At 41.9% G+C, this 57,671-nt stretch carries 53 protein-coding genes and 3 tRNA genes (1 of these 56 running past the window's edge); 38 read left to right on the forward strand and 18 right to left on the reverse strand.

Annotated elements, in window-relative coordinates; all coding sequences use genetic code 11:
* Positions 1-138 precede the first annotated feature (138 nt).
* The 4 genes from hemY to hemC are packed head-to-tail and all read right to left on the reverse strand — an operon-like array spanning position 139 to position 4,303.
* A complete protein-coding gene (gene hemY, locus PR800_RS13670; protein ID WP_102139877.1) occupies positions 139-1,332 on the reverse strand; it encodes a protoheme IX biogenesis protein HemY in 1,194 nt (397 codons plus the stop codon).
* A 2-nt stretch (positions 1,333-1,334) separates the two neighbouring features.
* Positions 1,335-2,603 (reverse strand): uroporphyrinogen-III C-methyltransferase, encoded by a 1,269-nt coding sequence (gene hemX / locus PR800_RS13675; protein ID WP_166263939.1) that lies wholly within the window; start codon positions 2,601-2,603, stop codon positions 1,335-1,337.
* A 3-nt stretch (positions 2,604-2,606) separates the two neighbouring features.
* Complete coding sequence (locus PR800_RS13680; protein WP_272531063.1) at positions 2,607-3,362, reverse strand: uroporphyrinogen-III synthase; 756 nt, start codon at positions 3,360-3,362, stop codon at positions 2,607-2,609.
* On the reverse strand, positions 3,359-4,303 hold the full coding sequence (hemC, locus tag PR800_RS13685; protein WP_166263943.1) for a hydroxymethylbilane synthase: 945 nt from the start codon (positions 4,301-4,303) through the stop codon (positions 3,359-3,361). The genes PR800_RS13680 and hemC overlap by 4 nt, the downstream gene beginning before the upstream one ends.
* Positions 4,304-4,896: 593 nt before the next feature.
* Between hemC and PR800_RS13690 the strand changes: the two genes are divergently transcribed.
* A complete protein-coding gene (locus tag PR800_RS13690; RefSeq protein WP_166263945.1) occupies positions 4,897-7,470 on the forward strand; it encodes a class I adenylate cyclase in 2,574 nt (857 codons plus the stop codon).
* A 43-nt stretch (positions 7,471-7,513) separates the two neighbouring features.
* On the opposite strand, the gene cyaY is transcribed toward PR800_RS13690, so the two are convergent.
* Complete coding sequence (gene cyaY / locus PR800_RS13695; RefSeq protein ID WP_166263947.1) at positions 7,514-7,831, reverse strand: iron donor protein CyaY; 318 nt, start codon at positions 7,829-7,831, stop codon at positions 7,514-7,516.
* 235 nt (positions 7,832-8,066) lie between these two features.
* Between cyaY and lptM the strand changes: the two genes are divergently transcribed.
* The 9 genes from lptM to PR800_RS13740 all read left to right on the forward strand — a co-directional run bounded on the left by lptM (position 8,067) and on the right by PR800_RS13740 (position 15,986).
* On the forward strand, positions 8,067-8,252 hold the full coding sequence (lptM, locus tag PR800_RS13700; RefSeq protein ID WP_004906065.1) for an LPS translocon maturation chaperone LptM: 186 nt from the start codon (positions 8,067-8,069) through the stop codon (positions 8,250-8,252).
* A gap of 21 nt (positions 8,253-8,273) precedes the next feature.
* Positions 8,274-9,098 carry a diaminopimelate epimerase gene (gene dapF / locus PR800_RS13705; RefSeq protein ID WP_102139884.1) on the forward strand — a complete coding sequence of 275 codons (825 nt, stop codon included), beginning with the start codon at positions 8,274-8,276 and terminating at the stop codon, positions 9,096-9,098.
* A 24-nt stretch (positions 9,099-9,122) separates the two neighbouring features.
* On the forward strand, positions 9,123-9,827 hold the full coding sequence (locus PR800_RS13710) for a DUF484 family protein (protein ID WP_102139910.1): 705 nt from the start codon (positions 9,123-9,125) through the stop codon (positions 9,825-9,827).
* Entirely contained in the window at positions 9,809-10,738 is a 930-nt protein-coding gene (gene xerC, locus PR800_RS13715; RefSeq protein ID WP_102139885.1) for a tyrosine recombinase XerC, read from the forward strand. The genes PR800_RS13710 and xerC overlap by 19 nt, the downstream gene beginning before the upstream one ends.
* Positions 10,738-11,454: a 5-amino-6-(5-phospho-D-ribitylamino)uracil phosphatase YigB gene (gene yigB, locus PR800_RS13720; protein ID WP_102139886.1), complete on the forward strand. Its 717-nt coding sequence runs from the start codon at positions 10,738-10,740 to the stop codon at positions 11,452-11,454. Before xerC ends, yigB begins: the two co-directional genes overlap by 1 nt.
* An 87-nt stretch (positions 11,455-11,541) precedes the next feature.
* Positions 11,542-13,704: a DNA helicase II gene (gene uvrD, locus PR800_RS13725; protein WP_166263951.1), complete on the forward strand. Its 2,163-nt coding sequence runs from the start codon at positions 11,542-11,544 to the stop codon at positions 13,702-13,704.
* A 195-nt stretch (positions 13,705-13,899) separates the two neighbouring features.
* Positions 13,900-14,664, forward strand: coding sequence for a hypothetical protein (locus PR800_RS13730; RefSeq protein WP_272531065.1), 765 nt, complete (start codon positions 13,900-13,902; stop codon positions 14,662-14,664).
* Positions 14,665-14,917: 253 nt separating this feature from the next.
* On the forward strand, positions 14,918-15,502 hold the full coding sequence (locus PR800_RS13735; RefSeq protein ID WP_102139889.1) for a 2OG-Fe(II) oxygenase: 585 nt from the start codon (positions 14,918-14,920) through the stop codon (positions 15,500-15,502).
* A gap of 214 nt (positions 15,503-15,716) precedes the next feature.
* The gene (locus PR800_RS13740; protein ID WP_166263957.1) at positions 15,717-15,986 is read left to right on the forward strand and encodes a hypothetical protein; all 270 of its coding nucleotides are present in this window, start codon (positions 15,717-15,719) and stop codon (positions 15,984-15,986) included.
* A gap of 83 nt (positions 15,987-16,069) precedes the next feature.
* On the opposite strand, the gene prfH is transcribed toward PR800_RS13740, so the two are convergent.
* Together prfH and PR800_RS13750 are read right to left on the reverse strand one after the other, a co-directional pair.
* Positions 16,070-16,681, reverse strand: coding sequence for a peptide chain release factor H (gene prfH / locus PR800_RS13745; protein ID WP_166263959.1), 612 nt, complete (start codon positions 16,679-16,681; stop codon positions 16,070-16,072).
* Positions 16,681-17,814 (reverse strand): RNA ligase RtcB family protein, encoded by a 1,134-nt coding sequence (locus tag PR800_RS13750; protein WP_166263961.1) that lies wholly within the window; start codon positions 17,812-17,814, stop codon positions 16,681-16,683. The genes prfH and PR800_RS13750 overlap by 1 nt, the downstream gene beginning before the upstream one ends.
* Positions 17,815-18,369: 555 nt before the next feature.
* On the opposite strand from PR800_RS13750, the gene PR800_RS13755 reads away from it, so the two are divergent.
* Entirely contained in the window at positions 18,370-18,513 is a 144-nt protein-coding gene (locus PR800_RS13755; protein ID WP_112308132.1) for a Hok/Gef family protein, read from the forward strand.
* A 155-nt stretch (positions 18,514-18,668) separates the two neighbouring features.
* On the opposite strand, the gene PR800_RS13760 is transcribed toward PR800_RS13755, so the two are convergent.
* The 4 genes from PR800_RS13760 to PR800_RS13775 form a co-directional block, all read right to left on the reverse strand.
* A complete protein-coding gene (locus tag PR800_RS13760) occupies positions 18,669-20,387 on the reverse strand; it encodes an amidohydrolase (RefSeq protein ID WP_102139893.1) in 1,719 nt (572 codons plus the stop codon).
* 101 nt (positions 20,388-20,488) lie between these two features.
* Positions 20,489-21,841 (reverse strand): APC family permease, encoded by a 1,353-nt coding sequence (locus PR800_RS13765; protein WP_102139894.1) that lies wholly within the window; start codon positions 21,839-21,841, stop codon positions 20,489-20,491.
* Positions 21,842-22,594: 753 nt separating this feature from the next.
* Positions 22,595-23,488 carry an EamA family transporter RarD gene (gene rarD, locus PR800_RS13770; protein ID WP_102139895.1) on the reverse strand — a complete coding sequence of 298 codons (894 nt, stop codon included), beginning with the start codon at positions 23,486-23,488 and terminating at the stop codon, positions 22,595-22,597.
* Between the two features lie 157 nt (positions 23,489-23,645).
* The gene (locus tag PR800_RS13775; protein ID WP_272531067.1) at positions 23,646-24,116 is read right to left on the reverse strand and encodes a thioesterase family protein; all 471 of its coding nucleotides are present in this window, start codon (positions 24,114-24,116) and stop codon (positions 23,646-23,648) included.
* A gap of 156 nt (positions 24,117-24,272) precedes the next feature.
* On the opposite strand from PR800_RS13775, the gene pldA reads away from it, so the two are divergent.
* The 5 genes from pldA (at position 24,273) to PR800_RS13800 (ending at position 30,005) form a co-directional block, all read left to right on the forward strand.
* Positions 24,273-25,166 carry a phospholipase A gene (gene pldA / locus PR800_RS13780; protein WP_166263963.1) on the forward strand — a complete coding sequence of 298 codons (894 nt, stop codon included), beginning with the start codon at positions 24,273-24,275 and terminating at the stop codon, positions 25,164-25,166.
* Between the two features lie 110 nt (positions 25,167-25,276).
* On the forward strand, positions 25,277-27,103 hold the full coding sequence (gene recQ, locus PR800_RS13785) for an ATP-dependent DNA helicase RecQ (RefSeq protein ID WP_102139898.1): 1,827 nt from the start codon (positions 25,277-25,279) through the stop codon (positions 27,101-27,103).
* Between the two features lie 20 nt (positions 27,104-27,123).
* Positions 27,124-28,119 carry a lysophospholipase L2 gene (gene pldB, locus PR800_RS13790; RefSeq protein ID WP_195697876.1) on the forward strand — a complete coding sequence of 332 codons (996 nt, stop codon included), beginning with the start codon at positions 27,124-27,126 and terminating at the stop codon, positions 28,117-28,119.
* A 13-nt stretch (positions 28,120-28,132) separates the two neighbouring features.
* A complete protein-coding gene (yigL, locus tag PR800_RS13795; RefSeq protein WP_206276175.1) occupies positions 28,133-28,945 on the forward strand; it encodes a sugar/pyridoxal phosphate phosphatase YigL in 813 nt (270 codons plus the stop codon).
* Positions 28,946-29,201: 256 nt separating this feature from the next.
* Entirely contained in the window at positions 29,202-30,005 is an 804-nt protein-coding gene (locus tag PR800_RS13800) for an SEL1-like repeat protein (RefSeq protein WP_102139902.1), read from the forward strand.
* Positions 30,006-30,008: 3 nt separating this feature from the next.
* On the opposite strand, the gene PR800_RS13805 is transcribed toward PR800_RS13800, so the two are convergent.
* The 4 genes from PR800_RS13805 to rsgA all read right to left on the reverse strand — a co-directional run bounded on the left by PR800_RS13805 (position 30,009) and on the right by rsgA (position 35,837).
* Positions 30,009-30,347, reverse strand: coding sequence for a hypothetical protein (locus tag PR800_RS13805; RefSeq protein ID WP_102139903.1), 339 nt, complete (start codon positions 30,345-30,347; stop codon positions 30,009-30,011).
* Between the two features lie 8 nt (positions 30,348-30,355).
* The gene (gene mscM / locus PR800_RS13810; RefSeq protein WP_102139904.1) at positions 30,356-33,697 is read right to left on the reverse strand and encodes a miniconductance mechanosensitive channel MscM; all 3,342 of its coding nucleotides are present in this window, start codon (positions 33,695-33,697) and stop codon (positions 30,356-30,358) included.
* Positions 33,698-33,730: 33 nt separating this feature from the next.
* Positions 33,731-34,627 carry an archaetidylserine decarboxylase gene (gene asd, locus PR800_RS13815; RefSeq protein WP_102139905.1) on the reverse strand — a complete coding sequence of 299 codons (897 nt, stop codon included), beginning with the start codon at positions 34,625-34,627 and terminating at the stop codon, positions 33,731-33,733.
* Positions 34,628-34,784: 157 nt separating this feature from the next.
* On the reverse strand, positions 34,785-35,837 hold the full coding sequence (rsgA, locus tag PR800_RS13820) for a small ribosomal subunit biogenesis GTPase RsgA (RefSeq protein WP_195697875.1): 1,053 nt from the start codon (positions 35,835-35,837) through the stop codon (positions 34,785-34,787).
* A 109-nt stretch (positions 35,838-35,946) separates the two neighbouring features.
* Between rsgA and orn the strand changes: the two genes are divergently transcribed.
* From orn to PR800_RS13850, 6 genes are all read left to right on the forward strand, one after another.
* On the forward strand, positions 35,947-36,492 hold the full coding sequence (gene orn, locus PR800_RS13825) for an oligoribonuclease (RefSeq protein ID WP_102139907.1): 546 nt from the start codon (positions 35,947-35,949) through the stop codon (positions 36,490-36,492).
* Between the two features lie 126 nt (positions 36,493-36,618).
* Positions 36,619-36,873 carry a type II toxin-antitoxin system RelB/DinJ family antitoxin gene (locus tag PR800_RS13830; protein ID WP_272531072.1) on the forward strand — a complete coding sequence of 85 codons (255 nt, stop codon included), beginning with the start codon at positions 36,619-36,621 and terminating at the stop codon, positions 36,871-36,873.
* Positions 36,863-37,153 carry a type II toxin-antitoxin system RelE family toxin gene (locus tag PR800_RS13835; protein ID WP_206276171.1) on the forward strand — a complete coding sequence of 97 codons (291 nt, stop codon included), beginning with the start codon at positions 36,863-36,865 and terminating at the stop codon, positions 37,151-37,153. Before PR800_RS13830 ends, PR800_RS13835 begins: the two co-directional genes overlap by 11 nt.
* 224 nt (positions 37,154-37,377) lie before the next feature.
* Positions 37,378-37,453 (forward strand) — tRNA-Gly (locus PR800_RS13840).
* 40 nt (positions 37,454-37,493) lie between these two features.
* Positions 37,494-37,569: transfer RNA gene (locus PR800_RS13845), tRNA-Gly, on the forward strand.
* 63 nt (positions 37,570-37,632) lie between these two features.
* A tRNA-Gly gene (locus PR800_RS13850) sits at positions 37,633-37,708 on the forward strand.
* A 691-nt stretch (positions 37,709-38,399) separates the two neighbouring features.
* On the opposite strand, the gene queG is transcribed toward PR800_RS13850, so the two are convergent.
* The gene (gene queG / locus PR800_RS13855) at positions 38,400-39,581 is read right to left on the reverse strand and encodes a tRNA epoxyqueuosine(34) reductase QueG (RefSeq protein ID WP_166263970.1); all 1,182 of its coding nucleotides are present in this window, start codon (positions 39,579-39,581) and stop codon (positions 38,400-38,402) included.
* A 288-nt stretch (positions 39,582-39,869) separates the two neighbouring features.
* On the opposite strand from queG, the gene tsaE reads away from it, so the two are divergent.
* The 9 genes from tsaE to PR800_RS13900 all read left to right on the forward strand — a co-directional run bounded on the left by tsaE (position 39,870) and on the right by PR800_RS13900 (position 50,215).
* Complete coding sequence (gene tsaE, locus PR800_RS13860; protein ID WP_004906013.1) at positions 39,870-40,334, forward strand: tRNA (adenosine(37)-N6)-threonylcarbamoyltransferase complex ATPase subunit type 1 TsaE; 465 nt, start codon at positions 39,870-39,872, stop codon at positions 40,332-40,334.
* A gap of 14 nt (positions 40,335-40,348) precedes the next feature.
* On the forward strand, positions 40,349-41,635 hold the full coding sequence (gene amiB / locus PR800_RS13865; RefSeq protein ID WP_102138250.1) for an N-acetylmuramoyl-L-alanine amidase AmiB: 1,287 nt from the start codon (positions 40,349-40,351) through the stop codon (positions 41,633-41,635).
* Between the two features lie 9 nt (positions 41,636-41,644).
* On the forward strand, positions 41,645-43,618 hold the full coding sequence (gene mutL / locus PR800_RS13870; protein WP_272531075.1) for a DNA mismatch repair endonuclease MutL: 1,974 nt from the start codon (positions 41,645-41,647) through the stop codon (positions 43,616-43,618).
* Positions 43,611-44,552 carry a tRNA (adenosine(37)-N6)-dimethylallyltransferase MiaA gene (gene miaA, locus PR800_RS13875; RefSeq protein ID WP_102138248.1) on the forward strand — a complete coding sequence of 314 codons (942 nt, stop codon included), beginning with the start codon at positions 43,611-43,613 and terminating at the stop codon, positions 44,550-44,552. The genes mutL and miaA overlap by 8 nt, the downstream gene beginning before the upstream one ends.
* A 107-nt stretch (positions 44,553-44,659) precedes the next feature.
* Positions 44,660-44,953, forward strand: coding sequence for an RNA chaperone Hfq (hfq, locus tag PR800_RS13880; RefSeq protein WP_102138247.1), 294 nt, complete (start codon positions 44,660-44,662; stop codon positions 44,951-44,953).
* Positions 44,954-45,045: 92 nt separating this feature from the next.
* On the forward strand, positions 45,046-46,326 hold the full coding sequence (gene hflX, locus PR800_RS13885; RefSeq protein WP_195697873.1) for a ribosome rescue GTPase HflX: 1,281 nt from the start codon (positions 45,046-45,048) through the stop codon (positions 46,324-46,326).
* Positions 46,327-46,426: 100 nt separating this feature from the next.
* On the forward strand, positions 46,427-47,632 hold the full coding sequence (gene hflK, locus PR800_RS13890) for an FtsH protease activity modulator HflK (RefSeq protein ID WP_102138246.1): 1,206 nt from the start codon (positions 46,427-46,429) through the stop codon (positions 47,630-47,632).
* A 2-nt stretch (positions 47,633-47,634) separates the two neighbouring features.
* Entirely contained in the window at positions 47,635-48,636 is a 1,002-nt protein-coding gene (gene hflC, locus PR800_RS13895) for a protease modulator HflC (protein ID WP_102138245.1), read from the forward strand.
* Positions 48,637-48,916: 280 nt separating this feature from the next.
* Positions 48,917-50,215, forward strand: coding sequence for an adenylosuccinate synthase (locus PR800_RS13900; RefSeq protein ID WP_102138244.1), 1,299 nt, complete (start codon positions 48,917-48,919; stop codon positions 50,213-50,215).
* Between the two features lie 103 nt (positions 50,216-50,318).
* Here the strand turns inward: PR800_RS13900 and PR800_RS13905 are convergent, their stop codons facing one another.
* The gene (locus tag PR800_RS13905) at positions 50,319-51,521 is read right to left on the reverse strand and encodes a mechanosensitive ion channel family protein (RefSeq protein WP_102138243.1); all 1,203 of its coding nucleotides are present in this window, start codon (positions 51,519-51,521) and stop codon (positions 50,319-50,321) included.
* A gap of 501 nt (positions 51,522-52,022) precedes the next feature.
* Between PR800_RS13905 and nsrR the strand changes: the two genes are divergently transcribed.
* From nsrR to rplI, 7 genes are all read left to right on the forward strand, one after another.
* Positions 52,023-52,445, forward strand: a complete 423-nt coding sequence (nsrR, locus tag PR800_RS13910) for a nitric oxide-sensing transcriptional repressor NsrR (protein WP_125890703.1) — start codon at positions 52,023-52,025, stop codon at positions 52,443-52,445.
* A gap of 42 nt (positions 52,446-52,487) precedes the next feature.
* Positions 52,488-54,950 carry a ribonuclease R gene (gene rnr, locus PR800_RS13915; protein WP_102138241.1) on the forward strand — a complete coding sequence of 821 codons (2,463 nt, stop codon included), beginning with the start codon at positions 52,488-52,490 and terminating at the stop codon, positions 54,948-54,950.
* Between the two features lie 101 nt (positions 54,951-55,051).
* The gene (rlmB, locus tag PR800_RS13920; RefSeq protein ID WP_102138240.1) at positions 55,052-55,801 is read left to right on the forward strand and encodes a 23S rRNA (guanosine(2251)-2'-O)-methyltransferase RlmB; all 750 of its coding nucleotides are present in this window, start codon (positions 55,052-55,054) and stop codon (positions 55,799-55,801) included.
* 154 nt (positions 55,802-55,955) lie between these two features.
* The gene (rpsF, locus tag PR800_RS13925) at positions 55,956-56,351 is read left to right on the forward strand and encodes a 30S ribosomal protein S6 (protein WP_004905988.1); all 396 of its coding nucleotides are present in this window, start codon (positions 55,956-55,958) and stop codon (positions 56,349-56,351) included.
* A gap of 8 nt (positions 56,352-56,359) precedes the next feature.
* Positions 56,360-56,677: a primosomal replication protein N gene (priB, locus tag PR800_RS13930; RefSeq protein ID WP_102138239.1), complete on the forward strand. Its 318-nt coding sequence runs from the start codon at positions 56,360-56,362 to the stop codon at positions 56,675-56,677.
* A gap of 4 nt (positions 56,678-56,681) precedes the next feature.
* Positions 56,682-56,909, forward strand: coding sequence for a 30S ribosomal protein S18 (gene rpsR, locus PR800_RS13935; protein ID WP_000135199.1), 228 nt, complete (start codon positions 56,682-56,684; stop codon positions 56,907-56,909).
* Positions 56,910-56,947: 38 nt separating this feature from the next.
* Positions 56,948-57,397, forward strand: a complete 450-nt coding sequence (gene rplI, locus PR800_RS13940) for a 50S ribosomal protein L9 (RefSeq protein ID WP_102138238.1) — start codon at positions 56,948-56,950, stop codon at positions 57,395-57,397.
* A gap of 90 nt (positions 57,398-57,487) precedes the next feature.
* On the opposite strand, the gene PR800_RS13945 is transcribed toward rplI, so the two are convergent.
* Positions 57,488-57,671: the end of a CDP-diacylglycerol diphosphatase gene (locus PR800_RS13945; protein ID WP_210848296.1), read on the reverse strand. It continues 566 nt past the right edge of the window; only the last 184 of its 750 coding nucleotides appear in the window; the start codon falls outside the window, past its right edge; the stop codon is at positions 57,488-57,490.

Consider the following 57,671-nt stretch of genomic DNA (forward strand, 5'->3'; position numbering starts at 1 on the left):
TTAATGCGATTAAAGCAATGCATTTAAATTGTTTTCTGTGTTTTTATTTGGGAAGGTAAATGTAGTTGCAGTTAAGCTTATGGATAAAAAAACTCCACTAAAATAAGTGGAGTTTTTAGAAGAGGCTAAACAAGAGTATTAGTTTCGTTCTTGTTTTAATGAGTGGTTTAATGCGTCTTGGCGAATTTTTGCCGCATCGCTAGGTTTATGTTGCTTGTCAAACGCATCGGCCAGCCATGATGCATCCTGCACATCAAAACGTTGAGCCAACGCAGCTTTAAAGTAGGTTTCTGCTTTGTCCCATTGGGCGTGTTGTAGCGACAAAACGCCCAATGTACTGTTGAGTAATGGGGTGGCACCGTTTTGTTTTTGCAGATGTAAAAGGGTTTTTTCGATAACTTCAGGGCGTTCACTGTTAAGTTTCGGTACTAACAGAAGCAAGCGTTCATCATATTGCTGTTTTAAGCCATCAATAATTATTTTTTCTGCACTTGCAGTATCACCACATTCAATTAAATGTTCAGCTAAGAAAGCTTGCAATGCGGTTTCATGACGAACTCGGCGAGGCTGTGCTTTCCACCAAGCTTTTAGCCCATCACTACCCCCTTCAGCCATATATTGGTTCATCAGCCCTTTGTAAGCCTTTAATTTCAGTGCATCGAGCTCATCTTCATTGTGTAACTGTACTTTGGCCATGACCGGAAGTAATTCAATCAGCGACTGGTAAGCGCCTGAACGTAAGTAAGCTTGTTCCGCGAGGCGCAGTACTTCGGGGTGCCTTGGAGCTTTGTCGAGAAGTTTATCAATGCCATTACGAGCAGCATGGACTTCCCCTTCCGCTAATTGGATACGGACACGGCTGATATCAACGGGAAGTTGGTCACTTCCCGCGGCTTCTGCGGCTCTATCTAAGTACTGGTGAGTGCGATATTCATCACCACGTTGTTGAGCGGCTTCAGCTGCCATTAGGTAGTTAATCACGGGTTGTTGAGAGAAATCAGCATGTTTGCTCATTAACTTTTCAACCTGTTCGAAATCACCTTCTGCTAATTTCAATAGCGCTTTTTGTGTTTGAGTATGTGCTTTGTGGTATTTACGACCACTTACCCAACCTCTGGTACGTGATGTTGTACTGATAAAGCGACGATAGCACCAACCGAGGAACAACAGCACAAATTGGAGCAGGATAAAGCCTAAAACGAGGCTGGTTACACTGGTTGTGATGTCATAATTGTCAGTACGAATAAAAACATAACCTTGGTGACCTGCTAATAATGGGCCTAAGATCACCCCGGCAATAAGTACTATAAATAGGATCAGGACTTTTATCATAATTACCCCCTATTGCCAGCAGGCTCTGCTGATTCAAAAGGGTGAGGATTATCAGCTGATTCTGCTTTTTGTGTATCCGTGGCAGGAACTGCGGCATCGGCCGCCGCCTCTGTTGACACTTCAGGTGCATCCGCTGCGGCATCAACAGCACCATCGTTAACTTTTGTGTTGTCTGACGACTGAGAGAGTAAGCTGCGAACCCGAGTTTGCATGACTTTGTCTAGCTTCTCTTGGCTTTCTAAGGTGTCAGGCATTTCAATGTCAATCGGCTGATTGATTAAGTCATCAATGGTTGATAAGAACGCTTTAGTTTCAGGCGCTTCAGTATCAAAATAGGCTCTTACCCATGTCGAAGCTTGTTCTAATGACTGTTTGTAAGTGGCTTCTTGATAACGGGGTACAGCTTGCGCTGCGATTAATAATTGAGAACGAATGTTTTCACGTAGGTAAATATCTTGGTTTGGGGCTAGAAGCGGGGCTTCTGAGCCATCACGAGCTCGTACTGTGACAAAGTCATTTGCAAAACTTTTCCAGCTACGCGCCAAATTTTGTTTCCAATCTGAGATGTCATCGCTAACGTCAGCGTTATCTTCACTTTTCGCGTCGCCACTGTTTAAATCCGCTAATCGTAAGTTATCGACTTCATTACTTAGCTGGTTTAAACGTAAAATAATACCGTCATAGTCAACTTGGTTGATCGCAGCTAATTTAGCCATATCACTGTTAATTGATTTACGAATGTCGAGTAGGCTCGGGTCATTCATTTCTGCCAGACTTGAGTCTGCACTTTTTAACAGAACGGCTGCGGTCACTGGGTCGCGGTCATTCCACAGCTTTCTTCCTGCCATTTTGACCATAAAGTCAGCTTGGGCCAGTAGCCAACTCTTCACATCAGCGCTGGACAATGCCGTGACGTGTGCTTGCAACTCTTGCATGCGACGGTTGAGGTTCTCTTCATATTCACGAGAATGGCTTTTTATTTCAGAATTAGCCGCAATTAGTGCGTCTAACCGTTGCCTGTCTGAGTTTTGTTGTTCGACTAAGTCACTTAGCTTTTGCTTTAATTCATTGTTTTCATTAGCTAAATTAATATTGCTTTGTTGGGTGAAATAGTACAACCCACCGCCAATAGCGATGATAATAGCGATAGCAATTACACCGCCTATCAGACCAGAACGTTTTTGTTCCGAAGAAGGTTTAGTTTTTGGGCGCTGTTGTTCTGCGCCAGCTTCTGGGGTAACCGTCTCGGTTGTTTTATCGTGTTCCGTCATAAATTAGCATCCCATATCGATTGAAATTAATGCTTCTAATAAAGCATTATTATCTGCGCTATTAGCTACACAGACCTTTTGCCATCCACTTTTGCGGGCTTGGTCTGCAATCCGTTCACTGACGACAAGTAGGCGGCGGGAAAACCACCAAGTTTGGTATTCTTCAGTGATTAATTCTTCTAACAAGGCTAACATTTGACCACTAGTGATCACAACATCGGTAATACCGGTTTGAAACCATTGGTCATTGAACTGGGTTTTATCATAATGAACAGGGTGCCTTGCATAACATTCACAATAATCGACTTGTGCGCCACGAGACCTTAATGTCGATGCAAGCAGTTCTCTTCCGCCATTTCCACGCAATAACAGGGCTTTTTTCCCTTCAAGAAACTGCAAATCCGAATGGGTTAGGAGTACTTCACTAGTTTCCCCTTGCTCTGCCCAATGTACATTTTTACCGGTTATCCGTTGAAAAAACTGCCCTGTAGAACGACCAATTGCATAGTAAGATAACTTATCTGACCAGCTACGGGCCATTTGTTCAAGCGTTAAATTTGCGTATTCGACTGCATTTTTAGATAAAAGAAAGACTAAATCATTCGCAGTAAGGCTATCAAGTTGAGAAATAAGGGTATTTAATTCAGCGCCGGGGCCAATGTGAATTAAAGGGGAGGAGAAGGCTTCTCCCCCTTTGGCAGTGATTGCCGTGATCAGCTCTGAACCTGCAGGCTCAGGGCGAGTGACAAGCACTTTCATGCAGGCGGGTTTCCTTGATAGACATCCGCCAAAATTTCCCTTGCACCACGCTCAAGTAATTCTTCAGCCAATGATACCCCTGCTTGGTTAGCTTCGCTTGGAGAAACGAGCCGTTCCCCACGAATAATCACGCTGCCGTCTGGGGCTCCCACCAAGGCACGCAGCCATATTTTGTCATCTTGCCAAATAGCATAACTGCCAATGGGGACTTGGCAACCGCCTTCAAGGCGCATATTCATCGCACGCTCAGCAAGGACACAGGTTGAGGTTGCGTTATTATTTAGCTTCGCGAGTAACTCACGGGTTTTACTGTCATTTAAACGGCATTCGATACCGACCGCTCCTTGGCCTACCGCAGGTAAGCACTGTTCTGGAGCAAGGGCGGTTTTAATTCGCGTTTCTAACCCCAAACGTTTTAACCCTGCAACGGCCAAAATAATAGCGTCATATTCACCGTTATCTAATTTTGATAGGCGTGTTCCTACATTGCCGCGTAAGTCGCGAATGACTAAATCAGGGCGGAGTTCCCTTAATTGGCATTGACGGCGTAAACTCGATGTCCCGACGATACTGCCCTCTGGCAATGCATCAAGACTATCGTAGTGGTTTGAAACAAAGGCATCTCGAGGATCTTCACGTTCACAAATCGTGACTAACCCTAAGCCTTCAGGAAATTCAACAGGGACATCTTTCATCGAGTGAACGGCAATGTCAGCGCGCCCTTCCAATAAAGCAAGTTCTAGCTCTTTGACGAACAGCCCTTTTCCGCCAACTTTCGCGAGAGGTGTATCAAGGATGATGTCGCCTTTTGTCACCATAGGGACTAATTCAACCTGTAAGCCCGGGTGAAGCTGCTCTAATTTGTCTTTGACAAAGTGTGCTTGCCATAGGGCTAGAGGACTTTTGCGCGTTGCAATACGCACGATATTTGTTGATGTCATTTTTACTGTTTTCTCTGGCGAAGAATGCCGCAGATTAACCATACAATTGGCATTAGTTTTAACATGTTAAGGATATTTTTTCCAGTTAGGTGAAAAAACCCTCTTTGAATCGTTTATCACCGATTCACTTTTTCTACCATGATGCAAGAAAGAGATTCAAAATGAGATGACCTAGAACTGCTATTAAGTGATTTCTTTAGCTTATCGTGCTATTTTTTGCGTGGAACATTCTGTGTTTTCTGGTAATTCGTGTTGAAGCGTGTAAGCACAGACGCTGTGCGTATTGTACTTAATATCATTCTATTTTGCTTTTTTACTAAACAACTGGGTAAAAAGAAATTATTCCATTGAAAAACAAGGGATATTTTACGGATTAAAAAATAAAAAGCCTTTTTATACAATATGTTGAAAAGCATTTTGTATCAAAAATAAGCGCGTAAAATTATGTGATCTACTTTACCCTTTTGATGCAAGGTGTTAAATTGATCACGTTTCCGACAATCCATTTGAAAATTATTTTAAATCTATCTCTATCTGTTGGGTGCTGGGAAATTCTCCGGTTTGTATTACTTTCATTCAATCAGGCGTAACCTTTGTATCTCTATATTGAAACCTTAAAACAAAGACTGGATGCGATAAACCAATTACGGTTGGAACGTGCAACAGCTTCTATGAGTGAAGCCTTCTCGAAGGTTTATAGCTTGCTGCCTGTTTTGTTTCATTATCATCATCCAATGATACCTGGTTTTATTGAGGGTAATGTGCCTCATGGTGTCTGTTTTTTCTCTCCTGATACAGAGCAAAAAAAATGGTTGGAGCCTTTTGCGCGTTTTCTGCCCACGATTGAAACCGAAACGAATGGTGAATTACCGATTACGGGTATTTACTCGATGGGGAGTACTTCATCTGTTGGGCAAAGTCAGTGTTCAGATATCGACGTTTGGGTTTGTCATCCTTCTTGGTTAGACCACGAAGAAAAACGTTTTTTGCAAAAGAAGTGCACCTTAATTGAACAGTGGGCAGCGTCTTTAGGCATTGATGTCACTGTTTTTTTAATCGATGAAAATCGTTTTCGTCATCATGCCAGTGGGCATATAGGTGGGGAGAACTGTGGTTCAACGCAACACATTCTATTATTAGATGAATTTTATCGAACTGCTGTGCGTATGGCGGGTAAACGTTTGCTGTGGACCATGGTACCGGTTGAAGAAGAGCAGCATTACGATGAATATGTTATGGGGTTATATGCACAAGGCGTGCTAACACCTAATGAATGGCTTGATTTAGGCGGGTTAAGCGAACTTTCTGCTGCGGAATATTTCGGTGCAAGCCTATGGCAGTTGTATAAAAGTGTCGATTCCCCCTATAAAGCTGTATTGAAGAGTATTTTGCTGGAGTCCTATTCATGGGACTATCCCAATGGCAAACTATTAGCGATGGAGTTTAAGCGTCATTTACATGCTGGCGAAATCGTGTGTTACGGCTTGGATTCATACTGTTTAATGTTAGAGCGAGTGACACGTTACCTGACTGAAATTAATGATTTAACTCGCCTTGATCTTATCCGTCGCTGTTTCTACTTGAAAGTGTGTGAAAAACTGTCTGAAGAAGACGCTAACACGTGCTCAGGCTGGCGCCGTGATGTGTTGTCTCAGTTGGTTGAATCATGGGGCTGGGGATCAGCGCGTTTGTCGATACTCGATACGCGTAATCAGTGGAAAATTGAGCGTGTCCGTGAGGCGCATAATGAGTTACTTGACACGATGATGCAAAGTTATCGTAATCTTATTCGTTTTGCGCGTAGAAATAATTTAAGTGTTAGTGCAAGCCCACAAGATATTGGGGTATTAACCCGTAAATTATATGCGGCTTTTGAGGCCCTTCCTGGTAAGGTGACATTAGTTAACCCCCAAATTTCACCTGATTTAAGCGAAGCGCATCTCACCTTTATTTATGTGCCAGAAGGGCGCGCGAACCGGAGTGGTTGGTATCTGTATAACCAAGCACCAAATATTGATGCTATTATTGGGCATCAACCTCTTGAATATAACCGCTATTTAAATAAATTAGTGGCGTGGGCGTATTTTAATGGTCTGCTGACTGAGACAACCCAAGTTTATATGCATAATGGGAAATCTCAGTGTGATGAACGAAAACTGCTTGAGCTAATGCACGATGTTTCAAGTCATTTTCCTATCAGGTTGCCCGCCCCAACGCCAAAAGCGCTTTATAGCCCGTGTGAAATTCGCCATCTTGCAATCATTGTTAATTTAGAAAAAGACCCAACACAGGTATATTCAGAGCAAGTCGTTCATGTTGATTTTAGAAAACTGGATATTTTCAGTTTTGGCGAATCACAACAATGCCTGATCGGTAGCATTGATTTGTTATATCGCAATTCGTGGAATGAGGTAAGAACGCTACATTTCAGCGGAGAACAGTGCATGTTAGAAGCACTTAAGACCATTTTAGGGAAAATGCATCAAGATGCATCGCCTCCTGAAGCGGTCGAGGTGTTTTGTTATAGTGAGCACTTACGTGGGTTGATTCGTACCCGTGTACAACAGCTAATATCTGAGTGTGTTGAATTACGTTTATCGAGCAACCGAAATGACCCTGGGCGTTTTAAAGCATTACGTATCGCGGGGCAAACGTGGGGTTTATTCTTTGAGCGCCTGAATGTATCCGTACAAAAACTTGAGAATGCGGTTGAGTTCTATGGGGCTATCTCCCATAACAAGCTGCATGGCTGGCCAGTTAAACTTCAGGCGAAGAGTGACAACCATTTGCCTGCCGTTGTTGATGGCTATGCGAGTGAAGGGATTGTACAGTTTTTCTTTGAAAATACCGCAGACAATACCGGTTTTAATATTTATGTTTTAGATGAAGCGAATCGGGTTGAAATTTATTCCCACTGTGAAGGGTCGAAAGAAGATCTTGTCCGTGATGTGAGTAAATTCTATTCTTCTTCCCACGACCGGTTTACCTATGGTGCAAATTTTATCAACTTCAATTTACCGCAATTTTACCAAATCATTAATCAAGATGGTAAAAACCAAGTTGTTGCATTTTCTGGCGGGACATGGCCATTTACGGCAGAAGATGATGACATGGGGTATGAAATGCATTCGAGCCAACCGCAGCACCCACAAGCGCACTATTATTGATGGTAGGCAGTATAACGCTGCCCACCGTCTAAACTTGTAACGCTTAGAATGAAAAGGGCTCTTGGCTTTGAAAAGCAATTGCCTCGGCTAGTTTAGTCTTAAATTCATGCCCTGAGCGGTCACAAACCCAATGACCTTGTTTATAATCATAATGGTACCCACCCTGTTTAGTTGCTAACCATATTTGGTGGAATGCCTCTTGTTTGTTGATAATAATTTTACTGCCATCTTCAAAACTAAGCGTCATCACACCACCATTGATTTCACAATCAATATCGGCATCACCCTCATAGTTATCTAAATGCTCTTCGATGCTGCTTAGTAGCGTTTCGGCTAGCTGATGAAATTCGCTGTCATTCACGATTAATTTCCTGTTTGCTCACAATGGTTTAATTGAAATTATTATTGTTAATTGAAATTATAGGAGGGAACCTACATTGGGGTCAATCTAAGCATACCCACTAAAAATTTCAGACTAAATTTAGCCTAAAGTATATAATATCAGCATGCTGGATAAACAGGCGTGATTTGCGAGGCCACTCCTGTTATTGTGTAAAATATCAGATGTCAAAAGTAAGTATTACGGGCGAAAAAGAATGAAAAAAAGTTTAATTGGGCTTAGTGCACTAGTTGTTTTATTTACCCTTTCTGGCTGTGGCTTAAAAGGCCCGTTGTATTTTCCGCCGGAAGAAACTGCAGCTCCGGCTAAGGCATCTGATGTGCAACCTACCGCACAAGACAGTACTGCCAAAGAGCCGGCTCAAACCACAAATAATCAGTAAGTCGCCTCAATGGAGCGTGAAATGCAATTTTCTAAAATGCATGGCTTAGGCAATGACTTCATGGTTGTCGATGGTGTTACACAAAATGTGTATTTTTCGCCTGAATTGATTTGTCGGTTAGCAGATAGGCACACAGGCGTTGGGTTCGATCAACTACTATTAGTTGAAGCTCCTTATGACCCTGACCTTGATTTTCATTATCGTATTTTTAATGCGGATGGCAGTGAAGTTGCACAATGTGGCAATGGAGCCCGTTGTTTTGCTCGTTTTGTTAGGCTCAAAGGCTTAACGAATAAGCAAAAAATTAAAGTCAGTACTCAGTCCGGCCGTATGACATTAACCATAAATGAGAATGATGATGTCAGCGTTAATATGGGCGAACCTGATTTTGAACCGCAGAGAGTACCATTTCGCGCCGTCAAAGAAGAAAAGACCTATATTATTCGAGCACAAGAACGTACAGTGTTGTGTGGGGTTGTCTCAATGGGTAACCCGCATTGTGTGATTCAAGTTGAAAGTATTCATACGGCAGAAGTCGAAGTTTTAGGTCCCGCTTTAGAAAATCATGAGCGTTTTCCAGAACGTGCCAATATTGGTTTTATGGAAATTATCAGCGCTGACCACATTCGCTTGCGTGTTTATGAACGCGGGGCTGGGGAAACTCAAGCTTGTGGTAGCGGAGCATGCGCGGCTGTCGCAGTTGGAATTACTCAAGGGCTACTGGCGAAGCGGGTCAAAGTCGATTTGCCGGGGGGCTCATTAGATATCGCGTGGGAAGGCCCAGGGTCGCCACTTTATATGACAGGCCCTGCAACGCATGTTTATGACGGAGTCATTCAACTCTAATTTTGAATAGCTGAAGAGGGAAAAATGGATAAAACCAAAAAAGCACAGGAGTTGGTTCATCAGATTGATGAGCTTGATGTCGTGCGCTACTTAACGGAAAACCCCTATTTTTTTCTTCGTAATGCACAACTGTTGGAGCAACTAAAAGTCCCACATGTCGTGCGGGAAGCGATTTCATTGCCTGAGTTAGTGATGAGCCGTCAACGGTTGAAAATCAAAGAGCTCGAACAAGATATTCGTTTTATGGTTGAACAAGCCCATGAAAATGTGGAGCTTTTTGAAGAGTTGTTAGTGTTGGTGATTGAAATGTCATCAGCAGAAAGTTTACAGCAAATGCTGTTAGCACTAAATCGTTGGGCAAAAAGGCTGGGTTTATCTGGTGCTCAGGTACGCTTGTTTAGTGATAGCTGGCATTTGTCCGCACCTATGGATGCACATCAATTAGTTATTTCGCGTCGTGTCTTTGAACCCGTAAGAATTCAACGGTTTGGCGATAACCGTAACTACCTCGGTCGGCTAAATGGCCCTGAAATCCAACTACTTTTACCAGATGCATTAAATGTCGGCTCAGTCGCTATTTCACTGTTTGGTCATCACGGTGAATCAGGTATGGTCATTTTTACTAGCCGGGATCGTGAACACTATCAACATGATATGGGAACAGTCATGTTGGAAAAAGTCGCTCAAATTCTACCGAGGTTATTATGCCAATGGATAGAACGCCTGTAAAAAATCAGCCAGAAGGGCTGATGAGCCAAATTGAAGCTTTTCTGCATTATTTGCGAGTTGAACGCCGGCTAAGCCCTGTCACTATCACTAATTATCGCCGCCAACTCAGCGTTATCGTGGAAATGTTAGCCTCCTTAAATATCCACGAATGGCAAAAAGTGGATGCGACTATTGTGCGCAATGTTGCCGCTAAAAGTCGTAAATCGGGCTTGCAAGCGGCAAGTATGGCGTTGCGGTTATCATCGCTACGTAGTTTTTTTGATTGGATGGTTCATCAAGGGGAACTACCAGCAAACCCGGCAAAAGCAATCCATGCCCCTAAATCTAAAAAGCGTCTCCCTAAAAATATGGATGTGGATGAAGTTTCCCAACTGTTGAATATGGATAGTGGCGACCCCCTTGTTGTACGTGACCGAACAATGCTTGAAGTGATGTACGGTGCGGGGTTACGTTTATCTGAGCTCGTTGGGCTGGACGTTCGTCATCTTGATTTAAATACGGGTGAAGTGTGGGTGATGGGAAAAGGGAGCAAAGAGCGCAGAGTGCCAATGGGTAAAACAGCGGTGAGCTGGCTGCAGCGTTGGCTTGAGATGCGAGAACTCTATGACCCAGAAGATGACGCTGTTTTTATCTCAACCCAAAGCGGTAAACGTATTTCGAATAGGAACGTACAGAAACGTTTTGAGCAATGGGGAATAAAACAAGGGGTTAATAGCCACATTAATCCCCATAAATTACGCCACTCTTTTGCGACACATATCCTTGAATCAAGTGGGAATTTACGTGGAGTGCAAGAACTTCTTGGGCATGCAAATTTATCGACGACACAAATCTATACGCACCTTGATTTTCAGCACTTAGCAAACGTTTATGATGTGGCTCATCCGAGAGCAAAGAGGGAGAAACCTTAATGCATTTTTACCGTCCGTTATCACCCATTTTGGCGATCACGTTTGATTTGGATGACACGCTTTACGATAACCATCCCGTTATTGATAAAACGGAAGAAGAAGTTTTACGTTTTGTTCGTGAATATGACCCGCGCTTTAATCATTTTAATAATGAAGATCTTTATGCTTTTCGGCGTCTTGTTGAAGAACAAGAGCCTGATATTTATCATGATATATCACGCTGGCGTTGGCTTTCTTCCAAAATGATGCTTTGCCATTATGGTTACTCGAAAGACGCCGCACAAAAAGGGGCGGATGATATCATGGCGCACTTCACATATTGGCGAAATAGAATCGATATCCCGCAATCCACCCATGAAACACTGCGTCAGCTTGCAGAGAAAGTTCCGCTGGTGGCGATTACTAATGGAAATGCAGAACCTGAAGCATGTGGGTTAGGCCAATATTTTCAATTTGTATTGAAAGCAGGGCCCGACGGCCGCTCAAAGCCATTTTGTGATATGTACCGTTTAGCTGCGAAGCGGCTTGAGATGGAGCCACAGTTTATTCTTCATGTTGGGGATAACTTGCTGACGGATGTTGAAGGTGCAATTAACAGCGGCATGCAAGCCTGCTGGATCAACACAAATCAAAAAACACTGATGGAAGAGAAAGAGGTGCGTTTATTACCGCATGTGGAAATTTCGCGGTTGGATTCTCTCTTATCATTGGTATAATCATTTACTGTATAAAAAAACAGTGGCAATCGCCATTGTCAATAACCTCACAGTGGTGTTAGCCACTGTTTTGCTTTGATGGTAACTATGGACGTCTCTTATCTGCTTGAAGGTCTTAATGACAAACAGCGCGAAGCGGTTGCCGCACCGCGTACCAATTTACTTGTCCTTGCGGGGGCGGGTAGTGGTAAAACTCGGGTGCTAGTGCATCGAATCGCATGGCTGATGTCTGTGGAAAATGCTTCTCCATTTTCAATTATGGCAGTGACGTTCACGAACAAAGCAGCGGCAGAGATGCGGCACAGAATCAATCAATTGATTGGAACCAGTGAAGGCGGAATGTGGATAGGAACATTCCACGGCTTAGCGCATCGTTTATTGCGCCAACACTATATGGATGCCAATTTACCCCAAGATTTCCAAATTCTCGATAGCGATGACCAATACCGTTTAATTCGTCGTTTACTTAAAGCGATGAATTTAGATGAAAAACAATGGCCACCACGTCAGGGGATGTGGTACATCAATGGTAAAAAAGATGAGGGTCTGCGTCCTCAGCACATTGAAGCTTACGGAAACCCAGTCGAAGCCACATGGCTAAAAGTATACCAAGCTTACCAAGAAGCCTGTGATAGAGCCGGGCTCGTGGATTTTGCTGAGCTATTGTTACGTGCCCATGAACTGTGGTTAAACAAGCCTCATGTATTGCAGCATTATCGTGAGCGTTTTACCAATATTCTTGTCGATGAATTCCAAGATACCAATAATATTCAATATGCATGGATCCGTGTACTCGCGGGGGATACAGGCAAAGTCATGATTGTTGGTGATGATGACCAGTCAATCTATGGTTGGCGTGGCGCTCAAGTCGAAAATATCCAGCGCTTTCTTAATGATTTTCCTGGTGCAGAAACTATCCGTCTTGAGCAAAACTATCGCTCAACGAATAATATATTAAAAGCAGCGAATACATTGATCGCGAATAATAGTGACCGCTTAGGAAAAAATTTATGGACGGAAGGTGGAGATGGCGAGCCAATTTCCCTCTATTGTGCTTTTAATGAGTTAGATGAAGCCCGCTATGTGGTTGGGCGTATTAAGCAATGGCATGAAAATGGGGGAGCTTTACAAGATTGCGCGATGCTGTACCGTAGTAATGCCCAGTCTCGTGTATTGGAAGAAGCGCTCATCCAAAGTGCTATGCCATATCGTATCTATGGTGGGCAACGTTTCTTTGAACGCCAAGAAATCAAAGATGCGCTTTCTTATTTAAGGCTGATCGCAAACCGCAATGATGATGCCTCCTTTGAACGGGTGGTCAATACACCAACACGCGGGATTGGGGACAGAACCTTAGATACTGTTCGCCAAACTGCACGGGATCAACAACTGACATTATGGGAAAGTTGTGAGTACTTACTTCGCGAGCAGGTTTTGGGAGGGCGGGCAGCCGCTGCAATTGAGCGTTTCTTAGAATTAGTCGATGCATTAGCTAAAGAAACCCAAGACATGCCATTACACGTTCAAGCTGATAGAGTGATTAATGACTCAGGCTTACGAGCGATGTATGAGCAAGAAAAAGGTGAAAAAGCACAGGCACGTATTGAAAACTTGGAAGAGCTAGTCAACGCGACTCGTGACTTTAGTTATCAAGATGAAGACCAAGACTTAATGCCACTGCAGGCTTTTCTTTCTCATGCGGCATTGGAAGCGGGGGACGGGCAAGCGGATGTCAGTCAAGATGCGGTTCAATTGATGACTTTGCATTCAGCTAAAGGTCTAGAGTTTCCAGTTGTATTCATTGTGGGAATGGAAGAGGGTATGTTCCCAAGCCAGATGTCGATGGATGAAAGCGGTCGCCTTGAAGAAGAGCGTCGCCTTGCCTATGTCGGTATTACCCGAGCAATGGAAAAACTCACGATCACCTACGCAGAAAGCCGTCGGTTATATGGTAAAGAAGTTTATCACCGTCCTTCACGTTTTATCGGTGAGCTACCAACCGAGTGTGTTGAGGAAGTTCGTTTGCGAGCGCAGGTTTCAAGACCAGTTAGCCATCAACGCCTTGGAACCCCGATTAGCCAAAATGATTCGGGTTATTCATTAGGGCAACGAGTGATGCACCCAAAATTTGGTGAAGGCACGATTATTAATTTAGAAGGTAGTGGCGAGCACTGTCGTCTACAAATCGCTTTTCAAGGGCAAGGGATTAAATGGCTGGTGGCTTCTTATGCACGGCTAGAAATGCTGTAGATCTCAATTCAATATAGTACCGCGAAGAATTGCGGTACTAATCTACAAATAAATATAATAGAAATTATATAACACTGAATAATGTATCCTTTATTTTATAAATTAATGATATATTTAAACTGTTTGTTTTTTATTTTAACTTGCGATAATCTTTATTCTCATTTTTGATTAAATTAATTAATGGAGATTATTCATATGGAAAATGAAATTTTTGAAAATATAAATAAAAATCTAGATTTACTTAGGTTGAAAATAGAAAGAGTTAATAAGTTATTAATTAGTGTAAATAATAGTGCTGATGAATCAATAGAGAGAATGGATTCTGTTCGTGAGGGTTTGTTAGTATCTAAAAGGCGTGATTCGGATAAAATTAAAAATACCATGAATACGGTTGAAGTTAAAATAATGGAAAATTTATCTGAGCAGTATAATAAAGTAAAACAAATTTCTGATATGTTATTAAAGCAAGAATCCATGCTTACCGATTTGAAAGAAGAAAATTGGCATTATAGTCAATTTGAAATTGATATATATATCAAGGAAGTCAATCAAGATTTGCAAAATAATGAGATTTGGAATCAGCCAGAAAATAATTTCAAGAAAATAGATTTTATTAATCATGGCGGATTACGGGGCATGATTTTCACACCTATTTCTAGTTTCAATAGGAAAAGTAATGAGTTAGCTAAAGAGATTTATGAAGTTGAAATGTTAATGAAAGAAATGAATCGAGAGCGTTTAAATATTGAATTACATTTCTTTAAAGATATGAAAATACCTACATCATCACCTACTCAACTCCAACAGCCAGATACACTCGCTGAGCAAATTGTAGGATTCAAACCGGCTTATGAGAGTAATGCTTCATCAAGTATTGATTCACTAATATTGGATCAAAAACCCATCATTCAAATTAAAGGTTGTGTCGGAAGAACGGCAATGTGTGGAATAACACACTAAAGATATCATCTTGCTAATTGGTTGGGGGGCTCACTGGTTACCGTGAGGCCCCTTAATTAATATCTTATCGAGGGGGGAAACTCATTTAGTATCAATATAGTAGATTTCACTCGAAAGCCTGCATTTAGAAACGCCTACTTTTAGGATTAATCATCGATATAGTTGTTGAATCATCAAGATTCACGTTTTTTATTTTAATTTTTTCCGACAATAAAGTATAAAATCTTACCTAATAACCATTCTTATATTCATCATGTCTATCAATAAACTCATTGATTCACTTTCCTCACAAGGTTGGTATGTGTGGAACGATTTTCTGACCTTGTCAGATATTAAAACGATAAAACAATGCATACCAAACACATTGCAAGATGCACGTATTGGGCATAGAGATTCATTACAAGGTAATAAAGCTGTTCGCGCTGATCAAACTATTTGGTTAGAGCCTGAAATGGGGGCGCCTATCACCCATTATCTCGATAAAATGGAACAGATAAGGCAAGAGTTAAACTGCCAGCTTTATCTAGGGCTACGTGATTTTGAAACGCATTTCTGCCGTTATCCTAATGGTGGATTTTATAAAAAGCATCTTGATAACCCAAGAGGACAAGGGCGTCGTAAGGTGACTACTGTTTTATATATGAATGAAACATGGCAAACAGGAGATGGCGGTGAACTTGTTGTCTACGACAAAGAAAACAATCAACTGTTTGAACTAGAACCTCGGGCTGGCCGAATGATTTTTTTCATGTCTGAAGAATTTCCACATGAAGTGTTACCGACTCAACAAAAACGAGAAAGCATTGCTGGTTGGTTTTTAACAGAAAAAATACTCTAATCCGTTCAGGCTATTACCACCTCTGACTGAGGTGGCTGATAGAAGTATTCTCATTATTTATACATACAACAAATTTTATAACAGCGGTTTCAATATATTAATTTGATTTTTTGTTTTTCTTGATATTAAAGTTATTCGAGTCTTAGTGTTTTAATATTCAATTATTCACTGTGTTTTCTATTCTATTAATCAATTATATAAAAGGAGTTTATAAATGAACGATACTGATAAATTTGGTTATGGTTCTAAACAATCCCAACAAGGTGTTAGCGTTATAGAGTATGAGCGCCAATTAGAAAAAGCATTGAAGGAATTAAGTGAGAAAAATATAGGCGATACTGTGATAGTTAATTCTAATAATGATATGTCATCATTAATTCAAAATGTAAATCATTTCCCAGCGCAAAAAGACTATTTATCAGTGATTGAAGTAGGAGGTTATTCATCTAAATTGAATAGTTCGATTTTTTATGATGTTAAATAGGTTTATTTTAGAATTCGAATAATTAAATATTCTCTAATATTGCATTAAATTATGTGCCACCCTAATAAGAGGTGGCACTAATTTTACATCAATCGCTTGAATTCATTTCCTAAAAAAGTAATTACTGCGTTTCCTCTTTCTATTTGATAATGAGAATGATGGCGTTGTTTATCCAGATCATTAATTTGTTGTGACTGGTGCTCATTCAGTTTCCATTGTATTAATTGTTTTGCGAGCTTTTTGTTAGCGTGTTGGCTACGCTCAGATTGCACTTTGACAGTGATCCCCGTGGCTACATGCTTCGCTCTAACCGCAGAGGACGTTTTATTAACATGCTGCCCCCCAGCCCCTTGCGCTTTGGTAAACTCAAATTCAATTTCACTTTCTTCGATAGGTTGAACAGGGGAAAATTGAGTTACGCTTAAGAACCAGTTTTTTCGTTTATGCCGTGGCCGAATAGGGCTTTGGCATTGCCACTGGATCGTACCACACCAATTGCTTGCTAAAGGTTCAGCACCTGCACCCTCTAAGCAAACTAGGGCAGACCTCAGCCCTTTTTTAGATGGAAAAGACTCTAAGACATCATAAGTGACATGATATTTTTTAGCCTCTTGCAGAAAGCAGGCAAGAGCCTTTTCGACAGCAATACAGCACTCTTCCGGCCCTTGAGCTGAGGAGAATTGTAATAAGATCATTAACATTCTCCACTGGTTTTGTATGTGATGATGGGTCTAAGGCGTGCAACCACTTGAATGACACCAATATTCACCATACTTTCAATGACAGTATCAATAGATTTATAAGATTGTGGGGCTTCTTCGTAAATCAATTGTTTGTTTGCACAGATAACACGACTACCTAGTGCCGTTCTTGATAATTGAATCGGTGTATATTTATGAGATAAACGTCCTTTACACTCAGTTCGCATCCATTTACGCCCAGCGCCGTGAGCAAGAGAATTCAGACAAACTTCATTCGGTTGTGGGGAAACCAGATAACTGTAATCACCTCGAGAGCCAGGGATAACGACAAGCCCGCGATCTGATGGTGTGGCGCCTTTTCGGTGTATCCATCCATCAATACCATTAATTTTGCAGGCTTCAACTAAGTTATGATTGAGGTCGAGTATGCGTTTACCCTTTGATTTAACTTGCTGCAGCATACGTAAACCGATCATCTGACGATTTAGCTGGGCAAAATTCAAGGCATTCTGATGTGCTTCCAGATAATCTTTTCCATCTTGAGTACTGTCTATAAGCCCATTATGGCTATGACTTTCTACATGCTGGCGAAGGATTGATTGGCCTAAACCACGAGAGCCACTGTGAACTAATAACAGTAATTGTTGTTTATCTAAGCCACTCATACTGAATAATTCTGTATTTAATATTTCGTCAACAGATTGAAATTCAGCAAAATGATTTCCACCGCCAATAGAACTTAATGATGACATAAAATCATGTGATTGCATGTTATTTGGAACATGCTCTTCAAGCCATGATAAAGGCGCATGATCTGGCATCTCAGAAAGTTGTTTTTCGAGCTTATCGAGGTTAACTTTCGATTTTTTAAGATCAGTTTGGAACAGCGCCATTCCGCAGCCGATGTCATTGCCAACTAACGCGGGATAAAAGCGCTTGGTAGAGAAAAATGCCGCGCCAATCGGGTATCCTCGACCTGGATGAAGATCAGGCATGCCGACAACAGATACCATATCAGGTAAGCTTGCAGTTGTTTGTAATTGTTGGATTGCTTTACTTTCAATCCATGTAGACCCTGTGGCGATATAGCTAACTTGCTGATCCACAGTATGTAAGGTATTGCCCATAAGCTATTAACTCATTTTTAATTGAAAAATAAGGTGAATTAGCAGGCAAAATTAAGAAAATAGATTAACTAACGAGAGTGGCTATTTCTGAGTGTGCCCGCAAAGAGTTTGATTAGTTGTTGTCATGGTAAACCTCCTTGCAGTTAGTAGATGAATAGAAAACGTTGCGGATACTAACGGTAACTTTTTTCTTTTGCAAGCGCAATTTTTAAAATTGCGGATTTTTAGTCTTTTTCTGAAGTTAATATATAAAAACAATATAGAAACAAATAATTTAAATCTATTAATGATATTTTATTTAATAATTTTCAAATAAATAATTAGATGATTAGATTTATATTTTTATTTATTTTAATGGAATTAAGCGTGAGTGAAATATAAAAGTTTGTTATTATTTTTGCGGGTGCTTGAGCCTTTCTGGTTCAAGCATATTAAGTTGGATAAAATGTTTGGATTAGAAATGGAAAAGCCCCGTTAGTTATTATTAACCAACGAGGCCCAAACCTAACCCGACAGTTAGGATTGTGCCTCTTAACCATTAAGAGGTCAAGGGAAATGAGCAAGTTCGCAGTGATTGCGTTTGTTTCAGCGTGTATTACCGTGTTTAGTATTTCAGTACTAATGCGAGACAGACTTTGTCTAATTGTCATTAGTCATGGAAATACAGTTGTTCAAACAACGTTTTCTTACGAAGAGTAATGTTGCTTTACGAGGGAATTTATTCCCTCGTAATTTCCCGATTTAATTGTGAGTATTCAGGTTTGGAATTAAGTGCCCAATTAAAAACACCCCAAGATATTATTTAATCTTTGGGGTGTTTATTTATTTATCTATCTAAATAAATAATTAAATTATTAAGCAATATGTACAGTTTTTCCGCCAATAATTGTGCGTAATACTTTTACATTCTCAATATCATCAGCTGGGATCTCAAATACATTACGATCTAGCACGATCATATCTGCAAATTTTCCAGCTTCTAATGAGCCAAGTACATCTTCACGGTGCTGTGCATAAGCGGAGTCTATCGTAGCAGAGCGCAAAACTTCAATTACCGTTAAGTCTCGGTCATTATCCAGCCTCGGTGCTTTTTGGCCATTAATATCACGGCCACGGCGTGTTGCAGCCACTTTTAAGTCATACCACTCGTCGAAATCATCGATTGGCCAGTCACTACCAAATGCAACAACCGCGCCCGCGTCAACAAATTTAGCGATGGGTTCAAGTTGCTCAAAACGTTCATCACCGAGCATTTTTTTCTCAAAAGCGGCGAGTTCTGGCGTTGGAGCGGCCCACTGGAAAGATAAGCAAGCGATGGTTTTCAAACGCGCAAAACGTGCATAGTCATCGGCATGGACTAATTCATTGTGAGCGAGTCCTGGGCGAATATCTTTTTCTGGGTGTGCAGCTCGCATTTTTTCTATCGCATCTAAAACGATGGAAACGGCGCCTTCACCTACAGTATGCAAGTGAGGGTCATAGCCCGCTGCGGCAATTTTTTCCATTAATTCATCAAGAATCTCAGCCGTGAAATACAAATCACCGTAGTTATCGGTTTCTACCCAATTTGGCGCGTCATCCGTGCCCTGATTGATGCGGTATGGCTGCAATAACGACGCTGTCATCGTTGGAAATTGCATGACACCATCAACAAACATTTTAATATTATTTAAGCCAATACCTGGGGTTGGTATCCAATCGGCTTGGTGCCATTTTTTGGCAAATGCAACGGCTTTATCCACAGCTGCTGCTACTGAGGCAACATCAGGTGTTTCATCTGGGGTAATTTCACGAGCTGCTTGGAAGCGGATCGTCAAGTCGCCACGTTGCTGTAATTGAGAAAAGGCTTCAAGCTGTTGTTCTGAAACGCGGGCATCCATCACCATAGTCACACCTTGCTGATTAAGTACTTTCTGTACTAATTCAGCAACTTCAATAGCTTGGTCGTCACGAATTGAAGGAATGCTATCGGCAGCACGCATAGCTGGCGCGTCTTCAAGGATACCGTTCAACTCGCCATTCTCGTATTTACCAATCTTACCATCGGGTGGCTCAGGCGTATCTTTGGTGATACCAAATAATTCGAGTGCACGGCTATTTGCGAGCAATGTATGGCAGTCATTTGAAAATAATACGACAGGGCGTTTTGTATTGAGCTTGTCCATATCTTCACGGTACATATCAACACCCGCAGGGATCATACCTTGACGTAGCCATGCTGTGACTTTGAGCCAATCATTTTCCCCTGTACGAGGGTCTTTATCGAGGTGATCTTGTACACGCGCTAAAATTTGGTCGATAGTTAACGATTCATAATTTAAATGACAACCGAAGAGTTGAATACCGCCCCAAAAAGGGTGCATATGACCATCAATGATGCCAGGCATCATCATTTTGCCTTCGAGATCGATACTCTCTGTTTCAGGGCCAACATATTGATGAAGTTCATCAGAGGTGCCTGTGGCAAGAATGTAACCATCACGAACAGCAACCGCATCGACAACGCGATTTTTATCATCTGCGGTATATATATAACCGTTAAAATAAATAACGTCAGCTAATTGATTATTCATTGTAAACCGTCTGTATCAGTGGTGCTTTGGTGGCACCAGCGCTAAAAAAACAACGGGGAAGGCAAGTGCTCCCCCGTAATCATTTATAAGACTTGAAATGCTTAGTTAATAATCATTTCAGTTTCATCGTCAGAGATTGCAGGTGGACGACGAGTAAAACCATGGGTCAGAAGTGCTAAGTAAATTGCACCTGCGGCTAGCCACCATAAACCCACTTTAAAGGCTTCGCTATCAAGGCTTGTCCATAACCATAATGTTAGGATAACACCAATAGAAGGCATAATCAGGCAAGTGATAATTTTTGTATTATCCAGCGGTGCTTTACGGTCAATATAAAAATGTTTAATGACCGATAAATTCACAAAAGTAAACGCAATTAAGGCACCGAAACTGATCATTGAGGCGACCATACTGAGTGAAAGCACCAATGAAAGTAATGACGCTAGCGCAACAAAAATAATCGAGTAAATCGGTGTGTTGAGTTTTGGATGCAAATAGGCAAACAGCGAACGTGGTAACACGCCTTCACGGCCCATCGCATAGAAAATACGCACAATACTGGCTTGTGAGGTCATTGCTGAGGCAAATACACCAATAACATAAGCGGTGATAAAGCTAGATGCCATCATCGCACCACCCACTTGTTTCATTACCGCAAGGCTAGCAATATCGGTATTAGGAATAAAATCCTGCCACATTGGGTAAACCAGATGCGCACCATAGGAGATGACGACAAACAGGGTACCTGCGATAAACACGGTGTATAAGATAGCTTTGGGTAACGCACTACGCGCATCTTTGGTTTCTTCTGCCATGGTGGAGATCGCATCAAATCCAAGGAAGGCTAAACAGAGTACCGCAGCACCTGCAAATAACCCAGATACTTGTTCTGACATGACCGTAATCGGTGCTAATAAAGCATCAGTATCCAATACAAATGAAGTTTTGAAACTCAAGTATAGGAACACGGCAATAAAGATAAATTGCATTAAAATGATTAGCATATTCATTGAGGAAACTAATTTAATTCCCAAAATATTCATAATGCTAACAATTGTAATTGTGCTGCAAATAATCACATACATTGGGATATCAGGGAACGCTTCGTGAACAAAGATCCCGATCGCAATGTAGTTAATAATAGGTAGAAAGAGGTAATCTAGCAGTTGTGCCCAACCCACTAAAAAACCGAGTGTGCCGCCAAAGGTTTTTTGCACATATGAATAAGCAGATCCTGAAAGCGGAAGTGCGCTTGTCATGCGGCAATAGCTCATGGCAGTGAAAAAGACAGCAGCTAATGTAATTAAATAAGCGATAGGCAGATGGCCTTCACTTAATACAGTCACTTGTCCATAGGTGGTGAAAATTCCGAGTGGCACCATATAAGCCAGCCCGAAAAAAACTAACGCAGGCACGGTCAGTACGCGTTTCATTTGAACGGTATTCTGTTGCATTTTTAAGCCCTTCCCAAAAGCCTTTAACAACGTCAACTCTGTCTGAATGTTCAGGCCGAGTGAACCTAAAATGCAGCCGTACTCGTCATACTTCGAATCACAACGTTGTTGGCTTTGCTCGCCGCCTAGTTATGTTTTCGAACTATTTAGAGTCTTAACGCTACATGATTGTATAAAATTAAATTTTAGAACCGTCTGCATTCAATTTCAGAAAACCTCGCACCAGGACATTTTTCAAATGAAATGTCATCGTGCGCACTTTAATGAAACGTCAGTGATGAATCGGACCATCACCATCCGCTGGGGTGAATACAAGCGGCGTACAATATAATTACCAAGTTCCTATTAAGCAATCATTAATTGAAAAAAATAAACAACTACTTTTATTTCAAAGGGTTGTTTGATGGATATGTTTATTAATTGAAGTGGATTTAAGATAAGTTAAATGATAGCCATTATGTATAGAAAATCAAGATGAAATTTTGTTGTTTAACTTGTTGATTATTTTGACTAAATTTATTTATCTTCAATGACATATATAGATAAGAACAAAGAGATTTAATTTAAGCTTAATTTAGTACAAGGTAGATGAGGAATTGAGTATTTAATTAAATAGCCTGTTTGCATTAATTAATTTAACTATTTAAGTTCCATATAATGAAACACCGACTTCGTTTAAAATATAAAACGAGAGTCGGTATTTAATATTAGCGCTATTTATCGGCTATCTGAATTTCTGAAAACCATTATCCGTTATTTTCTTCTCAGTTTTTGCTGAGTATATAAAGCATCTAATGTAAATAAAATTAATGCAACCCAGATAAACCCAAAAGTGACTAACAATTCAGATGTCATGACTTCACCGTACACAAAGACGGCAAGTAAGAACATAATACTTGGCCCCATATATTGGAAAAAGCCTAGAGTTGAAAGTCTTAAATGGTTAGCGGCTTCTGTAAAGAGTAACAGTGGCACCGTAGTAATTACCCCTGCGGCAATTAGCAGGGCATTCAAATGCCAATCATTCATTGCCATATCGCTAGTTGGACTATCTGCAAAAAATAATAAGAAGATTATACCGACAGGAAGAAGCCAAAGTGTTTCGAATGTCATTCCTGTTTGTGCATCGACACCTAATTTTTTGCGTAATAAGCCGTAGGTGGCAAATGTAACAGCCAAACTTAGCCCTATCACAGGTACTGAGCCAAATTGCCATAGCTGGATCAAGACACCCGTTAATGCAAGACCAACAGCAATCCACTGCATACGACGAAAACGTTCTTGTAAAAATAACATTCCAAACAGTACGTTAACTAATGGGTTGATAAAGTAGCCTAAGCTAGCTTGTAGCATATAACCATTATTAACTGACCAAATATAAATTAACCAGTTACAAGCAATCGTCGTTGCAGTCACACCAAGAACTAATATTTTCTTTGGTTGCTTCAGTACTTGGCGGACATAGCTCCAATGCCTTGAAACGGTTAATAATAAAATCATAAAGAAAAATGACCAAATAATACGATGAGTCAGAATTTCTTCTGCGGGCACTTCTTGGATGCTTTTAAAATAAATAGGTGCGACACCCCAAATAAAATAGGCGCCTAAGGCACATAACACGCCTTTGGTAGTATTTTGCTGGCTCATTGTTGGCTCTGAAATTGAATTAAAGACTAAAAGAAACTTATACAGAGAGACCGAGCCGACTTAAGCGGCTCGATTTTTGATACCACTAATGTGACATTGCTCAGGTTTTTTTACAAGTTATTAGTTTAGCAGGTGACTAATTATTTATATTCTATTTCTACCCAACTAGATAAGCTGCCGTTGCTGTCGCAATATGTTGATTATTTTCATTATGAAGCTCACAGCGGGTAACGGCTATTTTATTACCGTCTCTTAATAAGCTGGCACTGGCGGTAAAAAGTTGGCCTCGACCGGGGCGTAAATAATCAACTCGTAGGTCAATTGTCCCCATACGGGACATTTTGTCGACAATCTCAGTATGGGTTAATGGGTTAATTCGCTGCAAAATACGGTTAATGCACACCATGCCCCCTGCAACATCTAAAATCGAAGCGATCACACCGCCATGTAGGATGTTTTGAGTGAAATTACCAATTAATTGCTGACGATTCTCAATGCTAAGCTGAACAAAATCATCATTTAGACTCATTAATTTAATACCAAGTAGCTGGTTAAATGGCATTTTATAAATAAAAGCATGGCTCATTAACTCACTGGCTTCTTCTAAAGTATAAGTACGGTCATTCATCGTTTTCATCCTTTAAAAATATGTAAATAATAAGTTAACATTATGTGTAAATGATGTCTCTAACAAACGAATGAATAATCTTTCAACAGTTATTTAGTTTTGTGTGTAAAATAGGACAAACTTTTTTTTGGACGATGTTGAAAATAGGAATGACTAATGCGCGCTTTACCGATTTTGTTAAGTGCAGTGCTCAGCTTTTGGTCTGCTTCACTGTTTGCAGCCGAAAATACAGATATTCAGCCTGTTGACGATGTAAAAAATACCCTACCAATTCGTGGTAGCATCATTTCAGGGTTACTACAGCACCACGATAACCCATTTGTATTGTACCCGTATGAATCGAATTACATCATTTATACCTATACTTCATCGATGAATAAAAATGCGATTTCTAGCTACAATTGGGGTGATGATGCGTTAAAGGATGAAGTTAAATTTCAATTAAGTTTAGCTTTTCCTTTATGGGCGGGTATTGCTGGTGATGACTCTATTTTAGCCGTTTCTTATACTCAACGTTCTTGGTGGCAGTTAAGTAATAAAAAAGAGTCTTCACCATTTAGAGAAACCAACTATGAGCCTCAAGTGTTTGTTGGCTGGCTAACCGATTACCAATTTGCGGGTTGGACGTTACGTGAGTTTGAAACGGGCTTTAACCACGAGTCAAATGGGCGTTCAGAACCAACCTCTCGCAGCTGGAACCGAGTATATGCGAGAGCGATGGCGCAAAATGGTAACTGGCAAGTTGACCTTAAACCTTGGTACCGCATTCATGAAAGTGAAGGGCGAGATGATAATTCCGATATTACCAAATATATGGGCTACTATCGCTTAAAAGTAGGGTATGCATTGGGAGACAGCGTATTTACTACAACTGGGCGTTATAACTGGAATACGGGTTATGGTGGCGCCGAGTTGGGGTGGAGCTATCCAATTAGTAAACATGTGCGTTTTTATACCCAGTTGTTTAGCGGATATGGCGAGTCGATGATAGACTACAATTATCGCCAAACACGTTTTGGTATCGGTGTTATGCTAAACGATATGTTGTAATGGAAGAAAAACTCAGTTCTCTATTCAGTTCTGAGTTGTATACCAAGTCATAAATCAACAAATTCGCTGCTCAATTGGGCAGCGACTTGTTTTATCTATTGAGGAAGTTTGTGTCCACTGCTTGCGTCATTAACCAACTTTCATTGGCTGAAAATGTGCTCAATAGTACATTTGGTTATCAGTCATTTCGCCCTGGGCAAGATGCCGTCATTGGGGCTATCCTGGATAACCGTGATTGCTTAGTGTTAATGCCAACTGGGGGCGGGAAATCCCTTTGCTATCAAGTTCCTGCTTTAGTTAAAGAGGGCGTCACACTGGTCGTTTCGCCATTAATATCATTAATGAAAGACCAAGTTGACCAATTGCGGTTACATGGGGTTAATGCTGCGTGTTTAAATTCATCGCAAACGTCACAAGAGCAGCGCCAAATCATGGAAATGTGCAGCCAAGGGGAAATAAAACTACTGTATGTTGCCCCTGAAAGGTTGTTAACTGACTATTTTCTAAGCCAATTAGCAGGATGGAATATCACCTTGCTAGCGGTGGATGAAGCCCACTGTATTTCCCAATGGGGACATGATTTTCGCCCTGAATATCGCGCACTAGGCCAATTACGGCAATCATTGCCCAATGTACCCGTGATGGCGCTAACCGCGACTGCGGATGAAACCACTCGTGCAGATATTATTCGTTTATTAGAGCTACATGAGCCACTCGTCCATGTGAGTAGCTTTGATAGGCCAAATATTCGTTATACCTTAGTCGAAAAATATAAGCCGTTAGACCAACTTTGGTTTTTTATTAAAGGCCAAAAAGGTAAAGCGGGTATTGTTTATTGTAATAGTCGCAATAAGGTTGAAGAAACGACAGAGCGCTTACAAAAACGCGGCTTAAGTGTCGCAGCTTACCATGCAGGGTTAGACGCTGCACAACGTGAATGGGTACAAGACGCATTTCTAAAAGATAACTTACAAGTTGTTGTGGCGACAGTCGCTTTTGGAATGGGAATTAACAAATCAAACGTTCGCTTTGTCGCTCATTTCGATATTCCGCGTAATATCGAAGCGTATTATCAAGAAACAGGGCGAGCAGGGCGCGACGGTGTTGAAGCCGAAGCCATTTTATTTTATGACCCAGCAGATATGGCATGGTTACGTCGTTGTCTTGAAGAAAAACCAGCGGGTATGCAGCAAGATATTGAACGACATAAGCTGAATGCTATCGCGGCTTTTGCAGAAGCGCAAACCTGCCGTCGTTTGGTGCTACTTAATTATTTTGGTGAAAATCGTCAGCAACCTTGTGGTAACTGTGATATTTGCTTAGATCCACCAAAACAGTACGATGGGTTAGTGGATGCGCAAAAAGCGCTGTCTTGCATTTATCGTGTTGGTCAGCGCTTTGGTATCGGCTATATTGTAGAGGTATTGCGTGGTGCGAATAATCAGCGTATCCGCGAATTAGGTCATGATAAATTGCCTGTTTACGGTATTGGCAAAGAGCAAACGAATGAACACTGGGTCAGCGTGATCCGTCAACTGATCCATTTGGGAATGATCACCCAGAATATTACGCATTTTTCAGCGCTTCAATTAACTGAGGCTGCAAGGCCTATATTACGGGGTGAAGCGACACTGAAACTCGCCGTTCCGCGTGTTTTAGTGGTAAAAAGCCGTAATCAACAAAACAAAATCTATCATGGCAATTATGATAAAAAGCTCTTTGCGAAACTGCGTAAACTGCGTAAATCCATTGCAGATGAAGAAAATATTCCGCCATTTGTGGTGTTTAATGATGCAACATTGATTGAAATGGCTGAGCATACTCCGACTTCACCAGCTGAATTATTGTTAATTAATGGTGTTGGCGAACGCAAACTCGAACGTTTTGGGGTGGCATTTATGGCACTTATCCAAGACCATCTTGAAGGTTATGAATGAATAAATAAGGAAGCTGTTGGATGACGCCTGAATACCTAAAAGAGAGTTGGCTGAATCGAGAAACTCAATTTTCTGCTTTTACAAATGGCCCACTTTTAGATTTCTGGCAACACCGTGAAGAATCTCAATTTATAGGTGTTGATGATATTCCCATTCACTATGTCCGTTTTATTCATCCCAAGCATCACAAAGCAATTGTCATTTCACCAGGGCGCAGTGAAAGCTATGTAAAGTACCCGGAAGTGGCTTATGATTTTTATCATTTAGGCTATGATGTTTTTATTATTGATCATCGAGGCCAAGGTCGATCAGGGCGAATGTTAGCGGATCCTCAAAAAGGCCATGTTGAAAAGTTCACTGATTACATTGATGATTTTGAAAAGTTCATTGAGCTTGAAGTTAAATATCGGCATTATCCAAAATGTTACGCGTTAGCTCACTCAATGGGGAGCGCTATCTTAGCAGGGTATTTATTGCGAGATAACGTCACATTTGATGCAGCAACCTTATGTGCACCGATGATTGGAATTAATCTACCGATGCCTCGTTGGATGGCGAGCTTTATTGTTGATAGAGCCGAATCTCGCGAAAGTGTCCGTAATGACTATGCGGCTTCTACGGGGAAATGGCAGCCGTTACCTTATTTAATCAACGTATTAACACACAGCCCGGAGCGTTATCGGCGTTACTTACGCTATTATGCCGATTATCCCGAATTGCGCTTAGGTGGGCCAACTTACCATTGGTTACGTGAAAGTTTTGTGATTGGCGATGAGCTAATTGCGAAAGCGGGAGAAATTGATGTACCACTGATGGTGCTGGAAGCCAGTGAAGAAAAAGTGGTCAGCAATAAAGAGCTACAAGCTTTTTGTCAAAGCAGGCAAAAAGCGCAAATAGGACGAGAAGAAAAATTACCTCTCATTATTGAAGGGGCACACCATGAAATCCTATTTGAAGTGGATGCATTAAGAGCGATGGCGCTCAATGCTATCTGTGATTTTTTTGAGCAGTATTAGTTAGGGTTTGAATATGAAATATCCTGTAGTTGCTTCCGATTTAGATGGGACACTGTTATCTCCCAATCATGACTTAACGTCTTATACAAAAGACACCTTGAAACAGCTAGTGACTTCGCAAGATGTGCATTTTGTGTTTGCAACAGGCCGTCACCATGTGGATGTTGCTCAAATCCGTGATGGTTTAGGCATCGACGCGTATATGATCACATCTAACGGCGCACGGATCCATAATACTCGCGGTGACTTAATTTTTGAGCACAATGTTGATCCTCAAATTGCTCACGAGTTGTGTTTGATGGAATTTGATAACCCTGAACTTATCACTAACTACTACCATGGTGATGATTGGTTTATCAACCGTGAAAGCCCTGAACAAAAAGAATTTTTTAAAGAATCGGTATTTAACTATCAGTTATTTGATCGCCATGACTTTGTCACTTCTGAGGTCTGCAAGGTTTACTATACTAGTGAAGACCATGACTTGCTGGTGGATTTACAGCAGCGCATTCAAGCACGTTGGCAAGATAAAGTGAATGTCACGTTTTCACTGCGTAGCTGCTTAGAAGTTATGGCTGGTGCTGTTTCTAAAGGTGAGGCTCTGAAGCAAGTTGCGGCACTACATGGCTATACCCCGAGTGATAGTATTGCTTTTGGCGATGGCATGAATGACAAAGAAATGCTGACGATGGCTGGAAAAGGCTGCATCATGCAAAATGCTCATCAATTGCTAAAAGATGCGTTACCGCACATGGAAGTCATTGGTTCGAATAGTGATGATGCTGTTGCTCGTTATCTGAGAAATAAATACCTTAATAACGCATAATTTATTTTGTTATTTGAAATAGAGAAACCAGATAGGCAATATGTTTATCTGGTTTTTTATTATCTCAATTAGATGAAAAACGTAAGTTCCCATAGCGAAAATGCAGCGAAACGTGCTTTTTGTGAAATTTAGGCCATTTTTCCTATTTTTTCTGACAAAAAGTAAATTTAAACTAGGGGGATGAGTGTTTAGGTCGATATTAATGGATAGCACTGTTTTCACAGTTTGCATATTGCACTGTTGAGGGTTCCTTAGGATGAAAAGAATTGCGTTAGTATTGTTGTTGGGCTCGATTTGTTATAGTTCCGTTTTAACCGCTAAACCTACCCCTGTGCCAGCACCGGCAACAGCAGCACAAGAACCCTCGATTGAACAAATTACGCAGTTAGCACAAAAAGGTGATCCTAAAGCCCAATTCCAGCTAGGTGAACGTTATTTTAAAGGGTTAGGTGTTTCTCAAGACTCTAAAGCAGCGGCTGAGTGGTTTATCAAGGCAGGAAACCAAGGGAATTCAGATGCGCAATTCCGTCTTGGCACTATGTTTGTAAATGGTTTTGGTGTACGTCGTGATTATGACAAAGCGATGCTATGGTATGAGCAAGCTGCAGAACAAGGTGATACCCGAGCTGAAACCAATATGGCGATGATGTATGCGCAAGGCCTAGGTGTCACTCAAAATTTAGAAAAAGCGGCATTTTGGTTTAGAAAAGCAGCGCAAGGCGGAAATATACTTGCTCAATTCCAAATAGGCCAAATGTACTCAATTGGTAGTGGCGTTGATTTAGATGATGAAAAGGCGGTGTTTTGGTTTAGAAAAGCCGCAAAACAAAAAGATGCGAAGTCTCAAGACCGCTTAGGCGTCATGTACTCTGAAGGACGCGGCGTGAAGAAAAACTTGCAGCAAGCCTACGCATGGCTTGCAACTGCAGTGTTCAGTGGCAACGCAGAAAGTCATCGTCTACAAAATAAGATAGCGGCTCAGTTAAGCCCTGAAGAATTACAGCAAGCACAAAAGTTAGCAGAAGATTATATTAAATCGTACGGTTTTAAAGCCAGCTAATGATTAAGCGGATGTGTGGGATACGATTTTGTATCCCACTAGTATGACAACAGACAGTACAAGATAGCACCAAGAAAGCCGATAAAAACGGTTGTTTCCCCAGCCTCGACGAATAGCTAGCTGTTGCTGTTGCGATGATAGCTTGCCACAAAGTACACGAAACCCAACGATATAAACTGCACAATATACTTGCCAGAGGTACAGTGTATTAAATGCAAAAGCTTTCCCAACAATTAATAAGATAATTAATGGAATTAAAAAGAATAAAATCGACCCAACACGTTCAAGTTGGGTGATCTTTAACATCACTAACTCATCTTTATCATCTGATTTTAATGGCATAATACGGCTTACAGTTCCCCTGATTTACGACTTGGATTACGTCCTGAAAGATTGTTTGTCGCACTTTGTAGCGAATTATCACGGACATCCACCCTTGCTTGGAATGGTGGGAATGGCAAGGTAATCCCTTGTTCAGCAAAGGAAACTAAGATGTTTTGGTGAATTTCATGGCGCGCAGGTAACCGGTGGCCCATCTCAGCAGCATAGACCCGTAATTCGAAAATTTGAATACCTTGTTGTAAATCAACTAGATAAACCTCTGGTGCAGGGTTATCTAAGATCATGGTAGAGCGTTTAGCTGCCCGTAAAATGGTATCTGTTACCAGTTCACTATTGGCGTCAGAAGGGGCAGGAATGGTCATTACAATACGAGTGATCGTGTCAGAAAGTGACCAGTTAATAAACTGTTCAGTAATAAACGCCTTATTTGGCACAATAATTTCTTTTCTGTCCCAGTCTGTCAGCGTCGTGGCACGGGTGTTGATCTTGGTAATACTCCCCGTTAAGTTACGGATAGTTACGGTATCTCCAATTCGGATCGGTTTTTCAAATAAGATCATCAACCCTGAGATAATATTGGCGAAAATTTCTTGTAAACCGAAACCAAGCCCGACCCCCATTGCTGCAACAAGCCATTGTAGTTTTGACCACTCAATCCCTAACATAGAGAAGCCAACAATGGTTCCGATAATAGTAATCGTATATTTTGTTAATGTACTGATGGCGTAGCCGGTACCGGGTGTTAAATCCAAATGTTGGAGTACGGCCAGCTCAAGTAAAGCGGGTAAGTTACGAACTAATTGGGCGGTAACGATAATAGTCAAAATGGCAATGAAAATAGAGCCCATGGTGATAGCTTGTACGGTATCAACGCCATTAACCGTTGATGTTACATCCCATAAGCGAATATTTTCAAGGAAAGAGAATGCGGTATGTAGCTCGGACCACAGCCAAATCAATGAAACCAAGGCAATCATAGTTAAAATCGAACGAACTAACCCAACGGATTGGGTACTGATGGCATCTAAGTCGATAACCTGCTCTTCGATATCAATATTCCCTTCACTACTAGCGTTTGCTTGCTGGTTATCGTCCTCACCTTTAGCACGTTGCGCTAATATCTCAGCACGACGCTGTTTTGCCCGCTCAAAGGCTAATTTACGGCGCTGCATCGACATCCAACGGCGAATCGTATGATAAACGATAAGAATGACAAACCAAATGGCGACAGAGGTTTCTAAGCGCGCTAGTAAGGCTTGTGAGGTTGAAAAATAACCTAAAATGGAGAAAAAACCAGCAACAATAGGTGCGAGTAATATCATCCACCACAATGCTTTATTAACAATATTTTCACCGGACCCATGTCTATCTAAATAGAGAGGGATCTGTGAGCGACGTAAGTTATTGGTAATTAAGCTAAGTGCGACACATAAAAAGATAAAACAGAAACGGCCAATACTGGCTGCAAATTCTCTGTCGCTATAATGTTCAAAAGTAATAATTGCCATGACTAATGGGACGATGACAAAAATAGCCATTCGGTAATAGCGCATCGCACGTTTAACAGAGTCTCTATCCCAACCGAAGTGAGAAATAAACAACCCTGTAGGGCGAGAGAACGTTTCGCTGATCATAAATAGCCACAGCAACGGTGTCGTGGCGCTAACGCCATAGCCAATGGCAGCGGCCATCGGGAACTGCCAGGCACTTTGTAAGCCATAACCGATGGCGGACCACATCATAGGGAGAGGAAGTGCGACAATAATTGACCAGAAAATAGTACGAATGGTTAAGTAAAACCGGTCTTGTGTCACCTTACCAATACGTAAACTGGAACGGTCAAGAAATGCTTGGTAGTGCTTGCGAGTACTGATACTGAAAATGACTAAGGCTATTGAACCGAGAAGATACAAAAAGGTATCTTGGGTCGTTACCATAATACGCAGTGCGCCAGCCAGTTGAGATAAAGTATCCAGTGAGAGTAATTGAGTAATATCAGTTACTAACATGACCGGGTAGCTGATGCTGATTGGTGGAACATCTGCAACCCAGAAAAGATAACGGTTTGAAGCGTCTTTGACCTCTTTCAATGCATCGGTCAATTGCCCTGTAGCGACATTGAGTTTCGTCAGCTCTAACATTTCGGCATCGAGACCCGAAATTAAAGAGGTTAGCAGCTCACGACGAGTTTTAATCAATGACTGATAAACTTGCACTTGAGCCGTATTGAGCTCATTAGCCGTTTCTTGCTCGGTTGTATCTATTTTACTTAGTCTATCGAGGCTATCTTCATAATTTAAGCGTTGAACACGTAAATCCGCCATTTCACGATCAAGTTGCTGGCTTTTTGGAATATCCGGTAAACGAGAAAGCTGTGTTCGGAGTGCTTCCCCTAATGTACTTGAGCTGCTTATCCACTGAGCTTGCTCGCGAATAGTTGTGAGTGCTTGGCGAGCATCACGGATACTCGTTGATATTTCGGCTTGGCTATTGGTAATTGCGCTCATACGCTGTGCTTGAGCGGTTAATTCCTGAGACATTTTGCGATTAATATCAAGCTGCTCAGTTAAAAACGGGGTCAGCTCGCCTTGCGCAGCCAACATTTCTGTATGTTCTAACGCTAAAATTGCTTTTTGTTGGCGTTGGGTATTTTGGAAATCACGCAGGTTTTGCAACTCAAGTTCCATACGTTGATAACGTTTTTTGTATAATTCCAACGTAAGGCGTGAGATTTCTTGGCGGTTATTCGCCGAAAGCTGCGCCATCTCTAGTTCATTAACTGTTGATTTGCGAGCGCTTACTTCGGCTTGAGCCAAAGTATATTGGGCATCGGCTAATGGCGTTGATGGTGTACTCAGAGACTGAAAACGCGAGGAGGCATCAGTGAGTAAACGTCTGGCTTCAGAAAGTTGTTGTGGCAGAATACTGAGTGATTCACTGATTTCGCGGCCTTTATCTTGCTCTTGTTGAGTTAAGCGGCTTTGATCAAGTAATTGGCTGCTAAGCTGAATAATGCGTTGTTCAAGTTCACCTAAGCTGATACCAACCGGTATAGGGGCGGGCTCATCACTTTCATTGAGTATTTTTTGTCTTATTTCTTTGATAATTCTAGGGAAGTTATCAATTGCTTCTTGATAAGACTTGGCTTTTGCATCGGAATCGCGTGTCTCACTCATCCAATTTAGCGCACCTTGCAATGCTTGCGCTATCTCTGCATCTTTAGGATTGGTGCTTGACTCGAGTTGTTTGAGCTCCTGCTTAATCTGTGCTTCGTCCTGCGCTGCAGTCGGCGCTGCAACGGAAGAGAAAACGATTAACAGGCTAAGAAAAAAACTGATAATCACACGCACAGTGAGGAGCTCCTTCAAGGGATAATAATTTAATTAAGCGTCAACGGACTCTTCTGCCACTGTACTTGTAACAGTTTCAGCGAGTAATTCACCCATCCGAGTTGCATAACCAGGGATCAGTGATGAATTAAAGGTTACTTTATTCGGTTCAAATAAATTAATCACCGTTGAGCCCAGTTTAAACAGCCCCATTTCCTCACCTTTTTTCAAGAAAACAGCACCTTCAGAATCTAGCTCAGGGTAAACCCAACGCTTGATGACACCTTCACGCGTGGCGTTAACGCAACCGCTCCAAACCGTCTCGATACTACCAACGATGGTTGCACCTACAAGGATTTGTACCATTAGGCCAACAGGGGTGTCAAAGACACAAATCAAACGTTCATTTCGTGCAAACAGGTTGGGAACATTTTGTGCCGTTAATGGATTTACAGAGAATAAATCACCTGGCACATAAATCATCTCTTTGAGTAAGCCATCACATGGCATGTGTACACGGTGATAGTCACTAGGGGAGAGGTAAGTGGTAATAAAGTCACCACCACGAAAACGTTCTGCTAATTGGTATTGGCCAGCAAGTAATGCTTCAACGGTGTAATTATGGCCTTTAGCTTGGAAGATAAGGTCATCATTAATCGGGCCTAATTGGCTCACGGCACCGTCAGCAGGTTGAGCAAGTTGGTGCTCTTTTTCGACAATCGGGCGAGCGCCTTCTTTTAGCAGGCGGATAAAGAAATCATTAAAAGTGGCATAAGCCGTAAGCTCGCTTTTTTGTGCTTCGTTCATGTTCACTTTATAGACTTTTGCGAACAGTTTAATTGCCCATTGCGTCATGAAACCCGCATTGCGACTTGCGAACCAGCCTGCAAATTCAGTAAGACATTGTTTTGGAAGCATATATTGCAAGCGAATTTTAATTTTATCTAGCACGTTAACCTCTGATTTTTAAAGGTATGTTAGCAAAAGGGCGGCTATTGTACACAGTTTACTCGTCATATTTCAAACGGTCGCGTAACTGACTAACCGTGATTAAATTATTTAGAGCTGGTTTAACGTTCGTGAGTTATTTTGTAAGTACTCACTAACATTATTTCTCTTTTGCCGTAAAATTGCCGCGAGGTTTGATTTGTTCCATGCTTTCTAAAATGCGATGGTAGTTTTCAAAACGTGATTCAGCAATTTTATTTGCTTCTACGGCTTCACGTAACAGGCAACCTGGGTCATCCAAATGTTTACAGTCACGGAATTTACAGCCACCAAGGTAATCTTTAAATTCGACAAATCCTTTGGTCACTTGTTCCGTGGTTAAATGCCACAAACCAAACTCACGCACACCAGGGGAGTCAATCACATCGCCACCCAATGGGAAATGGTATAAGCGGGCTGTTGTTGTTGTGTGTTGCCCCAGCCCTGAGTTGTCTGAAACGTCATTGACTAAAATGGCTTCTTCATTGTGTGGAAGCAATGCGTTTAATAAACTGGATTTACCCACACCAGACTGCCCAACAAACACTGACACTTTACCTGCTAGCGCGTTAGTAAGTGCTTCCATGCCTTCATTGGTATGGCTTGAAACTTCGAGAACTTGATAACCAATATCACTATAAATCGTCATCAAATCGCTTACCCACTCGCGGTTTTCGTCGTCGAGTAAGTCGACTTTATTAAGAACGATAACAGGCTTAATCCCCGTGGTTTCACAGGCAACCAAATAACGGTCAATAATATTCAGCGAAAGCTCAGGTAAAATAGCGGAAACCACGACAATTTGGTCAATATTAGCGGCAATCGGTTTCAAGCCATCATAATAATCGGGACGAGTCAGAACAGAGTGGCGTTCATGAACCGCTTCAACAATGCCATTTACTTTGATATCGCTTTGTGTGTTCAGGGCAGGCCGCCACACCACGTTATCCCCTGTAACGAGGGAAGAAATGGTTCTGCGTAAGTTACAGCGCTGGATAGTCCCGTCACTTGCTTGAATATCAGCATGTTGCCCAAAACGGCTGATGACTAAGCCTTCTTGTGCTTCACCTAATTGGCTATCATCAATCTCAACTGTTTTTTGTTTTTTGAGCCTTTTTTGATGATTTTCTTGAACTCGGCGCTGTTGGCCTTTCGAAAGTTTCTGTTTAGCCACCTGTCCTCTCTTTACTATGGGCGGTATTTTAGGGTTACTCACGCCTGTCACTGATGGCATGAAGAGTGCTATCATACCTTAACTTCATAGAATGCGGTTAGGGTATATCATGCAAAAGAATGAGAATAATTTAATTTGGATCGATTTAGAAATGACGGGGCTCGATCCTGTTCGTGATCGTATTATTGAAATAGCGACCATTGTAACAGATAGTCATCTTAATATTTTAGCAGAAGGCCCTGTAATTGCAGTACATCAAACGGATGAACAACTCGCTTTAATGGATGAGTGGAATGTAAACACTCATACCAACAGCGGCTTAGTTGAGCGTGTACGCAAAAGTACCGTAAGTGAGCGTGAAGCTGAGTTAGCCACTATTGAATTTTTAGAGCAATGGGTTCCACAGGGGGCATCACCCATTTGTGGGAATAGTGTTGGGCAAGATAGGCGTTTTTTGTTCAACTATATGCCTGAATTAGAAAACTATTTTCATTATCGCTATCTTGATGTTAGCACACTAAAAGAGCTCGCTCGTCGCTGGAAACCTGAAATTTTAGCGGGTTTTTCGAAGAAAAATACCCACCAAGCTCTTGATGACATTCGTGAATCAGTGGCTGAATTAGCTTATTACCGAGAAACATTTATTAAAGAATAAATGTTGAATTAACGAAGATGCCGCCTTTGAGGCGGTTTTTTTGTGTTCAAATGTGATGTTGCATTACGTATTGCATTACAATTGTCATTACATTATTCTAGCAGTAGATCCTGAAAGGAGACCATTATGAGTACAATACAAATTAGGGTTGATGAACAACTAAAAAAAGATGCATATCAAGCATTTGATAAATTAAACCTTTCACCTTCTGATGCGTTAAGGTTATTTCTCCGTTATGTTGCCGAGAATGAAAAGCTCCCGTTTTCTGAAGTTTCTATTGTTGTAAGTGATGCCGATGAAGATGATGATATTTTAGCAGTTGTGCGTAATCGCTTAAAAAAACCTGCTAAGCGAATAAGAGTGAACATTGATGATATTTGATATTGCATTTGATGAGCGTGCTCTAAGGGAGTGGAAAAAGCTTGATTGCAGTATTCGAGAACAATTTAAAAAGAAGTTAAAGAAATTACAATTAAACCCATATATAGAGTCTCTGCGGCTACATGGTGAATTGTCTAATTGCTATAAAATTAAATTAAGGGCATCAGGATTTCGCCTTGTGTACCAAGTCGTTGATGATGAAATTGTTATTTTTGTCGTTGCTGTTGGTAAAAGAGAAGATAAAAAGGTTTATAACTCCGCGATCGAAAGGCTTCCATAGCCATCTTCTCCCAATAAGTTAACAATGTTAACGTATTGAAATCAGCTTATTACAATGGCTGTCGATAAAATCACCATTGTGATTGTTTTGTCGGCAAACGGATAAAAAAATAAAAATTTTGAGCGCAAGGGCTTGCTAGTATCTGAATTTTTCGTATAATGCGCTCCCCGTACCGATGAAGTTTTTGTGATTGAGTCGGCACGTGAAACATCCAGAAATGTGATGCGGGAATAGCTCAGTTGGTAGAGCACGACCTTGCCAAGGTCGGGGTCGCGAGTTCGAGTCTCGTTTCCCGCTCCAAATTTTCTTGATGTTTTAACTAAAGCACTATTTTCGTGATGCGGGAATAGCTCAGTTGGTAGAGCACGACCTTGCCAAGGTCGGGGTCGCGAGTTCGAGTCTCGTTTCCCGCTCCAAACATTCTTAGTGTTTTAGTTAAATGCCTTAGTATTCTGACTAGGCAGTAGTACCCACCAAATGCGGGAATAGCTCAGTTGGTAGAGCACGACCTTGCCAAGGTCGGGGTCGCGAGTTCGAGTCTCGTTTCCCGCTCCAATATTTTTAGTTTCTCTTAATCTTCCTTTTTTACTAAATCTCATATAGCAGCTTTTAATTTTATTTTATTAAGTGAATTCACTTAGTGAATATAAATTGTACTTGTTTACTATTTTCATCTTTTTTTACCTTGAATGCTAGGATCAGTGCGGGCTTCGCGATCTTTTTTGGATCATATCCAGATTTGTGCTTGCATTCATTTTCAGGGCACCATAGAATAGCCACCCCTTAGCAATAGGGTGTTTTACTTCCATCTCTAAGATGAAAATACGAAGTTTAAATAATAAACAAAAATATGATTTTTATTTACTTCGATTAGTTTTTCATTTTAACCTTGCATTTTGGTCACTTTTATATTGCGAGTTAATATAAAATCAGTACCTTTCTTGTTAATATGCTATTAGAAAGTTATCCACAGCTGGCTTAATCAGCCTCGGTTTTCATCGCGATTTGAAATAACTTATTACACAGAGTTATCCACAGGGTAATTAACAAATTTCTGTTGTGCTAATTAATTCTAGCGTTTAAGTTGCATTATTGTAACTTGTTGATTTTTTTAGTTTGTGGGTTATTTTGTCAAAATGAGGCTAGCACAGCTTGCAAATTCTTTACCTATTGTCAGCTAAGCATTTTTTATTTTATTCACATTGATTTGACAATTCTTGATTTCAGATATATGGCAGGCTTTTTTCTAGGCGTCTCTCGGTAAACCTTTGTTAATAACTCGTACAAGGCGTTTTTGTTGCGAAGTTTGAATTGTAACTTGGTTTGTATTGCGTTGGTTAAGCTGTTGTTGTATAGACCATTGGAAGTGTTCATCCAACATAGCGTTAATTCCAAGCCGGTTTTGTAATGCGACAACAATGCTATCTTGGTAAGGTGCGTTGCCTAGCGCCACACTGATATTTCGCAACCACTTGATATAGCCAATGCGGCGGATCGCAGAGCCTTCGGTAACTTTCAAAAAGGTTTTTTCGTCCCATGAGAACAAGTCAAGCAGTTCTGGTGTATGCAACTCCTTTCTTGGGCTGAAATCGTCTTCATCAGTGAGCTGGGAAAAACGGTTCCACGGGCAAATGAGCTGGCAGTCATCACAACCGTAAATCCGATTTCCCATTAGCGGGCGAAATTCTTCAGGGATAGCGCTATCCAGCTCGATGGTGAGATAAGAAATACAGCGCCTTGCATCGACAGTGTAAGGTTCGACAATTGCACCTGTTGGGCAAGTTGTCATACAGGCAACACAGCGGCCACAATCTTCTTCGATAGGTTTATCGACAGGAACGGGTAAATTAATCAATAATTCCCCAAGGAAAAACCAAGATCCTGCTTCACGATTTAAGACCAATGAATGTTTTCCTGTCCATCCTAAACCTGCTTTTACCGCAAGAGGACGCTCTAAGATTGGAGCGGAATCGACAAAAGGTCGAAAATTGAGATCATCGATGGTGGTACCATCGGGCAGTATCATCCCATTAAATTCACGACAATAGTCTAAAATACGATCTGAAAGTTGTTTTAGGCGTTTTTTTAACAGCTTGTGATAGTCTCGTCCTAGCGCATAACGGCTGATATAACCTAATTCAGGGTTATTTAGTGTGCTGGCAAATGCGGCTTTAGCTGGCAAGTAATTCATGCGCACGCTAATGACACGCAACGTGCCCGGGTGCAGTTCGTGTGGTCTGGCTCGCATCATCCCATGGCGACTCATCCATTCCATCTCGCCATGAAATTGTTTATCTAGCCACGCTTGTAATTTCGGCTCTTCCGCGGAAAGGTCAGTATCGCAGATCCCGACTTGCTGGAAGCCTGCGTCAACGCCCCATTGTTTAATATTTTGAGCGAGAAGATCGAGATCGAGGTATCTTGCCATCAGATCCTATATTGATAAAGGGTAAAACGGCAGGCACTTTATCATGGCCAGCGTTGTTCATCAAAACGGATGAAAAAATGCCTTCAGTATTGAGAGCAATTATAGGATATTTCTGAACTCATCATTCAAGTAATGTTAATTAAGAAAAAAGCCCCATCTTAGGTTAAGATAAACGGCAATATTGATGTTTGTTGATATCTCTTTATGCATTTTGAACAGCAATATAAACTATGCATTTAAAGGATAAACAGGCGACACCGCCTATTAATGACATAATAAAAGAACAATATGAAAGAACGTACAATACAACTTGCCAACGAAGCGCAAACTGTTGCGTTAGGTAATGCTATCGCTAAGGCTTGCCATCAAGGCACAATTATTCACTTATATGGTGATCTCGGAGCAGGGAAAACCACCTTTAGCCGAGGTTTCTTACAAGCGCTGGGCCATCAAGGTCACGTAAAAAGTCCAACTTACACCTTGGTTGAACCCTATGAATTAGCAGATCGTCAAGTTTTTCACTTTGATCTCTATCGGTTAGCCGATCCTGAAGAACTTGAATTTATGGGAATTCGTGACTATTTTTCTGGAAATTCGATCTGTTTGGTCGAATGGCCGCAACAAGGTAAAGGTTTTTTACCTGAAGCGGATCTTGAGCTCCATCTGACCTATCAAGGCGAAGGGCGTCAGGCTCACTTTGTTGCTTTTTCTGCCAATGGGGAGTCGTTGTTAGAAGCATTACCCCTACTCTAAGGAAGCTATTGCTCATGTTGAATGCATCAATGCACAGAATAACAAAAAAGGGTTTTTTTACTGTTTTCGTCTTGTTTATGGTATCAGTCATGTGGCTGTTTGCTGCAAAAGCACAAGCGGCAACATTATCGAATATTCAAGTTAATAATAGCCCATCACAAGCAGAAGTGGTGCTAAGCTTTATTGATGGAAAGCCCGATTACGCCTATTTTCCATTGCATTCACCTGAGCGCCTTGTTGTTGATATCAAACAACGAGGTGAGATTATGGGGTTACCCCTTAAAGTTCCTGCAGGGGACCTTGTGAAATTAGTACGAACAAGCCAACCTTCTGATAACCAACACAAGCGCTTAGTTTTAGAGCTATCTCGAGCGGCGAAAACGAAAGCGGTACTTAAACAGGTTTCAGGTGAATATCAGTTGGTGTTAACAATATCGACTGGAAATTCATCCGGTTCTACCTCTTTTAATCGAACTAATAATACGGTTAAACCAGCAGCAAATAGCACTCAAGATAAACCGTTGAAGATGAGTGAGCCTGCGCCTGTTGCTACACCAACACCGACTAAATATAAGAGTATGCCAAAAGGCAGTAAGCAGGTCGTGATTGCCATTGATGCGGGTCACGGTGGTAAAGACCCTGGTGCGATAGGTAAGAATGGCTATAAAGAAAAAGATGTGACTCTCAGTGTCGCACGTAAGTTATACCAACGCCTTGAAGCCGATCCGATGTTTAAGCCCGCGATGACACGTGACGGAGACTACTTTATTTCCGTTAGTGGTCGTTCTGATGTGGCACGTAAGAAAGGGGCTAATATGTTGGTGTCTATTCACGCTGACTCGGCCCCGAATAGCAGCGCACGGGGTGCATCAGTGTGGGTATTGTCTAATCGACGTGCAAATAGTGAGCTGGGTAGTTGGCTTGAACAACGTGAAAAACAATCAGAATTATTAGGCGGGGCGGGTGATGTTCTCAGTGGTGCGGACCCTTATTTGAGCCAAGCCGTTTTAGATTTGCAATTCGGTCACTCTCAACGTGTTGGGTATGATGTTGCGGTTAAAGTGATCGAACAGCTGCGAAAAGTCGGTAATATTCACAAAAAAACACCTGAGCATGCAAGCTTAGGTGTATTGCGTTCCCCTGATATCCCATCGATTTTAGTGGAAACTGGGTTTATTAGTAATACCGCAGAAGAGCAGTTGCTAAAATCGAATGAATTCCAAGATAAAGTCGCAGAAGCAATTCATTTAGGATTACGTCAATATTTCTTGGCAAATCCAATACAAGCAGCGCCACAATAAGGGGGAGACATGGCAATTCATATTCTCTCCCCACAACTAGCCAACCAAATCGCGGCAGGTGAAGTGGTCGAAAGGCCTGCGTCAGTGGTTAAAGAGCTCGTAGAGAACAGTCTTGATGCCGGGGCAACTCGTATTGATATCGACATTGAACGTGGTGGAGAAAAACTGATCCGTATTCGTGATAATGGCTGTGGCATCGGTAAAGATGAACTTGTTCTGGCTTTAGCTCGCCATGCGACCAGTAAAATTGCCACATTGGATGACCTTGAAGCTATTATGAGTATGGGGTTTCGCGGTGAAGCACTCGCGAGTATTAGCTCCGTTTCACGTTTAACGTTGACATCAAAACCAGCAGAGCAAAGCGAAGCGTGGCAGTCATACGCAGAAGGGCGCGAGATGGAGGTGATGGTTAAACCAGCCGCTCATCCTAATGGCACAACGGTTGAAGTATTAGATTTATTCTATAATACGCCAGCTCGCCGTAAATTTATGCGCACAGAAAAAACCGAATTCGGCCACATTGATGAAATTGTTCGTCGAATTGCGCTGTCTCGCCCTGATGTCGCTATCAATCTGACTCATAATGGCAAATTGGTGAAACAATACCGTGCTGCTCATGATGAGGCACAGCAAGAGAGACGACTCGGTACGATTTGTGGGACAGGCTTCATGCAAGGCGCTTTAGCGTTGTCTTGGGAACATAGCGATCTTGCAATCAAAGGGTGGGTCGTTTCTCCATCAATGACGTCGGGCAGCGAAACACAATATTGCTATGTTAATGGCCGCATGATGCGTGACCGCCTGATTAATCATGCGATCCGTCAAGCTTATGAAGGGCATTTAGACGAAAACCAGCAGCCTGCTTATGTCTTGTATCTAACCATTGACCCAAAACAAGTTGATGTTAACGTACACCCTGCAAAACATGAGGTTCGTTTTCACCAAGCACGTCTGGTACATGATTTTATTTATCAAGCGGTACGAACGGTATTATTAGAAGCGGCATCTATCGATGAGCTCCCGGGTATCGAGCCGGTGAATACAGAACTGGAAAATCGGCCTTCTGCGGGGGAAAACTATTTTTCTTCTCCTCCTAGCGTGGCCCCTAAGCAATTTAAGACAGAAAACCATACGCGAATCGAAAATACCGTTCAAGAGTCTAAAACACCTGATAGACAGGCTAGTTACTTAAAGGATAGTGCGGTAAATCACGCCTTTTCTTCACCGAAATCAACGTCAGGTTTTTCAGAAAATGCGCAAGCAAAAACATTTGGCTCAACTTATGACAAAAAAGCAGGTGAACTGTATCAGAGCCTAATGTCTATTCCTGTTGCGCCTGAAGATAAAAAACCGCTTTTTCCTGAACGTAAACCGATAAACTCACCGCAAATATCGTCACAACCTGTAGCAAAAAATGCGGATAACTACCTTTTTGGCAAAGTATTGACAATTTACGCAAAAAACTTTGCATTAATTGAGTCTTCGTTAGGGCTAATCCTGTTATCCTTAACGGAAGCTAACTATTTATTGAAATTGTCACAATTGTCACCGGATGGTGGAGCATTGAAGCCCCAACCATTATTAATACCTCTAAAAGTGTCACTTAAAAATGAGGAAATAGAGGTTTTACAGCGGTACAAGGAACAATTGACAATATTTGGTATCGAAGCCACGATATTACATGGAAAAGTAACAATTCATACGGTATCGTTACCATTAAGAACACAAAATTTATCACAACTTTTTTCTGAGCTACTCGATTTTTTATCGGGAAAAGAAAGCGTCACTGACGAAGAGATTGCACAATGGCTTGCTAAAGCAGTTTCACAGGTTAAAACAGAAGAAAGTTGGAGTTTAGCACAGGCTATTCAGTTGCTGGCAGATGTTGAGCGGGTATGCCCGCAGTGGGTGAAAAACCCTCCACCAACATTATTACAATTAATTAATTTACAATCCGTGGTAGCTACACTAACAAATGAGTGATTTAGCAACTCAGAAAAAACCTGACGCAATATTCCTAATGGGTCCAACTGCCTCAGGTAAAACCGCTTTGGCGATAGAACTTCGCAAGCATTTGCCTGTGGAAATTATTAGTGTCGATTCGGCATTAATTTACCGAGAGATGAATATCGGCACAGCGAAACCAACAGCAGAAGAACTCAGCCAAGCTCCCCATCGTCTGATTGATATTCTCGATCCGTCTCTACCATACAGTGCTGCCGATTTTCGCCGTGACGCATTAAAAGCCATGGCCGAAATTACCTCACAAGGTAAAATTCCATTATTAGTTGGCGGCACAATGTTGTATTTTAAAGCCTTGTTAGAAGGACTTTCACCACTTCCTTCAGCTGACCCAACAGTGCGTGCTGAAATTGAACACATTGCTAAAGAACAAGGGTGGGGGGAAATTCATCGCCGTCTTACTGAGGTTGACCCAGTTGCTGCGGCAAGGATCCACCCTAATGATCCACAAAGATTATCCCGTGCTTTAGAGGTATATCTCATTTCGGGACAAACTTTGACTGAAATGACACAAACAGCCGGGGAAGAATTGCCTTATAATGTGTTTCAGTTTGCTATTGCGCCACAAGATCGTAAAATTTTACATGAGCGCATAGAACAACGTTTTCATCTGATGATAGAGGCGGGCTTTGAAGAAGAAGTTCGCAAATTGCATCAACGAAATGATTTACATGTCGATCTCCCTTCAATTCGTTGTGTGGGGTATCGGCAAATGTGGTCATATTTAGATGGTGAAATTAGCCATGATGATATGATTTATCGGGGAATTTGTGCAACTCGCCAATTGGCAAAACGTCAAATTACCTGGTTAAGAAGCTGGGAAAATGTTCATTGGTTAGATAGTGAACAACCTCAGCAAGCGCTTAGCACCGTTATGCAGGTTATGCGTGCATAGGACTGATGTTTGTGTACAATTAGAACGTTAAGCGCAATTTTTGAGTAGTTACTTTTTGGAATCTAAAAGATTCTCTTTTAAAAACAACAAAATAAGGAAAACATAGAATGGCTAAGGGGCAATCTTTGCAAGATCCGTTCCTGAACGCATTACGTCGTGAAAGGGTTCCGGTCTCTATTTATCTCGTTAATGGCATCAAATTGCAGGGGCAAATTGAGTCTTTTGACCAATTTGTTATTTTATTAAAAAACACAGTTAGCCAGATGGTTTATAAGCATGCTATCTCGACTGTTGTCCCTGCTCGCCCTGTTTCTCATCATAGCGGTACTACTGGTAGCACAGGTAATGGTAATTACCAGTCAGGTAACCCAGCAGCGCAAGATGGCGAAGTAACTGAGTAAGTTTGTACGCTAAAAGACAAGGAAAGCATAGGTAGGGAGACTGTACCTGTGTTTTTCCTTTGCAATTATTGTTTAGCCTAAGAGGTTACACCTTGTTTGATAGGTATGAAGGCGGTGAACTAGCTGTATTGGTCCATGTCTTTTTTTCTCAAGAGAAAGACGTTGATAATCTAGCGGAATTTGAGTCACTTGTGACATCTGCTGGCGTGAAACCAGTACAAATAGTCACGGGCAGTCGTAAAGCTCCTCATCCAAAGTTTTTTGTTGGGGAAGGTAAAGCAGAAGAAATTGCCCAAGCTGTTGAGGAAAGTGGTGCAGATGTGGTGTTGTTTAATCATACTCTAAGCCCTGCTCAAGAACGTAATCTCGAAAGGATTTGCCAATGTAAGGTGGTTGACCGTACAGGGGTGATTTTAGATATTTTTGCTCAACGCGCACGTACACACGAAGGTAAGCTCCAAGTTGAATTAGCTCAGTTAAGGCATTTATCGACTCGCTTAGTGAGGGGATGGACGCACCTAGAGCGACAAAAAGGCGGGATTGGCTTACGAGGTCCCGGTGAAACTCAACTTGAAACCGACCGCCGGCTATTAAGAGATAAAATTAAACAAATCTTATCTCGTCTTAGTCGGGTGGAAAAACAGCGTGAACAAGGGCGTCAAGCGAGAAGTAAGGCCGATATCCCGACTATTTCGCTTGTCGGTTATACCAATGCTGGTAAGTCAAGCTTGTTTAACCGCATGACGGCCGCTGATGTTTATGCTGCTGACCAGTTATTTGCAACGCTTGACCCAACACTTCGTCGTATTGATGTCGAAGATGTGGGTGTTGTAGTGCTTGCAGATACTGTGGGTTTTATCCGCCATTTACCTCATGATTTGGTTGCCGCTTTTAAAGCAACCCTGCAAGAAACACGCGAAGCAACGTTATTGCTACACGTTATCGATGCAGCTGATAATCGCTTGGATGAGAATATTCATGCAGTTGAAAGCGTGTTAGAAGAGATCGAAGCGGATGAAATACCAACACTTTTAGTGATGAACAAAGTCGATATGCTGGAGGATTTTGTCCCGCGTATTGACAGAGATGAGGATAACAAGCCGGTTCGTGTCTGGGTTTCAGCGCAAACGGGTGATGGTATCCCATTGTTGCTACAGGCATTGACGGAACGTCTTTCAGGTGAAATCGCACATGTTGAATTGCGTTTACCACCGAATGAAGGCCGTTTACGTAGCCGTTTCTATCAACTTCAGTCAATCGAACGTGAATGGCAGGAAGAAGACGGCTCAATTGGCCTTGAGGTGCGTATGCCAATGGTGGATTGGCGGCGTCTGTGCAAACAAGAGCAGCAATTACCTGACTACATTATTTAGTTGCTTTGGTCGTTAATAATATAGTTAGGCAATGGAATTGATATTAAGAGCCCTATCGCTCTTAGCCCTGAAAATCAATCATAAAGAATGGAGCTAAAACATGGCGTGGAATCAGCCCGGTAATGACGGACAAGACCGCGATCCGTGGGGAAGCGGCAATAAAGGCGGCAACTCTGGCGGGAACAAAGGTGGTCGAAAACGTGGGGCTTATGATCTCGACGATCTCTTTCGTAAACTAGGCAGCAAGCTTGGTGGAAATAAAGGCGGCGGCGGTGATGGCGATAATAAGCAGCCATCACAAATCAGCGGTCGTTTAGGTATGTTAGCTCTTGCTGCTATCGTTGTTGTATGGGCAGGTTCAGGCTTCTACACCATCAAAGAAAGTGACCGTGGCGTAGTATTACGTTTTGGTGAATACAGTGGTGTTGTTGGGCCTGGTTTGAACTGGAAACCAACCTTCATTGATAGGGTTGTTCCTGTCAACGTGGAAACTGTTCGTGAGCAAGCAACAAATGGCATGATGTTAACGTCCGATGAAAACGTGATCCGCGTTGAAATGAACGTTCAGTATCGTGTTACTGACCCTGCACAATATTTATTTAGTGTCACAAACCCAGACAATAGTCTGCGTCAGGCGCTAGATAGCGCTGTGCGTGGTGTAATTGGTCAATCTGCTATGGAGCAAGTATTGACTACGAATCGTGCTTTTATCCGTGATGTTACACAGAAAGAGCTCGAAGCAACAATTGCACCATACAAAATGGGGATCACACTGCTTGACGTCAACTTCCAAGCAGCGCGTCCACCTGAAGATGTTAAAGCAGCGTTTGATGACGTAATCTCAGCAAGGGAAGAAGAACAAAAAACTATTCGTGAAGCGCACGCTTATCGAAATGAAGTTCTTCCACTGGCAAAAGGTAACGCACAACGCTTGATTGAAGAAGCCGAAGCCTATAAAGCGAGTGTGGTCTTCAAAGCAGAGGGTGAGGTCGCAAGCTTTGCGAAAATGTTACCTGAATATCGTGCTGCACCAGAGATCACCCGTGAGCGTCTGTATATCGACACGATGGAACGTGTGTTAAGTAATACACGTAAAGTGATTGCGAATGATAAGAGCAACAGCATGTTAGTGCTGCCGCTTGACCAAATCATGCGCGGTACAAATTCAGATGCAGCTTCAACGTCAAAAGCTAATCCGTCAGCAAGAATGGCGACGCCAAGCAACAATTCGTCATCATCTGCTGCAACACCAGCACAGCCAAACAACGCTGTTCGTGGTGATGCTGTTAGAGTAGGGAGACAATAATCATGCGTAAATCGCTAATTGTTATCGTTATTGCCATCTTGGCAGTTGCATACGCATCTATCTTTATTGTTCCTCAAACTGACCGCGGTATCGTATTGCGTTTCGGTAAGGTTCTACGTGATTCTGAAAATAAACCGATCATTTATGAGCCAGGCCTGCATTTCAAAGTTCCATTTATTGAAACTGTGAAAATGTTAGATGCACGTATTCAGACTCTTGAAATTCAAGCTGACCGTTATCTGACAAGCGAAAACAAAGACTTAATGGTGGACTCCTACCTGAAATGGCGCGTTACTGATTTCAGTCGCTACTATGTAGCAACTGGCGGTGGTAACCCATTCCAAGCGGAAACCCTGTTAAAACGTAAATTTAGTGACCGTTTACGTTCTGAGTTTGGTCGTTTAAGCGTTAAGGACATCATCACCGACTCACGTGGCCGTTTAACTGTTGATGTGCGTGATGCCTTGAACAAAGGTACTGCAATTGACGACGCAACTAAAGAAGCGGATGCAGCGATTGCGGATGCGGCAAAACGTGTTGAAGAAGAAACGAACCTGAAGCCACTGGTTGTGAATGCAAACAGTATGGCAGCGTTAGGTATCGAGGTTGTCGACGTACGTATTAAACGTATCGAACTGCCAAACGAAGTTTCTGAAGCTATCTATGCGCGTATGCGTGCAGAGCGTGAAGCAGTCGCGCGTCAGCATCGTTCGCAAGGCCAAGAAGAAGCAACTAAGATCCGTGCTGTGGCTGATAAAACAGTAACAGAAACGTTGGCTGAAGCAGAGCGTACCGCACTGACTTACCGAGGTGAAGGTGATGCGATGGCAACGAAACTGTTTGCTGATGCATTCAACCAAGATCCCGAGTTCTATGCGTTCATTCGTAGCTTGCGTGCCTATGAGCAAAGCTTCAAGAGTGGTGAAGACGTGATGGTATTAAGCCCAGACACTGATTTCTTCCGCTTTATGAAGGCACCAACTAAGCTTCGCGCGACAGATTAATAACAAGCTAAGTTGCGTGCAACCTAGCAAAATAACTGTTAATCTATTAAAGAAAAGCCCGCTTCGGTGGGCTTTTTTTCGCCTGTCGTTTTAAGTATAGGATTTTTCAGGGAAAATTTGAACTGCTCAACTGATGGCATTCATTTTGAGTTTACGGCAGAAATAAAAAATACCATTTTACTTGCTTTCCAGAAAAAAATTTTTGTATTGCCAAAATATCACTGGAACAGTTCATTTTTGATGGTAGAATTCATTTTTAAGCAACCGAGTGTATTTCAAAATGGGTAAGAACGTTGTCGTACTGGGCACCCAATGGGGTGACGAAGGGAAGGGCAAGATCGTTGACTTGCTGACAGAGCGTGCTAAATACGTAGTTCGCTATCAGGGCGGCCATAATGCTGGCCATACTCTTGTTGTAAACGGTGAAAAAACCGTTCTCCACTTAATTCCATCCGGTATTCTTCGTGAAAATGTCATCAGTATTATTGCTAATGGCGTCGTTTTATCGCCTGACGCATTAATGAAAGAGATGAAAGAATTGGAAGACCGCGGTGTTCCTGTTCGGGAACGTTTACGTCTTTCTGAAGCATGCCCACTGATCCTGCCTTATCATATCGCATTAGATAATGCGCGTGAAAAAGCACGTGGTTCCAAAGCGATTGGAACAACAGGTCGTGGTATTGGTCCTGCTTATGAAGATAAAGTTGCTCGTCGTGGTTTGCGTGTTGGTGATTTATTCGATAAAGCAACGTTCGCAGAAAAATTAAAAGAAATCGTTGAATACCATAACTTCCAACTTGTTCATTACTATAAAGAACCTGCTGTAGATTACCAAAAAACGTTAGATGATATCATGGCTGTGGCTGATATTCTGACTGGCATGGTAATTGATGTTTCTGATCTGCTCTATAAAGCAAATCAGAAGAATGAATTCGTGATGTTTGAAGGCGCACAAGGGACATTATTAGATATCGACCACGGTACGTATCCTTATGTAACCTCTTCAAATACGACAGCTGGCGGCGTGGCAACTGGTTCTGGCTTAGGTCCTCGCTATGTTAACTACGTATTGGGTATCATTAAAGCTTACTCAACTCGTGTTGGTGCGGGCCCATTCCCTACTGAGCTGTTTGACGAAGTGGGTGAATTCCTGCGTGAAAAAGGCCAAGAATTTGGTGCAACTACGGGTCGTAAACGCCGTACTGGTTGGTTAGACATCGTTGCGATTAATCGCGCAGTGCAAATCAACTCATTGTCAGGCTTCTGTATGACTAAACTGGATGTTTTAGACGGTTTAGAAGAAGTTAAAATTTGCGTAGGCTACCGTCGTCCAGATGGCAAAGTGCTTGAAACAACACCTTTAGCTGCAGATGAGTGGGATGGTTTAGAGCCAGTTTATGAATCAATGCCAGGTTGGAAAGAAACGACTTTTGGTGTGAAACAAAGAGAATTACTGCCACAGGCAGCTCTGGATTACATCAAACGCGTTGAAGAACTAACGGGTATTCCAGTTGATATTATTTCAACGGGCCCAGATCGTTCAGAAACTATGGTTCTACGTGACCCGTTTGACGCATAGTCTAATGGCTGATTAGGTACTGGCTTGCTCATAGCATGTATTAGCAAGTACTTTTAATTAGATGAAAAAAAACACCGACTTGTTCGGTGTTTTTTGTTATCTACTACTGATATTTTAAATTAGCGAGATCACTCCCAGCTGGGTGTTGATAAATACGTAGCTTAAAGTAGTTAGCAGATGCATTAACATACTCAAAAATTTCGGATTGAACCTCTTCATAATCAACCCAAGTGGTTGAGCGTGTAAAACAATAGATTTCAACAGGCAAACCATTTGGTGTTGGCGGCATTGTTCGTATGACCAAATACATATCTGTTCTGACATCGCCGCGCAGCTTTATCCAATTTAGAATGTATTTTCTAAATAGCTGTAGGTTAGTGACGCCATTATTTATCATCCATTCATTTACATCCCCAATTTCACCTCGTGCTTCTAACATACTTTCTATGCTTTGGCGCAAGGGAGGGGTATTTTTTAATTCGTTGAAGAGATCTTCTGTTGCAAAGGAAATTGACGATTGATCAATATAAAAGCTACGTTTGATGCGACGGCCTCCAGAGGAAAACATGGGCTGCCAGTTGGTATATTTTTCAGTTAAAAAATCTTTGGTAGGAATGCGTGAAATGGTGTTATCCCAGTTTCGAACGGTAATAGTATGTAGCGCGATATCGATAACTTCGCCACTGATATTACTGCTTGGTAGCTCAATCCAATCATACAGTTTTAACACCTTTCCGTTTGATACTAATATATTGGCCACAAACGATAATAGTGTGTGCTGAAATACAAACATTAATACCGCAGCGATAGCACCGAAGCTGGAAATAATAATAATCGGGGACTGTTCGGTCATCAACGCAATGATCAAGATAAAGGAAATTATCCAAACAATAATTTTCGCTATTTCGATATAGCCTTTTATCGAATTATTACGATGTAATATTTTTTTTGACTGACGGATAATAAACACATCTAAGCCATCGTTAACTAATGCGGCAACATTAATAATAATCAGCGCCCAGCAGATAGTTTTAAATGTAATGTTTACTTCATCAGAAAGGGAAGGCAGCATCTGGTTAATATAAAGTACAAGCGTTACCGCGACGATCGATGCAATTTTCCGAGCGATACCATCAATTAACTCATCGTCACTTAAATTAGTGAATAATGGTAATAACCTTCTCGCAACCCGTAAAAAAATGACTTTTCCGACAAACCATGTTAATAGCAATATGACGACTAAAAAAGAGGCCATTAAGAAAGTATTTTCTGATATATCATTATATATTTCAATGATTTGTTCCATGTTCTCCTAAGTCACCTCTTTATGATACTGGCTCTTTATTGTATAGCGAATCAAATAAAAAAATTTGATGTTAAAAGTGATAAGTCAGTGGTGATTTCTCTGTAAACCCTTTTAAACAGTATAGATAAAGTGGAGTAAGCTCAAGAAACACGAGTCGCCAAAAAATATGTGCTATTATGTGTTCGATTGTTCTTTGATGTTATTTGTTGTAAATGTATAGCAGAAAGATTGAGCAATAAATACCCTATAAAGGTAACAGGTCATCCAGTTATTCCATGATAAAACTGTTTTTTCTTTGTAGAGTAGATAAGCTAAATGCTAATAAAATGCTATCTTGCGATGTCAAACTGAGGCGAAATTAGTCTCAGTAAATTTCATTATCTTGTACCTAAATATTGGCCTAAGACAAAAAGATAGAAAGTAATTTGTCTATAATTTGAGATTAATAAGACATACATGACGAGATAGCTATTGGCTTAGCCAAAAAATTTTGAGGTGATTGTGCAGCTAACAAGTTTTACAGACTATGGATTACGTGCGTTGATCTATTTGGCATCTCTCCCTGAAGGGAAAATGACCAGTATCACAGAAGTCACTGAAGTTTATGGTGTCTCTCGTAACCATATGGTTAAAATTATTAATCAGCTCAGTCACTTAGGTTATATTAAAGCCACTCGAGGCAAAAATGGCGGGATCACACTTGGCCAACCAGCAGAATCTATTCGTATAGGGGATGTCGTTAGATCACTAGAACCCCTGACCCTTGTTAATTGTAGTGGTGAATTTTGCCACATTACACCTGCGTGTCGTTTAAAAGGTGTGCTACACCAAGCAATACAGCAGTTTTTACAAGAACTTGATCAATACACGCTGGCGGACATGGTGAAAGACAACAGCCCGCTCTATCAACTACTGCTTGATTAGCATTCGCGGTAGTTATGAATTCTGATGACAACGGAGGTAACGATGTCACAAGATCCTTTTCAGGAAAGAGAAGCAGAAAAATACGAGTCCCCAATTCCAAGTCGAGAATATATTCTTGACCTTATCTCGAAGCGTACTGCACCAGCCAATCGCGAAGAAATCGCACAATTATTGAATTTATCGACAGAAGATGAATTAGAGGCGTTGCGTCGTCGGTTAAGAGCCATGGAACGTGATGGTCAATTGGTTTTCACTCGTCGTAAGTGCTATGCATTACCGGAGCGTTTAGACTTATTAAAAGGAAAAGTCATTGGTCACCGTGATGGCTACGGCTTCCTGCGCGTTGATGGTAAAAAAGAAGATTACTATTTATCTCAAGACGAAATGAAACGCGCCCTGCATGGCGACGTTATTCTTGCGCAACCTTACGGACAAGATCGTAAGGGACGCACAGAGGTTCGGGTTGTTCGTGTGTTAGAACCACGTAATAACCAAATTGTTGGCCGTTATTTTATCGAATCGGGTATGGGCTTTGTCGTACCGGATGATAGCCGTTTAAGTTTTGATATTTTGATACCGAAAGATCGTGTTCTTGGCGCTCGCATGGGTAATGTGGTGGTGGTTGAATTAGTCACTCGTCCACAACGTCGCTCGCAAGCGGTGGGGAATATCATTGAAGTATTAGGCGAAACCATGGGAACAGGTATGGCGGTAGAAATTGCTTTACGTACTCATGAAATTCCACACTCATGGCCACCACAAGTTGAAAAACAAGTCGCTGACCTGAGTGAACACGTCCCTGAGTCTGCGAAAAAAGGGCGCGTGGATTTACGCGACTTACCGTTAGTCACCATTGACGGTGAAGATGCTCGCGACTTTGATGATGCAGTATACTGTGCACCGAAAAAAGGCGGGGGTTGGCGCTTATGGGTGGCAATTGCGGATGTAAGCTATTATGTTCGCCAGCAAACGGCTCTGGATACAGAAGCCCGTAGCCGTGGTAACTCGGTATATTTCCCATCTCAAGTCGTTCCTATGCTACCGGAAGTCCTATCGAACGGCCTGTGCTCACTTAACCCAGGTGTTGACCGCCTGTGTATGGTGTGTGAAATGACGGTGTCAGCATCCGGTAAGCTTTCTTCGTACAAGTTCTATGAAGCGGTTATGAGCTCTCATGCAAGGTTAACCTATACAAAAGTATGGAAAATCTTGGAAGGGGATGAAGAACTGCGTGAGCACTATAAAGCGTTAGTGCCGCATATTGAGCACTTGCATCAACTATATAAAGCACTTGATGCAGCACGTATTGAGCGCGGTGCAATTTCCTTCGAATCTGAAGAAGCGAAATTCATTTTTAACGCAGAACGCCGTATTGAAAGTATCGAACCTGTAGAGCGAAATGATGCACATAAATTGATTGAAGAATGCATGATTTTAGCTAACATTGCAGCCGCTCGGTTTGTTGAGAAAAATGAAGAACCTGCGTTGTACCGTGTGCATGACCGCCCTAAAGAAGAAAGCGTGATGAATTTACGCTCTGTTTTCAGCGAATTAGGGTTGACTCTGCCGGGCGGAATGAAGCCAGAACCAAAAGATTATGCGCAAGTCATGAATGAAGTGGCTGAACGCCCTGATCATGAATTACTGCAAACCATGATTTTACGTTCAATGAAGCAAGCGATTTATGATCCTGAAAACCGCGGTCACTTTGGTTTAGGTTTGAAATCATATGCCCACTTTACATCGCCAATTCGTCGTTACCCTGACCTGACGTTACACCGTGGAATAAAATATTTGTTGGCTAAAGAGCATGGCCATTCAGATAAGCGCTGGACAGAAACCGGTGGTTGGCATTCAGACATGGATAGCATGTTACAGCTGGGTGAGCACTGTTCAATGACTGAACGCCGTGCTGATGAAGCGACGCGTGATGTGGCGGACTGGCTGAAATGTGATTTTATGCAAGACCAAGTTGGCCAAACCTTCACAGGTTTAATTACCAGTGTGACTGGTTTTGGCTTCTTTGTGCGCCTTAATGATTTATTTATTGATGGTTTAGTGCATATTTCAACGTTAGATAATGACTATTACCGTTACGATGCAGTTGGTCAGCGTTTAATTGGTGAATCATCAGGTACGACTTATCGCCTTGGTGATGAAGTTGAAATTCGCGTTGAAGCGGTGCATATGGATGAGCGCACCATCGATTTCGCATTAATTTCAACCACTCGTAAAGCGAAAAACCCGGGCAAAACGGCGCGGGACAAAATGAAGCAAGAAGTGAAAAATGCGGCACGTCCAGCTCGTCGAAAAGCGGATGCGAGCAAAGATAAAAACTTTGAGCCTGATTCTGCATTTCGTCGTTCCGAGAAAAAAGGAAAAAAAGCCGAGGCTAAACCAGAGGCGAAAGGAAAAGGCAAAAAGCCTTCCGATAAAACGCGAAAAATTACAGCAAAATTAAAAGCTAAACGTGTTGCAAAAAAATCCCAAAAACAAGAGGGATAATGTTTTTGCTGTAGTTATTAACCATAGTTATTAACCATAGTTATTAACCAAAGTGGCGTTAATACGCCACTTTACTATTTATATTAATAAATAAGAAATTTATGAGCGAAATGATTTATGGCATTCACGCAGTGAAAGCCTTACTTGAGCGTTCACCGCAACGCATTAAAGAAGTCTATATTTTGAAAGGTCGTGAAGATCGCCGCTTAATGCCGCTGGTGCACGAAATTGAAGCACTAGGGGTTGTCGTTCAAGTGGCGAACCGCCAATGGATGGATAGCCAGACCGAAGGCGCAGTTCACCAAGGTATTATTGCGAAAGTACTACCTGGTAAACAGTATCAAGAAGGCGACTTGCCTGATTTATTGGAAAGTACACCATCGCCATTTTTATTGGTATTGGACGGTGTGACAGACCCACATAACTTAGGTGCGTGCTTACGTAGTGCTGATGCGGCAGGTGTTCATGCTGTGATTGTTCCTAAAGATAAATCTGCTCAGCTCAATGCAACCGCGAAAAAAGTGGCTTGTGGCGCGGCAGAAAATGTTCCTCTTATTCGTGTGACGAATCTGGCAAGGACATTGCGTTTGCTACAAGAATATAATGTATGGATTGTGGGAACGGCAGGTGAAGCTGACCATAACCTATATCAAAGCAAACTAACGGGCCCGATAGCGCTAGTGATGGGGGCTGAAGGCGAAGGTATGCGCCGTTTAACGCGTGAACACTGTGATGAGTTAATCAGTATTCCTATGGCAGGCTCGGTGTCATCATTGAATGTGTCAGTGGCGACAGGGGTTTGTTTATTTGAAGCGGTGCGTCAACGCTTACCCGTTTCTGCAGAAAAATAATATTTAGTATAAACGACATCCATCTCTTGAGTTTTATCTCAGGGATGGGTATAGTTACGCGTCAATTTTTTAGCCGCACTCAATAAGTTCCTTGCCTCCGCGGGCCGCGGTTAACCCAGACAGGAGGCTAATAATCCGTAAGGAGCAACTACTAATGCGTCATTACGAAATCGTTTTTATGGTCCATCCTGACCAAAGCGAACAGGTTCCGGGCATGATCGAGCGTTACAGTGCTGTTATCACTAACGCACAAGGTCAGATTCACCGTCTGGAAGACTGGGGCCGCCGTCAACTGGCTTACCCAATCAATAAACTGCACAAAGCACACTATGTTCTTCTGAACGTAGAAGCACCGCAGGAAGCGATTGATGAGCTGGAAACTAACTTCCGCTTCAACGATGCCGTTATCCGCAGCATGGTTATGCGCTTAAAACACGCAGTAACAGAAGCTTCTCCAATGGTCAAAGCTAAAGACGAACGTCGTGGCCGTGACATGTCTGATGAATATCAGGATGAAGAAGTAGAAGAAACTGGGGATTCTGAAGAGTAATTGCGCAGGTGACCACTAATCGTTTGGTGCTGACAGGCACAGTCTGTAAAGCATTGATTCGAAAAGTGAGTCCGTCAGGCATTCCTCACTGCCAGTTTGTTTTAGAACATCGTTCACAACAACAGGAGGCGGGGTTGTCAAGGCAAGCATGGTGCAGAATGCCCATTATCGCCAGCGGACAAACCTTACAAGCTCATACTCACAGTATAACGGTCGGCAGTTGGATTACAGTAAGCGGTTTCATTAGTACCCATCAAGGGCGCAATGGGATCAGCAAGATAGTCCTCCATGCCGAGCAGATTGATTTGATAGATTCTGGAGACTAGCCATATGGCACGTTATTTCCGTCGTCGCAAGTTCTGCCGTTTCACAGCGGAAGGCGTTCAAGAGATCGACTATAAAGATATCGCAACGCTGAAAAACTACATCACTGAAAGTGGTAAAATTGTACCAAGCCGTATCACTGGTACTCGTGCAAAATATCAGCGTCAGCTCGCTCGTGCTATCAAGCGCGCTCGCTACCTGTCTCTGTTACCATATACTGATCGTCATCAGTAATTGGTACAGTCCATTAACGACTAATAGAGGATAAGGTAATGCAAGTTATTCTGCTTGATAAAGTAGCTAACCTAGGTAGCCTGGGTGATCAGGTTAACGTTAAATCGGGCTATGCTCGTAACTTCTTAGTTCCACAGGGCAAAGCTGTTCCTGCGACTAAGAAAAACATCGAATTCTTCGAAGCACGCCGCGCTGAACTGGAAGCTAAATTAGCTGACGTTCTGGCAGCAGCACAGGCTCGTGCAGCAGCTGTTACTGCTCTGGGTTCTGTAACTTTAGCTTCTAAAGCTGGTGACGAAGGTAAACTGTTCGGTTCAATCGGTACTCGTGACATCGCTGACGCAATCACTGCGGCTGGCGTTCAAGTTGCGAAAAGCGAAGTTCGCCTGCCAAACGGCGTTCTGCGTACTACTGGTGACCACGAAGTTCACTTCCAGTTACACAGCGATGTTTTCGCAGAGCTGAACGTTATCATCGTTGCTGAGTAATCAATAATGATGGTATGCACCACTGAGCGATCCGTGGTGCAATAAAAAACACCGGCTAAGTCCGGTGTTTTTTGCTTTCTGGTATTTAGTTTATTGATTTACCAAGCATTGGTAGTCGAGTAATTCCCCCGCTGAACCTAAATTCAAATCCCATATACTAAAACGGTTTGCGAGCAACACCTTTGAACCGTCTTTCAGCTGCACCATCGCTAGGCCATAATTGCCCATTTCATCATGATGTTTTACAACGTATTCATTGAGTTGATTAAATGCA

Origin of the sequence: Providencia sp. PROV205 (genome assembly GCF_028479505.1) — a bacterium.
Taxonomy (GTDB): Bacteria; Pseudomonadota; Gammaproteobacteria; order Enterobacterales; family Enterobacteriaceae; genus Providencia; species Providencia huaxiensis.

Bases quoted from the DNA above. Each gene is read 5' to 3' on its own strand.
- PR800_RS13730 (WP_272531065.1), top strand. From the start codon at position 13,900: ATGGAAAATGAAATTTTTGAAAATATAAATAAAAATCTAGATTTACTT.
- PR800_RS13740 (WP_166263957.1), top strand. From the start codon at position 15,717: ATGAACGATACTGATAAATTTGGTTATGGTTCTAAACAATCCCAACAA.
- hfq (WP_102138247.1), top strand. From the start codon at position 44,660: ATGGCTAAGGGGCAATCTTTGCAAGATCCGTTCCTGAACGCATTACGT.
- miaA (WP_102138248.1), top strand. From the start codon at position 43,611: ATGAGTGATTTAGCAACTCAGAAAAAACCTGACGCAATATTCCTAATG.
- tsaE (WP_004906013.1), top strand. From the start codon at position 39,870: ATGAAAGAACGTACAATACAACTTGCCAACGAAGCGCAAACTGTTGCG.
- PR800_RS13735 (WP_102139889.1), top strand. From the start codon at position 14,918: ATGTCTATCAATAAACTCATTGATTCACTTTCCTCACAAGGTTGGTAT.
- rlmB (WP_102138240.1), top strand. From the start codon at position 55,052: ATGAGCGAAATGATTTATGGCATTCACGCAGTGAAAGCCTTACTTGAG.
- lptM (WP_004906065.1), top strand. From the start codon at position 8,067: ATGAAAAAAAGTTTAATTGGGCTTAGTGCACTAGTTGTTTTATTTACC.
- hflK (WP_102138246.1), top strand. From the start codon at position 46,427: ATGGCGTGGAATCAGCCCGGTAATGACGGACAAGACCGCGATCCGTGG.
- uvrD (WP_166263951.1), top strand. From the start codon at position 11,542: ATGGACGTCTCTTATCTGCTTGAAGGTCTTAATGACAAACAGCGCGAA.
- PR800_RS13775 (WP_272531067.1), bottom strand. From the start codon at position 24,116: ATGAATGACCGTACTTATACTTTAGAAGAAGCCAGTGAGTTAATGAGC.
- yigB (WP_102139886.1), top strand. From the start codon at position 10,738: ATGCATTTTTACCGTCCGTTATCACCCATTTTGGCGATCACGTTTGAT.
- rnr (WP_102138241.1), top strand. From the start codon at position 52,488: ATGTCACAAGATCCTTTTCAGGAAAGAGAAGCAGAAAAATACGAGTCC.
- PR800_RS13680 (WP_272531063.1), bottom strand. From the start codon at position 3,362: ATGAAAGTGCTTGTCACTCGCCCTGAGCCTGCAGGTTCAGAGCTGATC.
- amiB (WP_102138250.1), top strand. From the start codon at position 40,349: ATGTTGAATGCATCAATGCACAGAATAACAAAAAAGGGTTTTTTTACT.
- mutL (WP_272531075.1), top strand. From the start codon at position 41,645: ATGGCAATTCATATTCTCTCCCCACAACTAGCCAACCAAATCGCGGCA.
- prfH (WP_166263959.1), bottom strand. From the start codon at position 16,681: ATGATCTTATTACAATTCTCCTCAGCTCAAGGGCCGGAAGAGTGCTGT.
- PR800_RS13905 (WP_102138243.1), bottom strand. From the start codon at position 51,521: ATGGAACAAATCATTGAAATATATAATGATATATCAGAAAATACTTTC.
- PR800_RS13830 (WP_272531072.1), top strand. From the start codon at position 36,619: ATGAGTACAATACAAATTAGGGTTGATGAACAACTAAAAAAAGATGCA.
- rpsF (WP_004905988.1), top strand. From the start codon at position 55,956: ATGCGTCATTACGAAATCGTTTTTATGGTCCATCCTGACCAAAGCGAA.
- PR800_RS13900 (WP_102138244.1), top strand. From the start codon at position 48,917: ATGGGTAAGAACGTTGTCGTACTGGGCACCCAATGGGGTGACGAAGGG.
- hemX (WP_166263939.1), bottom strand. From the start codon at position 2,603: ATGACGGAACACGATAAAACAACCGAGACGGTTACCCCAGAAGCTGGC.
- PR800_RS13710 (WP_102139910.1), top strand. From the start codon at position 9,123: ATGGATAAAACCAAAAAAGCACAGGAGTTGGTTCATCAGATTGATGAG.
- xerC (WP_102139885.1), top strand. From the start codon at position 9,809: ATGGATAGAACGCCTGTAAAAAATCAGCCAGAAGGGCTGATGAGCCAA.
- hemC (WP_166263943.1), bottom strand. From the start codon at position 4,303: ATGACATCAACAAATATCGTGCGTATTGCAACGCGCAAAAGTCCTCTA.
- pldB (WP_195697876.1), top strand. From the start codon at position 27,124: ATGACGCCTGAATACCTAAAAGAGAGTTGGCTGAATCGAGAAACTCAA.
- dapF (WP_102139884.1), top strand. From the start codon at position 8,274: ATGCAATTTTCTAAAATGCATGGCTTAGGCAATGACTTCATGGTTGTC.
- PR800_RS13750 (WP_166263961.1), bottom strand. From the start codon at position 17,814: ATGGGCAATACCTTACATACTGTGGATCAGCAAGTTAGCTATATCGCC.
- orn (WP_102139907.1), top strand. From the start codon at position 35,947: ATGCAAAAGAATGAGAATAATTTAATTTGGATCGATTTAGAAATGACG.
- yigL (WP_206276175.1), top strand. From the start codon at position 28,133: ATGAAATATCCTGTAGTTGCTTCCGATTTAGATGGGACACTGTTATCT.
- PR800_RS13765 (WP_102139894.1), bottom strand. From the start codon at position 21,841: ATGCAACAGAATACCGTTCAAATGAAACGCGTACTGACCGTGCCTGCG.
- rpsR (WP_000135199.1), top strand. From the start codon at position 56,682: ATGGCACGTTATTTCCGTCGTCGCAAGTTCTGCCGTTTCACAGCGGAA.
- queG (WP_166263970.1), bottom strand. From the start codon at position 39,581: ATGGCAAGATACCTCGATCTCGATCTTCTCGCTCAAAATATTAAACAA.
- hemY (WP_102139877.1), bottom strand. From the start codon at position 1,332: ATGATAAAAGTCCTGATCCTATTTATAGTACTTATTGCCGGGGTGATC.
- PR800_RS13835 (WP_206276171.1), top strand. From the start codon at position 36,863: ATGATATTTGATATTGCATTTGATGAGCGTGCTCTAAGGGAGTGGAAA.
- PR800_RS13755 (WP_112308132.1), top strand. From the start codon at position 18,370: ATGAGCAAGTTCGCAGTGATTGCGTTTGTTTCAGCGTGTATTACCGTG.
- PR800_RS13800 (WP_102139902.1), top strand. From the start codon at position 29,202: ATGAAAAGAATTGCGTTAGTATTGTTGTTGGGCTCGATTTGTTATAGT.
- PR800_RS13760 (WP_102139893.1), bottom strand. From the start codon at position 20,387: ATGAATAATCAATTAGCTGACGTTATTTATTTTAACGGTTATATATAT.
- pldA (WP_166263963.1), top strand. From the start codon at position 24,273: ATGCGCGCTTTACCGATTTTGTTAAGTGCAGTGCTCAGCTTTTGGTCT.
- rarD (WP_102139895.1), bottom strand. From the start codon at position 23,488: ATGAGCCAGCAAAATACTACCAAAGGCGTGTTATGTGCCTTAGGCGCC.
- PR800_RS13805 (WP_102139903.1), bottom strand. From the start codon at position 30,347: ATGCCATTAAAATCAGATGATAAAGATGAGTTAGTGATGTTAAAGATC.
- hflC (WP_102138245.1), top strand. From the start codon at position 47,635: ATGCGTAAATCGCTAATTGTTATCGTTATTGCCATCTTGGCAGTTGCA.
- rplI (WP_102138238.1), top strand. From the start codon at position 56,948: ATGCAAGTTATTCTGCTTGATAAAGTAGCTAACCTAGGTAGCCTGGGT.